The sequence below is a fragment of the Candidatus Planktophila versatilis genome (assembly GCF_002288345.1).
GTDB classification, from domain to species: domain Bacteria; phylum Actinomycetota; class Actinomycetes; order Nanopelagicales; family Nanopelagicaceae; genus Planktophila; species Planktophila versatilis_A.
Map to the genome: position 1 here is coordinate 114,682 of NZ_CP016781.1, position 57,671 is coordinate 172,352.

The window sequence follows — 57,671 nt, forward strand, 5'->3', positions numbered from 1 at the left end:
ATGAAGTTCTTTCATTTCTTGAAGGCGGAGTCTCTGATCTTTCAATCTCTCGCTCCACTTTCGACTGGGGAATTCCAGTTCCCTGGGACACAGATCAAGTTGTCTATGTTTGGTTTGATGCACTCCTTAACTACGCAACAGCGGTAGGGCTTACCGACGCACCTGATTCAGAAGGTGGCAAGAAATTTGCTGCTACCTGGCCGGCAGATGTGCACCTAGTTGGAAAAGATATTTTGCGCTTCCATGCTGTGATTTGGCCGGCAATGCTGATGGCTGCCGGAATTGATATACCTAAGAAGGTCTTTGCTCACGGTTGGTTACTTGTTGGTGGCGAGAAGATGAGTAAGTCAAAACTCACCGGTATTGCTCCTTCAGACATTACTGACCATTTTGGTGTCGATGCATTTCGCTACTACTTCCTACGCGCTATTCCATTTGGCAGCGATGGGTCATTTTCTTGGGAAGATATGAGCGCCCGTTACACATCTGAACTTGCAAATGACTTTGGAAACCTGGCATCAAGACTTGCTGCCATGATTGAAAAGTATTGTGGTGGCACCGTGCCAGCAGTTGCCCACGATGCCGGGCTTGAGCAAGCTCTAAAAGAAACGGTCGAGAAGGCTGATGCAGCGATGGTGGCACTTGATTTCCAGGGTGGAATTAACGCCATCATGGATTACTGCAAGCGAGTCAATGGTTTTGTTACCGAGAAAGAGCCGTGGATTCTTGCGAAAGATCCCGCTAATCAGGGCGAACTCGAAGCAATTCTTTATAACACCGCTGAATCTTTACGCGCACTTGCCATCTTGTTACACCCAGTAATGCCGGCAACCACACAAATTTTGTGGGAATCACTCGGTACCCAAGCAGCACTTGGTGAAATTGGTAAGCAAGAGATTTCACAGGTTGCAACATGGGGACAACTTCCACAAGGTGCAATAGTGACTAAGACCCCGGTTCTCTTTCCACGGTTAGAAGTTAAAGAGTAATTTTTTATGGCAGATCGCCACAACCGAGATATTGAGCGCAAGCAAGCTCCACTTCCAGAGCCACTTCCAGTTCCCACCGTTGATGCACATGCACACCTTGAGATTGTTACTAATGACGCAGCTGACTCTGAAGCTGTGCGGACGATTTTAGATGAGGCTAAATCAGTAAATGTTGATCGTGTTGTTCAGGTGGGATATTCAGCAGAACAATCTCAGTGGTGTGTTGATTTGGCCAATCACTATCCGGGAAGAGTTTTGGCAGCTGTTGCGCTACATCCCAATGAAGCGCCCGTAGTTAAAGATTTAGAACACGACTGGGCCATCATTGAAAAACTTGCCCAAGAACCACGCGTGCGCGCTATCGGTGAGACGGGGTTAGATTATTTCCGAACTCCACCAGAGCTACAGAAGCGGCAACAAGAATCCTTTAAATGGCATATCGAACTAGCGAAGAAGACCAAGAAGGCGCTGGTTATCCACGATCGTGACTCTCATGAAGATGTCTTATCGGTATTACTCGAAGTGGGCGCTCCGGAAAAGACTGTCTTTCATTGCTTTTCAGGTGATGTGGCAATGGCAAAGATCTGTATTGAGCGCGGTTATATCCTCTCCTTTGCCGGCACCATGACATTTAAGAATGCACCGGAGCTACGAGAAGCGGTGAAGTTAGTTCCACACGATCAACTCCTTGTGGAAACAGATTCTCCTTTCTTAGCGCCAACTCCACACCGAGGTGCACTAAATACCCCAGCACAAATTGCAAATATTGTCCGGGCGATGGCGGCAGAGCGTAATGATGATGTGGCCGAGCTTGCTGCAGCGCTCTCGGTTAATGCAGAGCGCATATTTGGAAGCTTTGTATGAGCCTGCTTGGTGCTTCCGAGATTCGTGAGTTAGCAGCCGCTCTTGATATCAAACCTTCAAAGTCGCTGGGGCAGAACTTTGTTCATGATGGCAATGTGTGTCGAAAGATTGTGCGAACTGCTGGGCTTACATCAAGTGATATCGCGCTAGAAATTGGACCAGGTCTTGGCTCACTCACACTGGCGATGTTGGAAGAAGCGCAATCAGTGTTTGCGGTGGAAATTGATGCTCGGCTAGCAGGTCAACTTCCGGCAACCGCTGCCAAACATTCCGAGCGTGCAGAACTGCTGACTGTTATTAATCAAGATGCGCTCACGCTAAAGAGCCTGCCAGTTGCACCCACAGTTTTGATTGCGAACTTGCCATATAACGTTTCGGTGCCAGTCTTCTTGCACCTGCTCGAGATATTTCCTTCACTACGAAGTGGTGTGGTGATGGTGCAAGCAGAAGTTGCCGATCGACTTGCCGCAAAACCAAATTCAAAGGAGTATGGAATTCCTAGCGTGAAGGCGGCCTGGTGGGCTGATGTCACTGGCGCTGGTTCGGTATCGCGTTCCATCTTTTGGCCACAACCTAATGTTGATTCAAAGTTAGTTGCCTTTGTTCGTCGCCCAACACCAGGAGATGAAGAACTTCGCAAGAAGGTATTTACCATCATCGATTTGGCATTTGCGCAACGACGAAAAATGTTGCGCTCAGCTCTTTCCTCACGCTTTGGCGGCTCTGCAGCTGCCGAATCTCACCTAACCGCTGCCGGAATAGATCCAACACTTCGCGGTGAGGCACTTGATATCAACGCCTTCTGCGCAATTGCGAAACAAGGGTAGAGTTTTAACGTGGGCAATAATTCAGTAACCGTTCGGGTACCGGCCAAAGTGAATCTGCAACTATCTGTTGGTCCTCGCGAATCTGATGGTTTCCACAATCTTGTCTCTGTCTTTCAAGCGATATCCATCTTTGATGATGTCACTGTCTCAAAAAGTCATGCGGGTAGTGGTGTCACGATCTCTGTCACAGGCGAGCACACCCATGGGGTTCCAGAGGACCATTCAAATTTGGCCGTGAAAGCGGCGTTGTTGGTGGGAAGTAAGTTTGATTTTGCTGTTGATGTGCATATAGAAGTTAAGAAATCCATTCCTGTTGCCGGGGGAATGGCAGGTGGCAGCGCTGATGCGGCAGCAACTCTGATTGCGATGGATTCACTCTTTCAATTAGAGATGTCTCGGGAGGAGCTACACGCAATGGGCTGCGAACTTGGAAGTGATGTGCCATTTATGATCTCTGGTGGAACTGCAATTGGGCAAGGTCGCGGAGATCAACTTACCGCCGCACTTTCTCGCGGTACCTATCACTGGGTATTAGCACTTTCTAGCGTTGGTTTATCAACTCCGGCTGTCTATACCGAATGCGATCGCATGCGTTCGGAGTTAGATATTGCAGCGCCACAAGTATCAGATGTGCTGATGCAATCATTGTTGGCAGCAGATGCCGAAGGTGTGGGCAAAGCGCTCACAAATGATTTACAGAATGCGGCTTGCTCATTGCGTCCAGCGCTCAGTCTGGTGCTTGAAGTAGGTCGCGATTACGGCGCACTGGGAGCAATAGTTTCTGGTTCAGGGCCCACCGTTGCATTCTTAGTAGCTGATGAAGATGCCGGGTTAGATTTAGCTGTGGCGCTGACGGCAAGTGGTGTTGTTGGAAGTGTGACTCGAGCACATGGTCCGGTACATGGTGCCAAAATAATTTAGTAGTTTTGTTATTCAACCGCGCTATCTAATTTAGAGACCAATGAACTAAGTAAATCAGCGAGCTGCTCACGATCTTTCCCAGTGAGTTCCTTGAGTAATTTACGTTCGTTACTGAGTAACTCTTCCATCGCCGCATCTACTGCGCGGATTCCAGATTTTGTCAGCGTCACCAGCGATCCTCGACCATCGCTGGGATCTGGTTGGCGGGTAATGAGTTCTAAATCTTCTAGGTGATTCAAACGATTTGTCATGGTGCCACTCGTCACCATTGTTTCTTGCATGAGCTGTCCTGGTGAAAGTTGGTAAGGAGCTCCAGCGCGACGAAGTGCCGCCAATACATCGAAGCCCCAATTCTCAAGTTCGCCAAATGCATCTCTGCGGGCGATATCCAGGTGTCGCGAAATTCGGGTGATGCGGCTTAATACCGAAAGGGGAGTGAGGTCCAAGTCGGGGCGTTCGTGCTTCCACGCCGCAATGAGGCGGTCGACTTCATCGCGTTGCTCCATAAGAAGTGAGTTTAGTGGTCGCGAGCACTACCGAATATAAGGGAGAATATAGGTTCCGCCATTGTGTAGTGGCTAGCACATGGGCCTTTGAAGCCCAGGGTCCAGGATCGATACCTGGTGGCGGAGCAAGTAGACTTACTGCATGAACCTAGAAACCGTAGTGATTCTCGCTGCGGGAGAAGGAACGCGTATGAAGTCTGCTACGCCTAAAGTTCTTCATTCAATTTCTGGTCGCACACTCGTTGGTCACGTATTGCACGCAGTCAGTGGCCTGTCGGCTAAGCAAGTTCGTGTCGTTGTTGGTGCGGGCCGGGAAAAAGTAGAAGCACACATCGCAGAGATTGCTCCACATGCAGTTACTGTCTTTCAAGAAAAACGTGGCGGCACCGGCCATGCAACACAATTAGCACTCGTTGGCTTAAAGCCAACTGGCACGATTTTGATTCTCGCTGGGGATACCCCGTTGCTGACAAGCACTTCTCTTACGCACTTACTTGAGCATCATCATGCAGGTGGATTTACCGCCTCTGTTATGACTGCGCTACATCCAGATCCAACAGGTTATGGCCGAATCATTCGAGGCGATGATGACTCTTTGGCTCGCATCGTGGAAGAACGTGATGCCGATGAGAGCGAAAAAGAAATTATTGAAGTTAACTCTGGCGTGTATGCATTTGATGCGGCAAAGCTAGCGGGCGCAATCGGAAAACTTAAAACAGAGAATTCCCAAGGCGAGCTCTATCTGACCGACGTCATTGAAATTCTGCGCCATGAAGGCGGCACCATTGCACCAGTCCTGATTGATGACTTTTTTGAGATTCTCGGTGTTAACGACCGCGTGCAGCTTGCTGAATCTGCTGCGCTTTTGCGCGATCGCATCAACGAAGATCTCATGCGTGAAGGCGTCACTATCGTTGATCCCTTAAACACGTGGGTGGATTCCACAGCCAAGATTGAAAGAGATGTCATCCTCATGCCTGGTACTGCAATTACTGGCACAACAACGGTGGCAAGTGGGGCCGTGGTTGGCCCACGTTCAACTCTTCACAATTGCACAGTGGGTGCAAGTGCTCACGTACTTGAATCACATTGCACGGAAGCGATTATCGGTGCATCAGTCAATGTCGGGCCATTTACATTCTTGCGCGCTGGAACCAAATTACTTACCGGCTCTAAAGCTGGCGCTTTTGTCGAAATGAAGAATGTAACTCTGGGCGAGGGCTCTAAAGTTCCGCACCTTTCTTATGTCGGAGATGCCGTGATTGGCGAGGGCAGCAATATCGGTGCGGCCACGATTTTTGTGAACTATGACGGCGTGGAAAAGCATTACACCGTGGTGGGCGACCACGTTCGGATCGGAAGCGATTCGATGTTAGTTGCGCCCGTGACAATCGGAGATGGCGCATATACCGCCGCCGGCTCTGTCATTACCGAAGATGTTCCTCCCGGCGCGATTGGCGTTGGCAGAGCAAAGCAGAGAAATGTAATAGGTTGGGTACTGCGTAAGCGCCCCGGTACAAAATCTGCTGAGGCGGCATCGCGCCACAGTAGCGACGAGCAGAAAGGCTAACTTCCTTGAGCGAAATCCGATTGTCCTCAGAGAAAAAACTTCGTCTCTTTTCAGGCCGCGGATTCCCAGAATTATCAGAGCAAGTTGCGCAAGAGTTAGGCATTCCACTCACACCGACTTCAGCTTATGACTTTGCTAATGGTGAAATTTTTGTTCGCTTTGAAGAATCAGTTCGCGGCTGTGATGCATTTGTAATTCAGTCACACTCGACCCCAATCAATAAACAAATCATGGAACAACTCATCATGATTGATGCCCTCAAGCGCGCCTCAGCAAAGCGCATCACCGTAGTCGCACCTTTTTATGCATATGCTCGTCAGGATAAGAAGAGCAGAGGTCGCGAACCGATAACCGCGCGCCTCATGGCCGATCTATTTAAGACAGCTGGCGCCGACCGCCTTATGGTTGTCGATCTTCATACTTCACAAATTCAAGGTTTCTTTGACGGACCAGTAGATCACCTCTTTGCACTACCAATGCTGGCAAATTATGTCGGCAGCAAAGTTGACCGCTCGATGCTCACCATCGTTTCACCAGACTCAGGCCGTGTTCGCGTTGCAGAACGTTGGTCAGAACTTCTTGGCGGCTGCCCCATCGCGTTTATTCATAAGACACGCGATCCGCTTGTTCCTAATGAGGCAGTTGTCGGAAAAGTTGTTGGAGATGTCACAGGGCGCACCTGCGTTGTTATCGATGACATGATTGATACCGCCGGAACAATTACCAAGGCAGTAGACGCACTCTTTGAAGGCGGCGCAAAAGATGTCATCGTGGCAGCAACACATGCAGTCTTTTCCGGCCCGGCAGTTGATCGTCTGAAGGAATCACGAGCAGTCGAGATAGTCGTGACAGACTCACTTCCGCTCTCTGAGGACCAGAAATTCGACAAGCTCACAATTCTCTCCATCGCCCCCCTCTTGGCTCGCGCAATCCGCGAGGTCTTCGAAGATGGCTCAGTAACCAGCCTTTTTGACGGACATAGCTAACTCACGCTAATCTTCACCTTGTTCCGGCGAGGGTGAAATTTATCCGTGATCGACGGCGTAGGCATCAACTCCTGCTGGAACTTCGCAACATAAAGAAGTATCTATTAGAGGAGCTTTAACATGGCAGAAGTATCAATCAAGGGAACTACACGTACTGAATTCGGCAAGGGTGCATCACGTCGCGCACGCGTTTCAGGTCTAGTCCCAGCTGTTATCTACGGCCATGGCGAGAAGCCAGTTCACATCACTCTTCCAGCACGCGAACTCGGTGTTGCACTCAAAGAGTCAAATGTACTTCTTAATATTGATATTGATGGAAAGACAGAGCTCACCCTGCCAAAGTCGATTGTTCGCCATCCACTCAAGCAGATCCTTGAGCACATCGATCTCGTACTAGTGCGCCGCGGTGAGAAGGTTACTGTTGCCGTTCCTGTTCACACTGAAGGTAAGCATGATCCAGATGGCATCCTTGAGCACCAGCACAACTCAATTGAAATTGAAGCGGAAGCAACATCGATTCCTAAGTTCCTTGTTCTTGATATTGAAGGAATGACAGCCGGAACTTCAAAGTACGCATCCGATGTAGTACTGCCTGCGGGAACCACGCTAGTGAGCCCAGCGAACACAATTATTGTTCACTTGTCAGAGCGCTCAACAATCGTTGAAGAAGTTGCAGTTGTGGCACCTGCCGCCGATGATGCTGCTGCTGCGGCACCTGCCGCAGATGCAGAGAAGAAGGACTAATAACCTCTACGATTTCATGTTATGACGTGGTTGGTAGTGGGGCTCGGTAACCCGGGCGATGAATACGCTGCCACCCGTCACAATGTGGGTCAGATGGTTATTGACCATCTTCTTAAACGTCACAATCTAAAACTCTCATCACATAAATCTCGTTGCGAGATAGCTGCCTTTAAGTTAGGCGTTGGTATTGATTCCCACTCAATCATTTTGGCTAAGTCCAAAAGCTATATGAATGAAACTGGCGGCCCGGTTAAAGCGCTCGCCTCTTTCTACTCAGTAGAACCAGAGAAAATCATTGTTCTCCATGATGAGTTAGATATTGGCTATGCTGCAATTCGAGCAAAGCTTGCCGGCGGCGATAACGGCCACAACGGATTGAAATCTCTCACATCTTCTTTTGGCACGGCAGAGTATTTCCGTATTCGACTTGGAATTGGTCGCCCCATGGGTGAACAAGATCCAGCAGATTTTGTGCTCAAGCAATTTAGTAAAGAAGAGAAGAAATCACTCGAGGAATTTATTGATCGAGGCTCGGACTGTGTTGAGTTCTTGATTGAAAAAGGACTTGATTTAACTCAAAGTAAATTCAACAGCTAATCAGCCGGTATTGCGAAGTCCCGCTGCAACACCGTTGATTGTGAGTAGTAGTGCACGGATCAAAGCTGGGTCGGCCTGCTCGCCTTGTTCGCGCACACGGTTAAGAAGTGTGACCTGCAGAAGTTGAAGTGGAGCAAGATAGGTATCGCGGACCTGCAGTGTGCGAGCCAAGACCGGTTGGTCTCCCAGCAATGACGTCTTGCCGGTCAGGGTGAGAATCTCGGCAACGGTGAGTTCAAACTCTGCAGTGATTAAATCTAGGAAGTGATGTAGCTCAGATGGAACAAGGGTTTGTACGTAATGCTTTGCCGTAACAAGATCAGTCTTAGCAAGAGTCATCTCAACATTGCTAATAAATGTTGCGAAGAAGTGCCACTCTAAAAGCATCTGTTTAAGCACATCGGACTTCCCAGCTTCACGAGCAGCTTTTAACCCCGAGCCCACACCAAACCAGCCAGGAACAATCTGACGAGATTGGGTCCAACCAAATACCCATGGAATAGCACGCAGTGAATCAAGACCACCGGCTGCATCAGGTCGACGCGACGGACGAGATCCAAGGAAGAGATTTCCAAGTTGTTCAACCGGAGTTGAGGCATAGAAGTAGGCCGGAAGATCTGGGTGATCAACGAGTGCACGGTAGCGAGTGAAGGAGTTGTCACTTACTAAGTTCATGCAGTCATTCCATTTTTGCAAATCTTCAGCGCTCTGTCGCGGCCCGCGATTAAGAATTGTTGCCTCTAGTGATGCGGCCAAAGTGAGTTCGACATTCTCGCGCGCAAGAGCTGGCAGTGAGTACTTATCTGAAATAACTTCACCTTGTTCGGTCATCTTGATTTGGCCATCAACTGAACCCCAAGGAAGGGCAATTAGTGCGTCATATGTCGGCCCGCCACCGCGACCGACCGAACCACCACGACCATGGAATAGACGAAGCTTCACGCCGTGCTTGACTGCAACGTCGCGCAGCATGCGCTGTGCACGGTGAATCTCCCACTGCGATGTTGCGATTCCGGCATCTTTATTTGAATCTGAGTATCCGAGCATTACTTCCTGCACATCACCTCGAAGTGCGACCAGGGTGCGATAGGTAGGGTTAGCTAACAACTTCTCCAGAATTTCACCTGCTGCGCGCAGCTCTGCCACTGTTTCAAGAAGTGGTGCGAATCCAATCTTGGCAATCTTCTTATCAATATCAACAAGCCCAGCTTGCTTACCGAGAACAGTTGCGGCGATGAGATCATCAGCACCCTTTGTCATCGAGACGATGTAGGTTTCAATGACTTCGGAGCCAAAGCGCTCAATCAGATCTGCAATCGCCACAAAGGTATTGAGTGTCTTCGCACCCGCTGCATCGAGCTTTGTGGCATCAAGGGGAACGGAAGATGCTAGCTGGGCAATGAGAATTGGGAACTTTTCTTCATGTGAAAGTTCTGCATATTTCCCACTGATCATCTGCTGCAGTGCCTTGTGATGAGCATCAGAATGCTCGCGAATATCAAGGGTTGCATGGGTCAGACCAAAGGCAGCTACTGTGCGAATGGTGCGTTCAAGTAAGCCAGTTGCAAGAAGTTCACCGCGATGAGCAAAGAGTGAGTCGCGCATCAGCGTGAGATCTGCCAGAAGTTCTGCAGTGTTCTTGTAATCGCGACCTGGTACATGTGGACCACGCACGGCATGACGCTGGCGAGTAAAGGCAAGGCGATGAACAATTGCGGTGGCCTTGAGTCGGTATGGCTCTTGCACGTTTAGGCGCAAAAATCGCTCTTCAAATTCTGGAATATTCTTTAAATCTTTTTCAACAGATGCGCTTAGTTCAGGTGTAGCACCTGCAATGCGGGTAGAAACTGAGAGCATCTGGCGCAGCTTGTTCATTGCCGCAATCGTGGTTCTAATTGCATGGCCGACCTGAAGCACCACAGCGTCTTCGGTAATTGCAGGTGTGATATTTGGGTTTCCATCACGGTCACCGCCAATCCAGGTTCCAAATGTTAAAGGTCTGGATGTCACAGGTAATTCAATTCCAATTCGCTTTAATTCGCGGGCGAAGTCGTTGAGAACTTCAGGAACCGTGGAGGTGGCAAGGTCATCGAGGTAATACAAGGCGTTCATCGCTTCATCGAGTGGCTCTGGGCGATCTAGTCGCAACTCATCTGTCTGCCAAAGTAGATCAACAGTTTCAGCTAAACGCTCATCTTGCGTAACACTTGCGGGGGTATCAAGAAGTGAAGCGATTTCACCCAATTTACTTAAGACAGAACGGCGAGCAGCTTCAGTGGGGTGTGCGGTAAAAACTGGTCGCACATCTAATTCACTAATCCACTTAACGAGATCTTCGTGAGAAATTTCGTGACCTGCAACAGGATTTGCAATTGCATCTTCAATCTTGTCGATTGCGCGTGTAATCCAAGAACCGCCTTCGGCGCGAACTTCGGCTAGAACTCGCGAGCGGTGAACTTGCTCTGCCACATTTGCCAAGTTGAAGTAAGTGCTAAATGCACGTACTAACTGAACGGAATCTTCGACGGAGAGTTTTTCCAGAATTTCAACGCCGCCACCTTCGCGAACACTCTTTCGAACGCTTTCAACAAGTTCAAGCAGCTCGGGGCCTTCCTGGCGAACTAAGGACTGACCTAAGAGATCTCCCAAATGGCGGACATCGGCGCGAAGAGTGGCATCATCTGATGCAACCAAGCTCTTGGCTGTGTCCGTTGATTTGGTGGTCATTGGAGAATTCTCACATACATCTAGTCATCGCTAGACTGTAATTACTAGCCCCCCTTCTTTTTGAAGAGGGGCCTTGCGGCGTTTTGCCGGCAAGTCAATATCTACCGAGGAGGCTTTGATGCGCGGGTTAATACAACTTCTGCAGCGCGATGATGAAGTGACCTCGGCTCTTGCAGATAGCGAAAAAATTATTGCTCCTACTCCAACCTACCCATTTCTCTTGGCAATCAGAGCAGCAAGCAAGCCGCTACTGGTCATCACCAGTTCAAGTAAGGCTGCGGAAGATCTAGCTGATGAATTGAAATCTTTACACCCAGAAGTATTTGAGTTTCCCGCTTGGGAGACCTTGCCGCACGAACGGCTGAGCCCTCGTAGTGACACTGTCGCCAAACGACTAGCAACGCTCTATGCGCTAAAGACTCCGACAGGTAATCCCATTGTGGTCGCACCTATTCGAGCAGTCATTCACAGATTCATTGCAGACCTTGCTCACACTCCGATGTGGACTCTTGAAATCGGGCAAGAGATAGCACTGACTGAGTTAGCAACGCACCTGACTGCACTGTCATTTACCCGTACCGATCTTGTGGAAAAACGAGGCGAGTTTGCGGTGCGAGGCGGGATCGTCGATATCTTTTTGCCACTTGCCGCACATCCTGTGCGAATCGATTTCTTCGGTGATGAAATTGAAGAGTTGTCATATTTCGATGTTTCAGATCAGAGAACCACATCGCCAGTAATGGGCAAACTTTCAATCTTGCCGTGTCGTGAACTCTTACTTACTGATGCGATTCGGGAACGTGCAGAAGCTTTGAAAGAGCAATACCCATCAGCGATTGAAATTCTCGACAAAATTACTGAAGGAATGATTGTTGATGGAATGGAATCGCTGATTCCACTACTTACTGATGACTTTGAAACAATTTTGGATCGATTACCTGCAAGCACGGAAGTCTTTTTCTTAGATCAAGAACGAATAAAGACTCGAACAGCTGATCTGATTGAAACAAATGCTGAATTCTTAGCTGCCTCGTGGTCAAGTGCAGCCATAGGTGGCAACGCGCCATTACCTGTTGAGAAAGTAACTTTCTTAGATTGGTCGGGACTTGAGCAAGAAATGAGCCGGCTAGCTATCCCCGTTCGCTCCTTGAATTCTTTTGGAAGCGATCTTGATTCCAGCGCCGTGTTCTTAGATTTCTCTCCGATTGATCCGATGCGCGGCAATGTGGAATCTCTCTGTGAATTGCTTCGTACCGCTTTAGAAGCACATGAGAGCGTGATTTTCTCAACTCCCGGCCACGGTATGGCAGAGCGGTATGCCGGAATCTTTCGCGATGCTGACCTACCGGTGCAGATGACTGCCGAGCTTTCAGCGCAACCAACGAAAGGCGCAATTCATATAACTCAATCTGTCATGGGTTATGGATTCGCAAGTGGCCATGCCGGAGTTTTATTCGTGACAGAGCGTGACTTATCGGGAAGTAAAACCAATACCAAAGATGGCGCGCGTATGCCTTCTAAACGCAAGCAAGCAATTGATCCATTAGAACTACGAACCGGTGATTTTGTTGTGCACGAACAACACGGTATTGGTAGATATATCGAGCTAGTACAACGCACCGTGGCAGATGTGACGCGCGAATATTTGGTTATTGAGTATGCCTCAGCAAAGCGTGGTCAACCAGGAGACCGGATTTTTGTTCCCACAGATACGTTGGAGCAGATCAGTAAGTATGTGGGTGGGGAAACTCCCACAGTGCATCGCATCGGAAGTGGTGAATGGCTTAAAGCTAAGGGGCGTGCCCGTAAGGCTGTTCGCCAGATTGCAGGGGAGTTAATTCGCTTATATGCAGCGCGCACCAGCGCTCCTGGCTATGCCTTCTCACCTGACACGCCATGGCAGCGAGAGTTAGAAGATGCTTTTTCTTACATTGAAACCCCAGATCAACTTTCGACGATAGAAGATGTTAAACGGGATATGGAACGCCCATATCCGATGGATCGAATTATTTGTGGTGATGTTGGTTATGGAAAGACTGAGATTGCAATCCGAGCAGCCTTTAAGGCTGTTCAAGATGGCAAGCAAGTTGCAGTGTTGGTTCCCACAACGCTCCTTGTGCAACAACACACAAAAACCTTTGCTGAACGTTATGCCGGTTTTCCAATAAAAGTCGCTGGGCTCTCGCGCTTTAACACAGCAAAAGAGAGCAAGGAGATTTTGGCTGATTTAGCGCAAGGGTCGGTAGATGTTGTAGTGGGCACACACCGCATCCTTTCTAACGATGTGCAGTTTAAAGATCTTGGCCTTGTGATTGTCGATGAAGAACAACGTTTTGGAGTTGAGCAGAAAGAGTCCTTGAAGAAGATGCGCACCACTGTTGATGTGCTGGCCATGTCTGCCACCCCTATACCGCGCACGCTAGAGATGGCTGTAACCGGAATCCGTGAGATGTCCACCATCACTACTCCACCTGAAGAGCGCCATCCCATCCTTACTTATGTGGGACCAGCCGAAGATGCGCAGATAAAGGCCGCGATTCACCGCGAGCTCTTGCGCGATGGACAAATCTTTTACATCCATAACAGAGTTGAATCTATAGACAGAGCAGCATCAAAGTTACAAGAGTTAGTACCAGAGGCCCGAATAAGAATTGCCCATGGCCAGATGAGTGAAGGCCAACTTGAAGATGTCATTCTCGCCTTCTGGAATCGTGATTTTGATATCTTGGTCTGCACCACCATTGTTGAGAGCGGACTAGATATTGCCAATGCAAATACTTTGATTGTTGAACGCTCTGAAAACTTTGGACTCTCCCAGTTGCATCAACTACGTGGTCGAGTGGGTCGCGGGCGAGAGCGCGCATATGCCTACTTCCTCTATCCACCAGATCAGCCACTTTCAGAAATTGCACTAGACCGATTGAAAACAATTGCAACGAACACGGATTTAGGTTCTGGAATGCGAGTGGCACTGAAAGACCTAGAGATTCGTGGTGCTGGCAATCTGCTCGGTGGAGAGCAGTCAGGACATATTGCAGATGTCGGTTTTGATTTATACATGCGCATGGTGGGTGAAGCGGTCAACGAATATAAGACTGGTTTTATTGAAACCGAAGAGAAGAACCACGAATGCAAGGTTGAACTTCCCGTTAATGCTCACCTATCTGAAAGCTATGTTCCAGGTGAAAGGCTAAGACTTGATCTCTACCGGCGATTAGCTGATGTGCGAAACGATGTCGAAGTTCAATCGATTCAAGAAGAACTAGTTGATCGATTCGGGGAGCCACCTCACGAGGCGCTTTCCTTACTTCGAGTTGCGCAACTACGAGCATTTGCAAAATCTCTCGGCGTGCGAGAGGTTGTGGCAGCCGGTAAGTACTTGCGCATTTCGCCACTGAATCTGCCGGAATCAAAACAACTCAGACTGAACCGACTTTTTCCGGGCTCGCTCTATAAATCGGCATCCAATACCGTGATGATCGCCATTCCGCGCGCTGCCGCATGGACACCGACGGCGCAAGGCTCGGCAGTCATAGGGGATACTTCTCTCCTGGAGTGGGCTGCAAAATCCCTCGATGATGTAACGAAAGAGAGCACCTCGTGAAGAAGTTCCTTACTGTGATTGCTGTTCTGTCAGCACTTGCTCTGACCGGATGCGCAAAGGCAGATACCGCTGCATCAATTGGCGATATCACCATCACGCAGGCACAGGCGCAATCAAAGATTAATGAACTCTTAGCAGAGCGCGCAAAGATTGATACAGCAGGTACCCAATTTGAAACTGGGAACGCGCTTAAGCGAAGCCAACTTCGCTTCACAATTATTACAACAGTGTTTGATGAAATTGCGAAAGAACTAAAAATCACTGTGTCGACCACAGAACTTGAGAACTCCCGCCAAGGCATTTATAGCCAAATTGGTGGAGAGGCAGAACTTTCCAAGAGTTTAGTTGCCGCACAGATTGCACCATCGAATTTCGACCGCTATCTACGCGCCACCATCATCTCAAATAAATTATCTGGTGCTCTTGCAATGGGTGGAGTTGGCGAAGCAGAGGTTCAGGCAAGGATCAGTGAGCTACTTCAGAAAAAAGCTGAGCAACTTAACGTCACAGTTAACCCTCGTTATGGCGTATGGGATGACGCCTCAGGTGATCTCATTGCTGGAGATTCTGCCGGATCAGCAGTAGTTCCATCAAATAAGTAACGCTCATGTCACAGTCAGAACTTCAACGCCTAGTTGAGGTGATGGACCGCCTTCGTTCACCAGGTGGCTGTGCATGGGATGCGGAACAAACTCATGAATCACTTATCAAATATCTGATGGAAGAGTCTTATGAATTCATCGATGCCATTGAGACCGATGATCGCACCGGGATGCGGGAAGAACTCGGCGATGTATTACTCCAGGTCTATTTCCACTCTCGCATCGCCCAAGATCATCCAACAGATCCTTTCTCAATCGAGGATGTAGCAAGAGCTATCGCAGATAAGTTAATCAGTCGTCACCCGCATGTCTTTGAGAACCTTAAAGTCAGCGGCACGCAAGAGATTATTGAAAACTGGGAAGCAATTAAAGCCAGAGAGAAGGGGCGCACCTCTGCCATTGATGGCATTGCGATGTCGCAGCCCGCACTGCCACTAGTTTCTAAGATTTTCTATCGCGCTGAAAAATACGGAGTTGAATTAGAGCTTGCCGGCTACACCACTGAAGAAGAGGCCAATGAAAGCGCCGTTGGCGCGGCACTTGCTTCAGTCATTGGCTGGGCACATGCCAATGGCATCGATCCCGAGAGCGCCTTACGTGCGCAGGCTCGAAAGATGATTGCCGAAATTCTTGCGAAGGAGCAATCAGGCTCGCGATAGGATTACCTCCTGCCCTCAACGTCGAGCGCTCAATCGACAGATTTTCTATAACAGGAGAGACCACATGGCAATTATCGAAGCAATCGGCGCTCGCGAAATTCTAGATTCTCGCGGAAATCCAACAGTTGAGGTTGAGATTCAACTTGAAGATGGAACACAAGCGCGAGCTGCAGTACCAAGTGGTGCATCTACCGGAGCATTTGAAGCAGCCGAACTACGTGATGGAGATAAGAAGCGCTACCTGGGTAAAGGCGTCCTGAAGGCAATTGATTTTGTTAACAATGAAATCGCACCAGAAATCGAAGGCTATGACTCACAAGATCAGCGCCTGATTGATTCAGAGATGATCGCACTCGATGGCACTCCCAATAAGTCACGCTTAGGCGCGAATGCAATTCTTGGAGTTTCACTTGCTGTTGCAAAAGCTTCAGCTGAATCTTCACATCTTTCACTCTTTCGTTACGTGGGTGGACCAAATGCCCATGTGCTGCCAGTACCAATGATGAATATCCTCAATGGCGGAGCGCATGCTGATACCAACGTTGATATTCAAGAATTTATGATTGCCCCCATTGGCGCAGAGACATTCCGCGAATCACTTCGCTGGGGCGCTGAGATTTATCACGCACTAAAAGCAGTACTTAAAAAGCGTGGACTTGCCACTTCTGTCGGCGATGAAGGTGGATTCGCACCCAACCTTGATAGCAATCGGGCAGCCCTTGATCTCATCCTGGAAGCAATTACCGCAGCAGGCTTTAAGCCAGGTAAAGAGATAGCGCTCGCTATGGATGTAGCTGCAACTGAGTTCCACGAGAACGGTAAGTACAAGTTCGAAGGCTCACTTCGCACATCAGATGAAATGATTGCTTACTACGCAGAGCTTGTGAGCGCCTACCCAATCGTTTCTATTGAAGATCCTCTGGATGAAGAAGATTGGGCAGGTTGGAAGTCAATGACAACATCGCTTGGCTCAAAGATTCAGATTGTGGGAGATGACCTATTTGTTACCAACCCTGTGCGTCTAGCAAAGGGAATTGATACAGATACCGCTAACGCCCTGCTAGTTAAGGTAAATCAGATTGGAACTCTTACTGAAACTCTGGATGCGGTAGATCTGGCACATCGCGCTAACTATCGCAGCATGATGTCTCACCGCTCAGGTGAAACTGAAGACACCACAATTGCTGATTTAGCGGTTGCCACAAACTGTGGCCAGATCAAGACTGGTGCACCATCTCGCACAGAGCGCGTTGCTAAATACAACCAACTTCTTCGCATCGAAGAGGAACTATCTGATGGCGCGGTCTATGCAGGACGCCAAGCATTCCCACGCTTTAAAGGCTAATCACAAAAGATGGCGCTCAAATCTAGTTCTGGAAAGCGAAAGAAAAGTTACCGCTCGCGAAATCTTAATTTCAATCGCCGCCAGGGATCTGGACGCCTACTGGCTGTCACAGCAATCTTTTTTATGTTAGCCCTTTTCCTTGCCCCTCCAATAAAGAATTACTTTGTGCAGCGCGCACAGATAAATGCTCTTGAATCACAGCTGAAGAGTGATAACTCAGCACTTGATGCAGCCCGCAAAGAATTACTGCTCTGGCAAGATCCTGAATATATTAAATCTCAAGCCCGCGAACGATTGCACTTTGTCCTGCCAGGTGAGCGGCAATACATTGTTACCGGAACAGATGGCGAGAACTCTGACCAGCCTGCCCAGACCGATGTTGTGAGCAACCTGCCGGAAGGACAACCTTGGTATACCCGCATGATTGCCTCAATTACCGAAGCAGGTAAAGGGTGAGCGCTGACAATCGCAGACCAACGGATGCAGATCTGGCTGTTATTGAAAATCAATTGGGGCGCACACCTCGTGATGTCCACGCAATTGCCTATCGCTGCCCCTGCGGAAAGCCTGCTGTTGTCGAAACACCACCACGGCTTAGTAACGGTGAACCATTTCCCACTTTCTACTATGCAACCTGCCCACGTCTTACCGCAGCGATTTCAACTCTGGAAACAACTGGCATGATGGGTGAAATGCAGGCCCGACTTGAAACTGACGCTGTATTAGCAGGTGAATATGCAGCGGCGCACGATGATTACATTGCAGCTCGTTCTGCGCTGCAGATAGATGTTCCAGAGGTAGAAAATGTTTCAGCAGGTGGTATGCCCAATCGCGTCAAATGCCTGCACTCACTTATTGCTCATTCACTTTCTGCAGGACCGGGTGTAAACCCATTGGGCGATGAAGCACTTGCAGCGCTGCCCGAGTGGTGGAAGCACTTGTCATGCGAGTAGCCGCTATTGATTGCGGTACCAATTCAATTCGCTTGCTGATAGCCGATATTGATGGTGCCAACTTTCGCGAAATCCATCGCGAGATGGAGATAGTTCGCCTAGGCCAAGGTGTTGATAAGACCGGCCAATTTCATCCCGATGCAATCATTCGCACACTAGCTGCCGTAGATAAATTCGCAATTGAAATAGCGAAGCGTGGCGTTGAAAAGATTCGCTTCTGTGCCACAAGTGCAACGCGCGATGCAACAAATAGAGACTTGTTTATTGATGGCGTTAAAGAACGACTTGGTATCGGACCTGAAGTAATTCCAGGAGAAGTTGAAGCAGCGCTTTCCTTCCAGGGAGCCACGCGAGATTTCCCAGCCACAGACGGACCCTTTCTTGTGATCGATATCGGCGGTGGTTCTACCGAGTTTGTCTTTGGCACCACCGATGTGGAATTTGCAAAGAGTATGAATATTGGTTGCGTCCGAATGACAGAGCGCCACTTCACTGGCGGAGATGCCGACCCTGGCCAAATTGCTGCAGCAATCGAAGATATCGATGAGGCAATTGCCCAAGCTGCCAAAATTGTTCCTATAACTCAATCAACGACTTTGATCGCAGTAGCTGGCACAGCAACCACTGTTGCAGCTGCTGCTCTAGAACTTAGCACCTATGACAGATATGCAATCCACCTCTCCCGAATCTCTGCCGAGAAGGTCCATGCAACTTCAAAGATGTTTCTTTCCAGCAAGCGAGAAGATCGCGAGGCACTTGGATATATGCACCCGGGTCGCGTTGATGTAATCGGTGCTGGTTCACTTGTTCTCTCACGCATCATGCTCGCAACCGGCGCTACCGAATTTGTTGCATCTGAATCAGATATTCTCGATGGAATGGCTTGGTCACTTGTATAAGTCGATTGAATTACTTGATAAGGCAATTATTAAATGCCATCGATGCCCTCGGTTAGTTGAGTGGCGCGAAGAAGTTGCAGTGGTAAAGCGTAAGTCATATGAAAACGAGACATACTGGGGAAAGCCAGTGACTGGATTTGGTTCAACTAAGCCCAAGATGCTCATCGTTGGGCTTGCACCGGGTGCCCACGGTGCTAACCGCACCGGGCGAATCTTTACCGGTGATTCTTCCGGTGATTGGCTCTACGGATCATTACACCGAATCGGTATTGCAAAGATTGCAACATCTACTTCGCGCGATGACGGACAAGTACTTAAAGAGACTCGAATCTCGATGGCTGTGCGTTGTGCTCCACCAGGAAATAAACCCACCACTGAAGAGCGCGACACATGTGCACCCTATTTTGAAAATGAACTCCAGCTAATTGCGCCCACAGTGAGATCTTTTGTCGCACTTGGAAACTTTGGCTGGCAGGTATTAATCAAGTCGCTAAAAGAGCAAGGGCATAAATTCCCTTCAACAAAGTTTGGACACGCAACCACAATTAAGTACTCACATGATGGAATTAACTATTTAATCATTGGTAGTTACCACCCAAGTCAACAGAACACTTTCACAGGCAAACTCACCAAGCCAATGCTCGATTCAGTGTTGAAGAAAGCAGCTAAGTTCGCGGGTATTAAGTAACTTTTCGCATAGTAGACTTCGCATCTCTATTGGCCCCCATAGTCCAATGGCAGAGACAGAGGACTTAAAATCCTTCCAGTATCGGTTCGAGTCCGATTGGGGGCACAAAATGCTCGAACCCTCTTGAAAAATCTCAACCAGGAAAGTAATATTTCCCAATTCAACGGAGAACTTAGGAGATTAAAAAATGCTAGCGACTTATTCATGTGCCAAGTGCGAAATGTCAGTCAATGCAAGCTGTGCAAAGTGCAACCTACCTTTGGTCAATGACTCTCTAGCGCTCCCAGATGGCAGCAATGTTCAGATTTCTCGTTGCCCACAGTGCGAAGGAAAGATTAAGTCTCCAATGTGCTGTGGTTCAGATATGAGCTGCTCGATCTAACGCAAGAAACATTGTGTGGGTGTCTAAATGAGTAGTAAAGATCTCTGTCTTTCCATTCTTGAAAAGTGCAATGTGCCAGTTAACTCCAGCGAGCCATGGAGCCTGCAGGTAAAGAATGAAAAACTATGGGATCGCGTTGCATCCCAGCATCAGCTTGGCCTGGGTGAGGCTTACATGGATGGCTGGTGGGAGTGCGAAGATATTGATGAGATGCTCACCAGACTATTAACTGTTGATGCAACATCCTTTCTGAAGCCTTCAATTCCTTTAGTTGCGAGTGCGTTGAAATCTAGGATTTTAAATATGCAGACTAAATCTAAAGCTGCAAAGAATGCTAAACATCATTACAACATCGGCAATGACCTATATACGCGAATGCTTGATAGTGAAATGGCCTATAGCTGCGGATATTGGCAAAATGCAAAAACGTTAGATGAGGCGCAGATAGCTAAGTTTGATTTAATCTGTCGCAAACTAAAACTTGAAAAAGGTATGACCCTGCTTGATATCGGAAGCGGTTGGGGAGGGCTCCTGCGCCATGCGGTAAGAAACTATGGCGTTATCGCAACCGGAATTTCTCCGGCAGATCAACAGATTATCCTGGCTCGAGAGAAGTCAGCCGGACTCAATATTAATTTTGTGCAAATGGATTACCGAGATCTCACCGGCCGATTTGACCGTATTGTTTCGGTAGGAATGATGGAGCATGTAGGGCCCAAAAACTTTAAAGAGTTCTTTACCAAGTGCGATGAACTGCTGGTTGATGACGGAATTATGTTGCACCATCTCATATCAAGCACAGTTCCCCAGAGCAACACAGACCCATTCTTTAATCGATATATCTTCCCTGGGGGAGTTATTCCATCTCCTGGGCAGATTAGTAACGCGGCCGAGGGACTCTTTGTCCTGGAGGACACTCACAATTTTGGACTTGATTACGAGACAACGCTGCTGCATTGGTATAAAAATATTAATTCCAAGTGGGATGAGATTCCTCAATACGATCTGCGCTTTAGACGAATGTGGAACTACTACCTGCTAGCTTCAGCGGCCGGTTTTAAAGCTCGACATCTGCATCTGAACCAATACGTGTTCCGTAAAGGTGGCGTGCTCGCCCCCTATCTTCCGGTTCGCTGAGCGTATTTAGCCCCTAAAACTGGAAATTTTCCTGGTTTGCCGTACGTTATATGCCGTACGGGAGCTCGTTCTCGCACATATATAAGGAGAAATTAATGCGCAGTTCTAACCCAGTCCTTAGCGGCCGCGGTTTCGCTCGTATCAAGGGTGATGCAGTCGGCACTCGCGACCTCAACACAATCGAGGCTCGCCCATCATCTGCACCAATGTCTATTGACGATGTCGTCATTAAGACCGCAGGACTCTTTGCTGTACTGGTTACAGTCGGAGCCTTTGCTTGGCGTGCAAATAGTCCAACACTTGCCCTCATCGGATTCATCGGCGGTTTTATTCTCGCGATGGTCAATTCATTTTCGAAGAAAGTTCGCCCACCACTAGTTATCGCTTATGCCGCAGCCCAAGGTTTGGCACTCGGAACTATCAGCCGCATCTATAACGATTCATACAATGGAATCGTTGGCCAAGCAGTAATTGCAACAGCGTGTGCCTTCGGTGGAGTTCTCCTTGCCTATCGCAGTGGCAAGATTCGGGTAACACCAAAGTTCAGTCGCATCATGATGGGCTCACTCATTGGGTATGTCATCTTTGGCGTAGCAACAATCTTTATTGGCTTCCCAGGTGGAGCCCTCGGTCTACTTATCTCTGTAGGTGGAGTAGCGCTCGCATCAATGTTTATCGTGATGGATCTAGATCAGATTGAAAAGGCAGTTGCAGCTGGCGTTCCACAAGAGGAATCATGGCGCTGTGCATTTGGCCTCATGGTTACCTTGGTCTGGCTCTATCTTGAAGTACTGCGACTGATTTCAATTCTGCGCAGTAATGATTAATTAATCTTCAGTAATCAAAAATTACTGAGATTGCCCGAGATGCGAAGACCGCGTCTCGGGCAATTTTATTGATGCCACAACGGCTGCTGCCATCATCACAGCGGTAAGTGCGAAAGCTGGTTGATACCCATAAGAATCTGCGATTGCACCAAGGAGCACAGGTGCAACCATCGCCCCGGCATCCGCAGACATTTGAAATAAGCCAATGACCTGACCGCCCTTACCCTCAATCACATCGCCCACGACGGCGGCAGGAGTAGTGGAAAGGAATGCTCCACCTATACCGACGATGGCGCTAGCAAGAAAGAACATCCAGGAGTTCATGGTGAAGACAAGGGTGAGTGCAAAGAGTGCAGTGAGGGAAGTGCCCACAATGAGAGAAAATCGGCGCCCATTGATATCTGACATTCTCCCAGCTTGAAGAAGGAAGGCGCCTTGAATCAATGTGGTCAGCGTGAAACCGAAGCCCATCACTGCGGGAGATATTTTAAGATCTTCGACAATAAATAGTGGCAAGATTGAACGACTCATTCCGAAGAATGTCCAAGCTGCACAGAAGGAAACAAAGAGTGCGATTCGATATGGCTTCAGCGCTAACGCAGATTTGAGAGTGACCACATCATTTTGTTGGTCGCCGCTCGGCTTGGCTGCAAGTGCTGAGTGACGCAATAAAATTGCACCGGATGAGCTGGCACCGAGAAGGAATACTCCATAGATCAACAGGGGAGCACGTAGTGAAAATGCGGAGAGTGCTCCACCTACTGCAGGTCCAGCAATCATTCCCAGCAGAAAGGTCCCGTTATAGAGTGACTGCACGCGTGCGCGGTGGTCGTCACCGACTGCTCGAACAAGAATTGAACCAGCTGCAACCGAGAACATAGAAGAACCGATTCCGCCCACTGCGCGAAAAATCAGTAGTTGCTCGTAATTCTGAGCAAGGCCTGCCGCAAATGAAGTCAGAGCTACGAAACCGATACCAACTGAATAAACCCATCTTTCACCGAATTTATCAACTAATTTTCCGGAGATGAGCCCCGATGCAAAACGTGCAAAAGCAAATGTCGAGACGATTGCACCAACTTGAGCGTGATTGACTCCGAAGGATCTAGCAAAGAGTGGAATCGTGGGTGCGATGATTCCGAAGCCAACTGCCACAAAGAATGAGGCAAAGACAATGACGCCAACCTCACGCGGAAACTCCGCAAAGGGATTGGTAAATTTAAATCGCACCTGCGCAGTCTAATGGGCTGCATTTGGCAAGATGTTACTGAGGGAGATTGCCCATTCAAAAATTTGGTAGGTTGGCCTGGTGAAATCAGTAATTGCGCAAGACCTCGTTAAAACCTATGACAAAGGAAAAGTTCGAGCACTTGATGGCTTGAGCCTGGATGTTGAAGAAGGCACAGTTCTCAGCGTGCTTGGACCCAATGGCGCAGGAAAAACTACTGTTGTAAGAATTCTGACAACTTTATTGCGCGCAGATTCTGGAAATGCATCAGTTGCTGGCATTGATGTAATGAAAAATCCTGAGAGGGTACGCGAGGTTATTGGTTTATCAGGTCAATACGCCGCAGTTGATGAGATTCTTACCGGATATGACAATTTAGTGATGTTCGGTGAGTTGTATCACCTAGGTAAGAAGAACGCTGTTCTTCGAGCAAATGAGCTACTTGAGCGATTTTCACTGACAGAGGCAGCCAGGCGCCCAATTAAGACTTATTCAGGCGGAATGCGCCGTCGGTTAGATTTAGCAGCATCTCTGATTGTTAAACCAAAAGTTCTCTTCCTCGATGAACCCACTACTGGCCTTGATCCACGTGGTCGCCAGGAGATGTGGGGAGTTATCCAAGAGTTGGTAAAAGGTGGGGTAACGCTGCTGCTGACCACGCAATATCTGGAAGAAGCAGATCAATTAGCAGATGACATCGTGGTAATTGATACTGGAAAAGTAATTGCTCGTGGAACATCAGATGCCTTGAAAAAACAGGTGGGCGGAGAACGGCTGGAAGTAGTTGTGGAACAAGCCCACGTTGCCAAGACTCTGGAAATAGTTGGTGCGGTAAGTGAAAACAAGGCGAGCCTCGATGAAGGTCTGCGCTTAATCTCAGCCCCAGTTTCTACTGGTTCTGCTGCACTCTTTGAAGTTTTGAAATCACTCGATGCCGCCGGGATCCATGCATTGGACGTTGGCCTGAAGCGACCATCACTTGACGATGTATTTCTTTCTTTGACTGGCCATGTGGCGCAGGAGAAGAAGGAAGAAGTGGCAGAAAAGAAGAGGGGCAGAAAATGAGTGCAATCAACGATGTAGCAATTATTACCCGCAGACAGTTACTACTTCTTAGTCGTGTGCCAGAGGTGCTGATTTTCTCAACAATTCAACCAGTGATGTTCGTACTGCTCTTCCGCTATGTATTTGGTGGCTCGATTGATACCGGCCAACCTGGCGGATATGTGCAGCTATTGATGCCCGGAATCTTTGTACAAACAGTTGCGTTTACCTTAGCTGGCACTGCCTCTGGCTTAGCCGAAGATATGAAGAAGGGGCTAATTGATCGATTTAGATCACTACCCATCTCACAATCAGCACTCGTCATTGGTCGCACGCTTGGTGATTCACTTTTAAATATCGTCGTGCTCGCCGTGATGGGTATTGCCGGTTATGTGGTCGGATGGCGCCCGTCTAGTGGCATTGGCAGCATTGCCCTCGGATTTATCTTCTTACTCTGCTTTGGTTACGCGCTCTCGTGGGTCGGAGTGCTGGTTGGGCTTTCGGCATCTGATGCGCGGGTGGTGCAAAACGTCAGCTTTATCGTGACCTTCCCACTGACCTTCTTATCGAATGCCTTTGCACCCACAACCGGAATGCCGCGCGCCCTGCAGTACTTTGCAGAATGGAATCCAGTCTCAACCATGGTGGCCGCCTGCCGCGAACTCTTTGGCCTAGAGAATCAATTTGGTGCAACTGCTGGTTCTTTTCCCAGTGAGAACCCACTGATAACTTCACTTATTTACATGATTATTATTATGGCAATATTTATTCCGCTCAGCCTTCGTAAATATCGCAATTACGCAGATTAACTATAAAACTCGGCGCTCTTAATCTCGACCTTGATATCACGCCCATTGGGTGCGGTGTATGAAACGGTAGCTCCAATTTCTGCACCTAATACGGCTGCCCCCAGTGGTGATTTCTCGGAATACACATCGAGCTCACCGGATGCGATTTCGCGCGAACCAAGTAAGAACTTCATCTCATCACCTGCGATAGATGCGGTGACAACCATGCCTGCTCCTACTTTTCCATCGGCGCTGGCTGGCGGCGTTCCGATATGGGCGCTTTCTAACATCTGCTTTATTTGGCGAATACGCGCTTCCATCTTGCCTTGCTCATCGCGCGCTGCGTGATAGCCGCCGTTCTCTTTCAGATCTCCTTCAGCGCGCGCTGCCTCAATCTTTGCCGTAATTTCTTTCCGTCCCGGACCTTCTAGGCTCGCAAGTTCGCCAGCTAAACGATCAGCTGCTTCTTGGGTAAGCCAGGTCTGTTGGGAAGTCATAGAGGACAATCTTAGGGCAGAGTGCGACAACGTGAAATGCCCACATTGACCGCATCTGCGCGGGTAGGAACGACATATGTGGGCTCAAGATAGGTTTCGCCAGCTGCGATAGTGATATCAATTTGTCCCACCACGTTCTTCTCATAATCGCGCGCAACGAGTGTGCATTGAACTTCCTTTTTGCCATCGGCTCTTTGCACCAAGAATCGAATCTCCGGGTTGCGCGGATCTTCATTTGAAAAAGAGATAAGTTCATAACGAAGCGCCGGGTTGGCTTGATGTAGGCCGGCCCAGAGTAACCACGCTCCGCCAACAATTGCGAAGCCAGCTGCATACTTCACCCACCCGCGCGCAGGAGTGATTCCATATCGATCGTTAAAATCGAATTGGTCGTTTTCTACCGGCATGGGAGAATCTTCTCATGGCAAAAGACGTTGAAGTAGGTGTCGCTGGTTCGCTGACAATGATTGCCCTTTTCTCGACCATTGCGTTTTTGCTTCGTAATTTCTATAAGCGTTACAACCGGATGCAAGAACGTGAGCAGCTACGCCAGGAGAATGAGGGCGAGAATTAAGAAGTCACCCATCCAGCGATTAGGCGCAGGCCTACTCGTTCTTTTTCTGGTGACTATCTTGATTGGACTTGGGCTCTGGCAGCTTGACCGGGCTAATCAGATGCGCAATCCGGCTGTTGTGCCCATTGATCGCACAATTTATCCACTCACAGAACTAGCAACTCCCACTGGAACAATCCCCGCAACAAGTGTTGGCAAACAAGTGCGCACCGCCGGCAACTACATCGCCAACTACAAAGCACCCAATCAAATTGATGGCAACGGCAAAGTTGGCGACTGGGAAGTTGCGCTACTGCAAAACGAGACAGATACTGCAATTCTTGTGGTGCGCGGACTATGGAAAGAGCGGTTGCAATCACCAGAAATCGCGATGTCGACCAGAGTTGAAATCACTGGCACCCTGATGCCGCGCCAATTCGATGATCGCGCCACAAACACCCCGTCTCAGATCTCTCGACTAGATAGCAGCATTCTGGTTGCTACTACTGACTACCAGCTCTATGACGGTTTCATTTTAGAAAAAAGTGAGCAGACTAGAAACGGTGAGATTACGCGAACCAGAATTCTGGAACCCAAACTTACATCGGGTGTGCCCGGCTACTACTGGCAACATATTTCTTATGTGGTGGTGTGGTGGTTTATGGCCGGCCTGGTGTTATATGCCCCCTTCTATCAGCGCCGTGAAGAAAAGTTATAAGGTTCTACCTATGACAGAGACGACATCGACCGGGGCACTGACCCGCTTTCGCCTGCTAGCTGTGCTCTGCGGAGTAAATCTGCTCTTGCTCGTCTTTGGCTACATGCCAGCTAAATACATCTTCGATGCCCTGGAAAACAATGGCTGGATCATCTTCATTCCGATCGCCCACGGCTACCTCTACATCGTTTACATCCTGACCGTCCTTCAAATTGGCGTTCAGAAGCGGATGAAATTCCTGACCATAATTGCCCTGATTGCCGCGGGAACACTGCCAGTTGCATCATTTATTGCAGAGCGCAGAATCACGAAGAAGTACGGGCCAGTCAGGTAAACGTTGTATTACATCTCAACCATTAATGGCGTGTCGCACCAATAGTCCATTTCTTTCGTTCTATCTTTTGCAAGTCAGAAGCACCACCCAATCTCTTCCCCATGACTACAACTACAGAGAATGGTTAGGCCTTGGCTACTTCAAAGAAGAGTGATTCTGCCCGTAAAACCTATGTCTTAGATACCTCAGTACTCCTGGCAGATCCCGGGGCAATGTCCCGATTTGAAGAACATGAAGTCATTATTCCAATCGCTGTGATTGGCGAACTTGAGACCAAACGCGACCATCCGGAACTCGGTTACTTTGCCCGCGCCGCACTTCGCGCACTTGATGATCTTCGCATTGAACATGGTCGCCTTGATTCAGCTCTGACAATTACACCTGAAGGTGGAACACTCTCGGTCGAACTTAATCACACAGATTTAAGCACCTTGCCCCACGGCTTCTTGCGCGATGGCACCAATGATTCGCGCATCCTGGCCATTGCCAAGAACCTAATGTCAGATGGCAAGAATGTGGTTCTTGTGACCAAAGATCTTCCATTGCGAGTGAAGGCATCATCGGTGGGAGTTGAAGCCCAAGAGTATTTAGCAGAGCTTGTCTCTAATAGCGGCTGGACTGGCATTGAAGAAGTATCTGTTGGCCACAGCACTATCGATGAGCTCTATTCATCTGATCGAGCAGACCACGAATGTGCTCATAAGTTTCCGGTTCACACCGGGATCGTGCTGCACTCGGAAAAAGGAAGCGCACTTGCCCGGGTGACTGAGAGCAAGCAACTGCAATTAGTGCGCGGTGACCGCCAAGCTTTTGGTCTTCATGGTCGCAGCGCCGAACAACGCATTGCACTAGATCTGCTCCTTGATGAATCAATTGGCATCGTCTCACTCGGGGGACGAGCCGGAACTGGTAAGTCAGCGCTGGCTCTCTGCGCCGGACTTGAAGCGGTGATGGAAAAGCGCCTTCATAAGAAAGTTGTCATCTTCCGCCCCCTCTATCCGGTCGGCGGACAAGAGCTTGGCTACCTACCGGGCAGTGAAGGCGAGAAGATGTCGCCTTGGGCCCAAGCAGTCTTCGATACTTTAGGCGCACTTGTGAGCCAAGCAGTCATTGATGAAATTATTGCTAGAGGTCTGATTGAAGTTCTGCCGCTGACCCACATCCGCGGGCGCTCGCTGCATGACTCCTTTGTCATTGTTGATGAAGCCCAATCACTAGAACGCGGAGTGCTACTGACCGTCCTATCCAGAATCGGCCAGGCATCACGGGTAGTTCTCACCCATGACGTTGCCCAACGCGATAACTTGCGCGTGGGCCGCCATGATGGCGTGGTCGCAGTGGTGGAAACGCTCAAAGGCCATCCACTCTTTGCCCATGTGACCCTGACTCGATCAGAGCGCTCACCGATTGCCGCCCTGGTCACTGAACTGCTGGAAGGTCCGCAAAGCTAAGCCGGGTGTTTTTACCTCTATTTAAATCTCACAGTAACAAATCGGACATATAGGACTTTGCCCTAGCTGACCTGGGCTTTTACCTATCCACAACCACCCCTTTCTCTGTGAATTTGCGACCCACGCAGGATTAAATTTGCGACCCACCCCCTGACTAGACACGATTAAGCCCTTCCCCCAGGTAACAACCTCATTTCTGAGGTCATGGCGCCATGGGCAAAGCAGGTCAGAGATGACCCGAGGATGAAAGGAGTACCGAAGATGAGATCAGAGCTGCGCCAATTCTTCGCCGCCCTTGCCTCCTTTACCGGCGGGCGAGTCACCAAGCCTGCGCTCTGGGCGACCGTTGCTTCGATGCTCTTACTCGCCGTGGCCCAGCCAAGTGCCTACGGTCTGGATTTTCCTATGACTAGCCGGCTAGCTCTACCTGATTCAGTAAATCTGACCAGTCAGAATCCGATGGCAAAGAATTTGAGGGTCAAGAGCGGACTACCGATGGCATCACTTTCTAGCCAGATGTCTGAGATGGCGATCGTTGCCACCTTAAGCCGCCAGGTCGAAATGGCCCGCACCATCGTTGGCGCCAAAAATGTAACTAAGGCGATCATGGCCGATGAATATGGTTGGGAGGGCGAGCAGTATCGGTGCCTGAATAACTTATGGACCAAAGAAAGCCATTGGAATTACAAAGCACATAACTACCGCTCTGGCGCCCATGGAATTCCACAAGCCCTACCTGCCTCCAAGATGGATCTGATCGCCGATGATTGGCGCACCAATCCGGTGACCCAGATTCGTTGGGGACTTCGCTATATCGAAGGCCGTTATGACACACCATGTGGTGCTTGGTCTAAGTTCAAGCGCAGTCGTTACTACTAGAACTTAAGGCTTAACCCCGATAGTTAACGGCCGCATCGTTTCGGCAAAGAAATCATTTCCCTTATCGTCAACAACGATAAACGCTGGGAAATCAACGACATCAATCTTCCAGACTGCTTCCATGCCAAGATCTGCAAAATCTAAGACTTCCACCTTCTTGATGCAATCTTGGGCCAGGCGTGCTGCCGGTCCGCCAATGGAACCGAGATAGAAACCCTTATGTTTATTACAGGCATCGGTAACTGCCTTAGATCGATTTCCCTTTGCCAACATGACAAGTGACCCACCAGCTGCTTGGAATTGATCCACATAAGAATCCATTCGGCCAGCAGTGGTGGGGCCAAATGAACCAGAGGCCATCCCAGTTGGTGTCTTTGCCGGTCCTGCGTAATAAACGGCGTGCTGCTTTAAGTATTCTGGCATCTCTTTACCGGCATCGAGCATCTCTTTGATTCGAGAGTGTGCCAAATCGCGCGCCACCACAATGGTGCCACTTAATGACAGACGAGTCTTTACTGGGTACTTAGAAAGCTCGGCCCGAATAGCATCCATAGATTGATTCAAATCAACTTTTACGACGTTATCAGCTAAATGTTCATCGGTAGTTTCCGGCAAGAAGTGAGCTGGCTCAGTCTCTAACTGCTCAATGAATATGCCATCTTTGGTGATCTTCGCCTTTGCTTGGCGATCTGCCGAACAGGAGACTGCAATAGCAATCGGCAGTGATGCTCCATGGCGAGGAAGGCGCACAACTCGCACATCGTGACAGAAGTACTTGCCGCCAAACTGGGCGCCAATACCTAACTTCTGCGTGAGCTTAAATACTTCTTCTTCCAGGGCCAGATCGCGAAAGCCATGGCCTGACACACCATCTCCGGAAGTAGGTAAGTTATCGAGGTAATGGGTGCTGGCGAGCTTTGAGGTCTTAACTGTGTATTCGGCACTGGTGCCACCAATAGCTATAGCTAAGTGATACGGGGGACAAGCTGCGGTGCCAATCGAGCGGAGCTTTTCATCTAACCAATTTAAAAATGAGGTTGGGTTTAAAACTGCCTTGGTCTCTTGATAGAGGAAAGATTTGTTGGCACTGCCGCCGCCTTTGGCGATAAATAAGAAGTTGTACTCATCCGGGTGCTCACTATCTGCATAAATCTCAATTTGGGCCGGCAGGTTATTGCCGGTGTTCTTCTCTTCCCATGTTGTTGTGGGAGCCATCTGTGAATACCGCAGATTTAACTTGGTAAATGCGTCATAGACACCTTGGGCAAGTGCGACTTCATCTTTTGAACTAGTTAATACGTATTGCCCCTTCTTGCCCATGATCAGAGCTGTTCCTGTGTCTTGGCACATCGGCAAGATTCCACCGGCTGCAATATTGGCATTTTTAAGTAAGTCCAACGCCACGAAGCGATCATTGGCTGAGGCTTCCGGATCGGACAGAATCTTGGAGAGTTGTTGTAGATGCTCACTGCGCAGGTAATGTGAAATATCGTGCATCGCAGTTTCGGTGAGCAAAGTGAGCGCCTCGGGTGTGACGGTAAGAAATTCCTTATCGCCTAAATTCTCAACGCTCACGCCCTCTTTCGTCAGCAAGCGATACTGAGTTGTATCTTCGCCAATTGGCAGTAGGTCTGAGTAGGAAAAATTGGGTGACATCTACTGTTCCTCAGATTTCGCAGAATTCTTTGCTGCGTCTAATTTCTTCTTCGCGCCATCAAGCCATTGCTGACAGATCTTTGCCAGCTCTTCTCCGCGCTCCCATAACTTCAGCGACTCTTCCAGGGTTGCGCTGCCATCTTCTAGTGATTCAACTATCTCGGCCAGCTCATCACGAGCGGCTTCATAGGAGGGCTGTGCATCTTTAGCGGCCATGAGCACAATCTACTCTCTTGTAGTTATTCGGGAGAACTAACGGTGGCTGCGGTCTCACCTTTTGCCACACGAATGCGCAAACGAGTGCCCACCTTCACCTTTGTGGCATCGCGCAGGATTGTGCCATCTGCTAACTGCACCACCGAATACCCGCGGTCCATCGTTGATTGTGGTGAGAGCGAACGCAGGTGGGCTTTAACACCCGCTAGCTCTTTCTTCTCAATTTCAATAATCGAGGCAAAGCTGCGAATAGATCTATCTCGCAGCGCCTTTATCTCATCGCGGCGGGAGGTAACCATCAGCTGCGGGTCTTTCATCACCGGGCGATTTCGTAGTTGAGCAATCAAATTGATCTCATAGCCAATGGTGGAGACCAGCGTTCGATACATGCGATCTCGTATCTTTTCGATATCGCTAATTTCTTGCGCAATATCTGGAACCACGCGCTTGGCCGCATCGGTGGGAGTCGATGCGCGATAGTCGGCGACATAGTCAAGAAGCGGTGCATCTTTCTCATGGCCGATAGCACTGACAATCGGTGTGGTGCACTGCGACGCTAGTCGAACGAGTGACTCATCACTAAAAGGCAGCAGATCTTCGAAGGAGCCACCACCACGAGTAATGATGATGACATCTACATCCGGGTCATCCTCAAGCTCTCTCAGCGCTGCTGACACTTCCACAACCGCGGCGGCGCCCTGCACTGCTACTTCCCGAATTTCAAATTCAACTGCTGGCCAGCGCCGGCGGGCATTTTCCACCACATCTTTTTCAGCATCGGTATTGCGACCACAGATCAAGCCAACTTTTCGCGGAAGTCTTGGTAGTGCAATCTTTCTATCAGCGCTAAATAATCCTTCGGCAGCTAACTTCTCTTTCAGTGCTTCCAGACGTGCAAGAAGTTCGCCCACACCCACTTGGCTAATCTCTTTGGCAGACATTGTCAGTGAGCCGTTTTTAGTAAACCACGAAGGTTTGGCATGGATCACAACGCGCGCATTTGCTGGCAGTGGTTGCACGCTGGCTAATACTGATTTGTGACACATCACAGAAAGGCTCATATCTGCACTGGTATCGCGCAGTCGCATAAATGCCATGCCACCGCTGCGTTCATTAAGTTCTGAAATCTCGCCCTCAATCCAGATTGGGCCAAGACGATCCACATACTCTTTTATCGCTTCTGAGACCACGCGCACTGGCGCCGGGGCTTCTCGTGAAGTTTCGAACATGGGGTGAGCCTATTAGACTGACCCTTATGAGTAGAAGAGTTCTCTTAGCCGCGCCTCGTGGTTATTGCGCCGGCGTTGATCGCGCAGTGATTGCCGTTGAAAAATCACTGGAACTCTATGGCGCTCCGGTCTATGTCCGTAAAGAAATTGTCCACAACAAGCATGTGGTCTCAACTCTGGAAAAGCGCGGCGTCATTTTTGTTAATGAAACCGATGAAGTGCCAGAGGGTGCGACAGTTGTCTTTTCTGCCCATGGCGTATCACCTGCCGTGCACGAACAAGCAGCTGCCCGAAACCTTAAAACTATCGATGCCACCTGCCCCTTGGTAACCAAGGTGCATAATGAAGTAAAGCGGTTCGCCGATGATGAAACTGAAATTCTTCTGATTGGCCATATTGGCCATGAAGAAGTTGAAGGAACTGCCGGTGAAGCACCAGGCAAAGTGCGCGTTGTCGATGGCCTAGATGAAGCTCGCACCATCATTCCCACACCAGGTAAGAAGTTGGTCTGGCTCACACAGACCACTCTCTCAGTTGATGAAACTATGCAATCTGTTGCCATTCTTAAAGAACGTTTCCCAGAAATTGCCAACCCACCATCAGATGACATTTGTTATGCCACCCAAAATCGCCAAGAAGCAATTAAGGCAATTGCCCCACAAGCAGATCTGGTTATTGTTGTGGGTTCGACAAACTCATCGAACTCCGTGCGCTTAGTTGAAGTGGCGCTGGAATATGGCGCAAAAGCTGCCTATCTCGTTGATTATGCAACTGAGGTAAAAGATGAATGGTTTGAAGGTGTGGAAGTAATTGGTGTGACAAGTGGAGCATCTGTTCCGGAAATTCTGGTCAATGACTTACTTAAGCATTTAGATGAGCATGGCTATAGCGATGTGGAAGAAGTGCGATCATCGGAGGAGACGCTCCTCTTTGCACTACCGAAAGAGCTACGCGCTGATTTAAAGGCTGCTAAGTAGCAACCCTAACCGCCCACTAGTTTTAATTGGTAACTACTTATCTATAACCTGGAACTCTTGCATATTCCTGCATTAAATAGGGAACAGCTTTAGTTTTATACCAAACGTCAATTTCGACGCCATATATTCTTTGGAATGAATCGCGCCAATCTGTATCAAGAGAGAAGGCACGCCAGAACTCCATCATTTTTTCGAAACCGCCATCTGCCATTAATGCCTCTGAGAGAAGCAATCCCGTTCCGTATGCAAATCGATTTTTGTAGTCACAACCTCCACTGAAATTACCTTCAAGGCTTTTTAGGTGGGTAAACCATTGGGAATCAGTGAATTTTCGAATCTCAACACTACCTCCCTGGTATGAATTCATATCCGCTCTCTTGGCATCGTCGTACACACGAAGTCCATATTTTTCAGTTATTTGAAAGTTTGCAAATAGATTTGCACTACCTTCACGCAACCAACATGGCATTTGATCCGTACGATTCTTAGTGAGCTGTTGCTGAACTATATGAACATTTTCGTGAGGAACCATTGCGTCAGCTTGTATTGGACGAGTCGAGCTTCGAAAAAATGAAAGGTGGCTCCGGCCTTCCTGTGATGGCACAGATCCAGCATTTAATTGGGCACCTTCTCTTTCTAGTCGCCCTTGATATTCGCGTGCTGTAGACCCATTTACATCTAAGTCATAAGTTTTCCACGCGTTAACCAACCACTCCAGTTCTTTTTCTGTGGCATAAAAAACATTGAATAATTCTGTTCCGTCATAAACACTTGTCCAATACTCCATAGCGAAATTCAATTCTGACTCTATTTTTTCCTTAAAACCTGCAACTGCATTAGGAGAGTAGTGATATCTAAAGAGGTTATTAACAGGCTTAGGTATCATCGCCTTCTTCATATTTGCAAGAGAAAGTGATTGAACCGATTGCTTAGTTGTCGTTTCAACTTTCACACCCTTATTCCAAACTAATTTCTTTCCAGTTTTGATGCAGGTATATTTCTTGCCGAGAACCACTTCTGTGTTACCTGCTTGAGTGCACTTAGCGCCTGCTTTAGCAGCAGCGTTTGCTGGCATAAGGGGAATTGATAGAAAAAGAGAAAGTATTGATAAGAATGCAATGAGCTTCTTAGCCATATGAAAAGCCTATGCGGGAATTAAGTTATTACAAGAGGGCATTTGCCCGTATTTGACCTTTATTCGTTCAGTAATTAACCCTGGGCAGCAGCTGCGCGCTTAGAGGGGCGGTTCTTTGCCTTCTCATTTAAGAACATAAACCAGGCATAGAGCGCGCTGAGAAGCAGATACGGTGCGACGCTGGCGAGTGAACCGATGAAATCGATGCCGACTCTAGAAATCGAAAGGCCGTCACTGAGAATAGTCAGCAAGAGAACTGTTGCCCCATAGGCAAGTGGTGGCGTGACAGCTGCAACATAACGAGTTCCGGTGCGGCCATAGTTGACGCCGCCATAGGTAACTAGGGCGATGATCAGACCAGAGATGATTCCAGGACCAGAGCGAATCCAGATTTCAAGTGATGTGAAGATAAAGATAAAAAGTGCTTGCAGAAATACCACACCTTGTTTTTTCAGTCCGGGGCCTTTCATCACTTACTCCTCTACTACTTCAACATCGATGAAATCATCGGGCGCATCTAAATCTAGGCTATCTAAGTCTGGGTTATTTAGCGCCCTTACATCTGCCGGAGATTCCGGATATTCAATTGCCAGTTTATCTCTATCGCCAGCTACACCTAGTTTATTGATTCGACGAGCGGGTGCAAGGACAGTCTTTTCCGCTGTGGGAATGAGATCTTCATATGCTTTAGATGTCTGATTAATTGCCTTGCCCACCGCAACAATCTTGGTATGTAAGAGTGTGACATTTTTTAGAAAAGTTGCTGCCACCTTTGTGATGTCATCAGCGTTTTCAGCCAACTTATTGCGGGTGAAGATATGGCCCACGGTGCGCAGCAGCGCCATCATTGATGTGGGTGTGGCGAGTGTGACGCCAACTTTAAATGCTTTCTCTAGGAGTAGCGGATCAAGGCGAAGTGATTCTGCCAGCAGCGTCTCAAAGGGGAGGAAGAGCACAACAAAGTCAGGGGAGTTCTGTGATTTGTGATAACCGCGCTTTGCAAGTGCATCGACATGCTTGAGTAAATCCTTGGTATGTAGCAAGAGGAGTTCATCGCGCTGCTCTTGCTCTTCGGTTCCAAATGCTTCCAGGAAGCGATCAAAGGGAAACTTAGAGTCGATAAAGAGCTTGGAGCCCCCAGGCATCGCCACCGTGATATCAGGAATGCCGGATGAATCTGAATCGGTGGTGGAACGCTGCGCCACATACTCATGGCCTTCGCGTAGCCCGGCTTGTTCTAGCAGAAGTTCCAGTTGGGCTTCGCCAAATTTTCCACGAGTCTGCGAACTCGCAAGTGCGCCGGCAATTTTCTTTGTCTCATCAAAGAAGGTAGTCGATGCTTTGCGCATCTCATCGATAGTTCCTACCAATTGCACTTCGGATGCAATTCTCTTCTCCGATGCTTCTTGTGCTTGCAAACGCATGCGTTCGACAGTTGTTTTCATCTCTTCCATCTGCGTTGCAATCTTTGTTTCGTTCTCACTTTTGGCTTCTGCTGCCTTCAGGCGATCATCAGATGCCTTAAGCAGCACCTTCACATCGTTGAGTTCTTGGCTAATCGTTGATGTATTGCCACCGTTTGTGCCAGATTTAATTCTAGAAATCCACAGACCAAGTGCGAGACCAAGAAAGAGGCCGAGAATGAGAGTTATTAAGGTCACCACTGTGCTGGACATGGGGCAATCGTGGCAGGAGGGACTGACAATCCCCCGTAGGCTGTCCTACTTATGAGCCTCTCAATTGGAATCGTCGGCCTGCCGAATGTCGGAAAGTCGACCCTCTTTAATGCTCTGACCAAGAACAATGTCTTAGCCGCCAACTATCCCTTTGCCACGATCGAGCCCAATGTCGGTGTTGTGGGCGTTCCAGATGAGCGGTTAGCGAAGCTGGCCACAATCTTTGGTTCTGAAAAGCTACTTCCAGCTGCCTTGTCCTTCGTTGATATCGCCGGCATTGTGAAGGGCGCATCTGAAGGTGCTGGCCTTGGAAATAAGTTTCTTGCCAATATCCGCGAGACTGATGCCATCTGCCAAGTTATCCGCGTCTTTACCGATGGCGATGTGGTTCACGTCGATGGTCGCATCGATCCTGCTAGTGACATGGAAACAATCAACATGGAACTTGCGCTCGCAGATTTACAGACAATCGAAAAGGCAATTCCGCGACTTGAGAAGGAAGCGCGTGTTGCGAAAGAGAAGGCCCCTGTTTTAGCGGCGGTCAAGGAAGCCAATGAGTGGTTGCAATCAGGCAAACCACTTTCCCAGTCAAAGATTGATCGCGAACTTTTGCATGAACTTCACCTGCTCACTGCAAAACCATTTCTTTATGTCTTTAACGTCGATGCCGCCGAACTTGCAGACCTTGAACTGCGGGCGAAGTTATCAGCACTCGTTGCACCAGCTGAAGCAATTTTTCTTGATGCTAAGACCGAGGCCGAACTTGCTGAACTCTCTGATGAGGACGCACTCGAACTGTTGCAAGCAATCGGACTTTCTGAACCAGGGCTAGCCACTCTTGCCCGAGTTGGTTTTGCTACCTTAGGACTACAAACTTATTTAACTGCTGGTCCAAAAGAGACGCGCGCTTGGACCATTCATAAAGGTGACACCGCACCGATGGCGGCCGGTGTCATCCACACAGATTTCCAAAAAGGTTTCATTAAAGCTGAAATCGTCTCTTTTACCGACTTGGTAGAAGCGGGCACAATGACGGAAGCGAAAGCTAAAGGCAAAGTGCGGATGGAAGGTAAGGAATACATCATGCAAGACGGAGACGTAGTGGAGTTCAGATTCAATGTCTAATAGCCCAGCACTTAATACCGCCAGAGCACGCCTTAATCAGGCCCACCTCAAGGATCTTCCAAAGAAGACCCGTGACAACCTTCGCAACGTTGCGATCATTGCTCACGTTGACCATGGAAAGACCACACTCGTTGATGCGATGTTGTGGCAATCCGGAGCTTTCGCTGCTTATAAGAAGCAAGAAGAAGGCCAAGACCGCATGATGGATTCAATGGATCTAGAACGCGAAAAAGGCATCACGATTCTTGCCAAGAACACTTCGGTAAGACGTGGTGACACCATCATCAACATCATTGACACACCAGGCCACGCAGATTTCGGTGGCGAAGTTGAACGTGGTCTAGAGATGGTCGATGGCGTTATCTTGCTCGTCGATGCCTCTGAAGGTCCGCTGCCACAAACACGTTTCGTATTGCGCAAAGCGCTCCAAAAGAATCTTCCCGTAATTCTCCTTATTAATAAGGTGGACCGCCCGGATTCACGTATTGCCGAAGTTGTCGATGAGGCATACGCGCTCTTTTTAGATCTTGATGCAAATGAAGAACAAATTGAGTTCCCCGTTGTCTATGCATCTGCTAAAGCAGGTCGTGCTTCCCTGACACGCCCCGCAGATGGTGGAATGCCAGTAGAAGAAAATCTTGATGTTCTATTCGACACCATCTTCGCCACAATTCCAGCACCTGTTTATCACGAAGGCGCACCACTTCAGGCACATGTGACAAACCTTGACTCTTCACCATTCCTTGGACGTTTGGCGCTCTGCCGCGTGCACGAAGGTGTGATCAAAAAAGGTCAAACTGTTTCCTGGATTAAGACCGATGGCAGTACTGAACGGGTAAAGATTTCTGAGTTGCTGATGACCGAAGCACTCGAGCGGGTTCCAGCACTGGAAGCTCATCCTGGAGACATCATTGCCGTTGCTGGTATTGAAACCATTACCTTGGGTGAAACACTGGCAGATCTAGAAAACCCACATCAATTACCACTTATTACCGTCGATGAACCATCAATTTCTATGACTATCGGTATCAACACATCACCACTAGCGGGTAAGAGCGGCAAGATGCTTACTGCGCGCCAAGTAAAAGATCGTCTTGATAAAGAGCTCGTCGGTAACGTTTCACTGCGTGTTCTTAATACCGAACGTCCTGATACGTGGGAAGTTCAAGGTCGCGGTGAACTACAGCTCGCTGTGCTTGTGGAAATCATGAAGCGCGAAAGTTTTGAACTCACCGTGGGTAAGCCACAGGTAGTTACCAAGATGATTGATGGAAAACTTCACGAACCAATGGAGCGCTTATCAATTGATGCACCGGAAGATTACTTGGGTGTTCTCACCCAGTTGATGGCGCTACGTAAGGGCCGCATGGAACAGATGGTCAATCACGGAACCGGTTGGATTCGACTTGACTATAAAGTTCCATCACGTGGTCTGATTGGTTTCCGTACTGAGTTCCTTACTGAAACTCGCGGCACAGGTTTGCTTCACCATGTCTTTGATTCATACGAGCCATGGTTTGGTGAACTTCGCACCCGTGGCACAGGTTCGCTCGTCTCAGATCGCATCGGCGCTGTGACCTCATATGCATTAGCTGGAATTCAAGAACGCGGATCAATCTTCGTTGAACCCGGTGATGAAGTCTATGAAGGCATGGTTATCGGTGAGAATTCACGTTCTGATGATATGGATGTCAACTGTGTGCGCGAAAAGAAACTTACCAATATGCGTGCATCAGGTACTGATGATTCAGAGAAGTTGATTCCACCGAAGAAGCTCAATATGGAAGGCGCCCTTGAGTACTGCCGCGAAGATGAATGCGTGGAGGTAACTCCAGCAGTTGTTCGTATTCGTAAAGTGGTTCTAGACGGGGCAGAGCGCGCTCGAGCCACATCTCGAGCAAAGAAGAATAACCAGAGCTAATTCATCAGCGTTAATTCACCAGAGTGAATCGACCTTGGGCTCACGTGACTTGTCACCGCCGTAGGGTTAAATAGCAACTATGAGTAAGCAGAACCCTTCATCACCGCTTCGCCTAGTGCGAAGTCACGATGAGGGGTTTCTGCCTTTCGCACAGGCTCATCAACTCAGCGCAGAACAGCAAGCTGCAGTTGCTCACCGCGGCTCCCCACTGATAAACACTGGCGCAACTGGCACTGGTAAGACCACAGTTGTGATTGAAGCAGCGCTTTCCCGAATTGCCGCAGGACAAAGCCCCGATTCAATTTTGATTATTGCTTACGGGCGCGAACGTGCCTCTGAAATTCGCGATGCGATTGTCACTCGCTCAGCTAAGACAGCACATGAACCACTAGCGCGCACATTTCACTCACTGGCATATTCAATTCTTAAGATGCGCACGGCGGAGAATGTGCGCGAAATTATTTTGTTATCAGGTGCCGAGCAAGAGACTTTTATCGCACAGTTACTAGCAGGTGATATCGAAGATGGCTATCAACAATGGCATGCCGACTTACAGCGCACAGAGCAATCACTAGGTGAGCCACTGCAGACGCAAGGATTTGTGCGCGAGCTACGCGATCTCATTATGCGCGCCAATGAACGTGGAATTACTCCGGATGAGTTAGAGCTTCGCGGCAAACAACTTGGTGAGAAGTATTGGCCAGGGGCTGCCCAATTCTGGAAGCGCTATCTAGGTGCTATGACACTGCAAGAAGTGCTGGCCGGTGATGCCAAGGTGCGCATTGATCCATCTGAAATCATTAACACTGCAATTAATTATCTCCGCAGTAACTCAGAACTTTTGACTGAGCTGCGCGCACGATTTAGCACCATCATTGTTGATGAATTCCAAGAAAGTGATCCCGCTCAGCGAAACTTGTTACAACTATTAGCTGGGCAAGACCTCGTGATCATCGCTGATGCAGCCAGTGCGGTGGGAAGATTTCGCGGCGCAGACCCGGAAGGTGTTGGCGCTGTAATTGATTCTTATGTGGCAAAGGGTGCGAAGAAAATTGAACTCACCACAAATTTTCGTGGCACACCTGGCACACAAGCTGTCCGACTCTTTTCTGAATCTGAGGAAGCGCAATACATTGCTTACCAATTTAAACGGGCTCATCTCATGGGCGGGGTCGCCTATTCGCAGATGGCAGTGATTGTGCGCTCACATGGACAGAGCGCCGCAGCTATTCGCAGAGCTTTTGCCCAAGTTGGTATTCCTACCGCCGGTGATGTGGAAGCGATCGCAAATAACGCTGCCATTGCGCCATTTCTCCTCATTGCACGAGTGGCAACGGGTGCGCAACCACTCAACCTTGATACGGCAGAGAAGTTACTCACCAGCGAATTCGGTGGGGCAACTTCGGTTTCACTGCGGCGCACACGTGCGGCGCTACTGGCTGCGCGCGATGAAGCGAGCGATAAACGCTCTGGCACCCAACTTATTCTGGATGCCATCACTACTGGCGATGTTGCCATCGAAGATTCTGCCGAACTATTACGTATTCACGAACTCTTAGTGGCAGCAAAGAAATCAATTGCCAAGAAGAGCGCCACGATTCACGATCTTTTATGGGCAATCTGGAATAACGCGGTAAATAGCGAGAATGAAAAGATTTCAGAATCATGGCGCACAGCAGCACTGAAAGGTGGCTCCCGAGGAGCTGCAGCTGATCGAGATCTCGATGCCATGATTCAACTCTTTGATTCTGCAGCTCGCCATATTGAACGTTTTCCAGGTGCTAAACCAGAGCTCTTTTTACAAGAGATTGAGAATGAAACCATTGTTTCAGACCTCATTACCTCGCGTGGAGTGCGCCCAGATGTGGTTGAGATTCTCACCGTGCATTCGGCAAAGGGACGTCAGTGGAGTCATGTTGCGGTAGCAGGTGTGCAAGAAGGCACCTGGCCGAATCTAAAACAACGAAGTTCTTTATTGGGCGCTGAACGATTGGTAGAGCGGGTGCGACATGGTGATGAGCTTGCTCAAACTACGCTGGATATGATTGCGGCAGATTCACTTGCCCAAGATGAAGCACGTTTATTTCATGTGGCAACAACACGTGCTTCAGAGTCACTTCTTGTCACAGCAGTTGCGCGCGAAGATCTCACACCATCAATTTTCTTTGAAGATTTTGCGCACTCATGTGGCGCATCTGATGCAACAATTGAAATTCCAAGACCACTGACGGCGCCGGCACTTGTTGCCACCTTGCGCCGGGAGGTAACTCTTACAGGGAACACCGATGCAGCTGCGCTACTTAAAACCTTGAGCACGCATGGAATACATCTAGCTGCGCCATCACAATGGCTGGGAGCAGTGCCCATCACTACCGATGCACCAGTCATCGATGCTGGTGCACCTGTGCCAGTTTCACCATCGGGGGCAGAGAACTTCACTGAGTGCGGACTGAAATGGTTTCTGGAAAAGAGCGGTGGCACTGATGGCGATTCCACAGCGCAGCTATTAGGTTCTGTCATTCACGAATTTGCTCGCCTTAAAGTTGATGAACCGGCAATTACTGATGAACAACTGCAGCACAAGCTTCTTGAGTCATGGCCGCTGATTGATGATAGTCAAGGCTGGATAAGCCATGCCGCCCTTGCACGCGCACAAAAGATGCTGGAGCGATTCTCGGTATTTCACAGTAAGTCATTGGCTGATAACAACCGAAGCGTTGCTGGAGTTGAGCGGAGTTTTGAAATCACTGTAGGGCGAGCAGTCATTCGAGGAAATGTAGATCGAATTGAAGTTGATAGCGAAGGCAAGCATTACATTATTGACTTTAAAACAGGCAAGAAAGAAATTTCCGGCGATGATGCCAAAACTAACCTGCAGCTAGCTTGTTACCAGCTCGGTGTTGTTCTAGATGGCTTTGCTGAGAAGTTAACGTCAACTGCCGTCTCTGGCGCCCAGCTTGTCTATCTGGCAAGTAAAAATAAGAGCTACAGCACCCGCGAACAAGATGCGTTGGTTGATGTTGAGGCCACACAAACTATCCTGGAAGAGATTGCCGTTGGTATGGGCGGTGCCACATTTACTGCACGTAAGAACGATATGTGTAAGGGTTGCAAGGTCAAACCTTCATGTCCGCTCTATCTTGAAGGCAAAGCGGTGCACCAATGATTGAGAAATACACACCTGATCAGGTAGCGGAGATGATTATCTCTATCGATCCCACATTCCATCTTCCATCTGATGAGCAGCGCCCCATCATTTCTATCTTTGATAATCCACTGGAGCCAGCTGTTGTTATCGCTGGCGCCGGCTCTGGCAAGACCGAGACTATGGCCGCGCGCGTTGTGTATTTAGTTGCCAATGGTTTCGCCCGCCCTGATCAAATTCTTGGCCTTACCTTCACCCGCAAGGCCGCTGGTGAACTCAATACCCGAATTCGCAAACGCCTACGCCAATTTCAGCAGGCAGCAGATAAGCAAGGCATAGAGCGCACATTTAGCAGCCTTGAGACTGCAGTTACTACCTATCACTCCTATGCCGGGCGGTTGCTCAGTGAACATGCAATTCGTTATGGCATCGATGCTGATGTGCAGCCACTGGGTGAAGCAGCGCTCTGGATGTCTGCCAACAAGTTGGTCCGCGAGTGGGATGACGGCATTTTTAATACAAATGATGCTGCCAGTACTGTGGTCAAAGACTTACTGGGCCTTACCTCAATGGTCTTAGAACATCGCGTGAGCGTTGATCAGATCCGAGGCGCGGATGAGAAAGTTCTTGAGCAACTTGCACAGATGACGGGTGCAACTAACGAAGAGACACGTAAGGTGGCAAAAGTACTCAACCAGCGCATTGCAATGCTGCCAATGATGCAAGCATTTTTGGAGGAACGAAGAAAATCAGGTGAACTCTCATTTGATGATCAGATAGCACTGGCTGCAGATATTGCAGTTAACTTTGCAGATGTCGGGGTATTAGAGCGCGCTAAATATCCAGTTGTACTTCTTGATGAGTATCAAGATACGTCGCAATCACAGGTGCGTTTGCTTTCAGCGCTCTTCGGTGGCGGCCATCCTGTTACCGCCGTAGGTGACCCCTGCCAATCTATCTACACCTGGCGGGGTGCTTCTTCTGGAACGATTAGCGCCTTTAATACAAACTTTCCAAAGGCCGACGGTGCTACCGGTAAGAAGGTCTATGAATTACTGACCACCTACCGAAACGATAAATCAATTCTCGCACTTGCAAATGAAATCTCGGCTGGCGTGCGAGAACTCGAAGGAATTAACGTGGCAGCACTAAAGCCACACGAACATGCAGGTGCTGGTGATCTCACCTGCGGAATCTTTGAAAACGTTGAGGCAGAGGCAACGGCAATTTCTGAATACTTCACACCGCTGTGGAATAACCCAAGTCGCTTACAACCGCACCAAAAAGTTCCACGCACCTTCGCGGTCTTGGTGCGAAAGCGGGCGCAGATAGCACTCATTCAAGAGGCGCTAGCAAAGGCCGGGATACCCTCGGAAGTCCTTGGTTTAGGCGGACTTGTGCATGTTCCGGAAGTCGCAGATTTGGTGGCGATGCTGAAAATTATTAACAACCCCAGCGCTGGTGCATCACTGATGCGTCACTTAACCGGAGCGCGCATTAACTTAGGTCCACGCGATATTGCCGCCCTTGGTCGCTTTGCACGCTCGCGCTCAGAAGCGCTCTCTTCTGATAGCCGCAGCATTGTGAAGAACATTGTTGCCGGCAATCCAGCATCGGCTGAAGCCGATGATCAGTTTATTGGAAGTGTGATTGACGCACTTGATGAAATTGAGAAGTGCGACAAATCCAAGTTCAGTAGCGCTGGCTACCAACGACTTGCAACTTTTGCCTCCGACCTACGACGCTTGCGTTCACGTGCATCTGCACCCATTACCGATCTCATCGTTGAAATCGAGCGCTATCTGAACTTAGAGACCGAAGTGATGTTACGAGATGGTGGCACACATGGCCGGCGCCACCTTGATCGCTTTATGGATGAGGCGGCAAAGTTTGCTCGTAGTGGTGGCTCACTTTCTGCCTTCTTGCAATGGCTTGATGTTGCAAGTGAAGAAGAAGGTGGACTCAAAGCCGGGGCGCCGGAGGCCGATGCCAGTGTGGTTCAGATTCTCACCGTCCACATGGCAAAAGGCGCCGAGTGGGATGTTGTTGCAGTTCCAGGGTTAGCGCAGGGCACATTCCCTGGAGCCAATGCAAGTGATCCTGATAACTGGATTACCAATGAACGCCATATTCCATTTTCACTGCGCGGAGATGCTGACATCTTGCCAACGTTCTCGTGGAGCGCTGCAACAACTAATGCGCAAGCTAAAAAGGCGATAGATGCCTTTGCCCAAGAGTGCGTTGATTTTAAGATGCGGGAAGAGATTCGCCTTGGCTATGTTGCCATCACGCGCGCCCGCACACACTTATTCTGTTCGACTTCGTTCTGGCGTGATGGCGCAAAACCTGTTCAACCATCAGTGCTTTATGAGAAGGTGCAACAGGTAGCAAGTCAGTGCGGCACAGTGCTCAGCGCCCCCACTGCCCCAGAGAGCACGGATCGAAACCCAGCGAAAGATATTGAGATCACAGCGCAGTGGCCACAAGATCCACTCGGAGACAAGCGGGCAGCTTTTGATCGCACCGTGGCACTTGTTGAATCAGCTGCGCCGTTAAACCTAGATGCACCTGCACCGGCAGAACTGGCGGAGCTAGTTGAGGATGCCCGGGCAATCATTGCCGAATTTGAAGAGTTTAAGTTAGGTGCACGCGATGTTGCATTGCCACCGCGTCTTTCTACTTCCACGCTCATTGCACTGCATGAAGATCCAGTAGAACTTGCTCGAAACATTCGCCGGCCAATGCCGCGAGCTATGGATGAATACTCACATCGCGGAACGGCATTTCACTTATGGATTGAGAACCATTTCAATGCAAAAACGCTCTTTGATGATGAAGACTTTGATTTGATCACACCTTTTGAGCAAGACCAGAAACTTGAAGATCTCAAAGCGAAGTGGCTGGCCTCTGAGTGGGCGAAGTTGCAACCGCATGCGGTAGAAGTTCCTTTTGAGACTGTTATTGCTGGCGTGCTTGTGCGCGGTCGCATCGATGCCGTCTATAAGACCAGTAACGGTTTTGAAGTAGTCGACTGGAAGACTGGCTCGAAGACTTTAGGTGAATCATCAGCTGTGCAGTTAGCTGTCTATCGACTTGCCTGGGCTAAGTTGCAGGCGATTGCAGTTGAGCAGGTCTCGGCCGCTTTTTATTATGTGCCGATAAATAAAACAGATCGGCGAGCAAATCTTCTAAGTGAAGATGCGCTCACCGACCTGTTATTACTTAAGTAATTTAGATATCGAAGCGATCAAGCTCCATAACCTTGCTCCAGGCAGCTACGAAGTCTTCGACAAACTTTGTCGCTGAATCAGCACTCGCGTAGACCTCTGAAAGTGCGCGAAGTTCTGAGTGAGAACCGAAGACTAAGTCTGCGCGAGAAGCGGTCCACTTAACTTTTCCGGTCTTGCGATCTTTTGCCTCAAAGAGCTCATTCTGACTTGAAGTTGGCGCCCACTCATACTTGGTGTCAAGGATGTTGACGAAGAAGTCGTTTGTGAGCGTCTCCTTCTTTGATGTGAGTACACCAGTCTTTGAGCCGTCGTAATTAGCACCCAGTACGCGAAGACCACCAACAAGCACAGTCATTTCTGGAGGGGTTAATTCAAGGAATGCAGCCTTATCAACAAGTGCGATTTCAGTAGGGTGTGAGTCAGATGCACTCTTGTAGTTACGGAAACCATCAGCTGTTGGCTCAAGGTATCCGAATGAGAAGACATCTGTCTGCGCCTGAGTGGCATCTGTGCGACCTGGTGTGAAACGCACCTTGGTCTTCACACCAGCTTTCTTTGCCGCCATTTCCACGGCGACGGTGCCACCTAAGACAATCAGATCTGCAAGAGAAACTTTCTTCGCTGATTTCTTATTGAAGTTAGCTTGAATCTTCTCCAGAACAGCAAGAACTTTCTTTAGTTCCTTCGGGTTATTTGCTTCCCAGCTGATCTGTGGCTCTAAGCGAATGCGAGCACCATTGGCACCACCACGCTTATCTGTTCCACGGAAAGATGATGCTGATGCCCAGGCTGTTGTTACCAACTGCGCAGAGGTGAGACCGCTGCTAAGAATTCGCTTCTTTAAGATTTCAATCTCAGCCTTTCCAATTACTCGCTTTGGGCGAGCTGGAAGTGGATCTTGCCAGATGAGTTCTTCGGATGGAACAAGGGAACCGAGGTAGCGAACTGCAGGTCCCATATCGCGGTGTGTGAGTTTGTACCAGGCGCGAGTAAATGCATCTGCCAGTGCATCGAGATCTTCGGCAAAGCGACGGGAAATCTTTTCATAGGCAGGGTCCATGCGAAGTGCTAGATCTGTCGTTTGCATGACAGGTGCATGTGTCTTGCCTGAAATATGTGCATCAGGCACAGCCTTTGCTGCAGATTCATCGGTTGGAATCCATTGAACTGCGCCACCAGGTGACTTGGTCTGCTTCCACTCATACTTAAAGAGAGTTTTAAAGTAGTTGTTATCCCACTTAGTTGGAGTTGATGTCCAAGCACCTTCTAGTCCGCTGGTGATTGTGTCTGAACCTTTTCCAGTTCCAAATGAGTTCTTCCAGCCAAGGCCCATCTCATCGATAGGCGCGCCTTCTGGCTCTGCCCCAACATACTTATCGGGATCTGCCGCACCGTGTGCCTTACCAAATGTGTGACCGCCAGCAATGAGGGCAACTGTTTCTTCATCATTCATCGCCATGCGCGCAAATGTTTCACGAATATCGATAGCTGATAAAAGTGGATCTGGATTTCCATCTGGACCTTGTGGGTTTACATAGATAAGACCCATCTGCACCGCAGCAAGTGGCTTCTCTAGTACGCGATTACCTGAGTAACGCTCGTTGGTAAGCCAGACTTTTTCTTTACCCCAGTAAGTCTCATCTGGCTCCCAGACATCTTCGCGTCCGCCACCAAAACCAAAAGTCTTGAGTCCCATTGATTCAATTGCGCAGTTACCAACAAGAATCATCAGATCTGCCCAGGACAACTTCTTGCCATACTTCTGCTTAATTGGCCAGAGTAGACGACGAGCCTTATCAAGATTTCCGTTATCGGGCCAGCTATTAATAGGAGCAAAGCGTTGCATGCCAGCACCAGCGCCACCGCGACCATCGTGTGTGCGATATGTGCCTGCGCTATGCCAAGCTAAACGAATAAAGAATGGACCGTAATGTCCATAATCTGCTGGCCACCACTCTTGTGATGTTGTCATCAGCGCTTCAATATCTTTCTTTACCGCTTTGATATTGAGCTTTGAGAATTCTTTGGCGTAATCAAAATCTTCACCCATAGGATCAGAGACCGGAGAGTTTGCGCGCAAGACCGAGAGATCTAATCTATTTGGCCACCAGTCAGTGTTGTATGTGCCAGCGGTATTGAGTTGGCTACCGGAGTATGGGCACTGCGCGGTAACGGTTGAGGTAGGAGATGCAGTTGTGGTCATGGTCGTTCCTCCAGTTAAGAAAAGCTACAAATAGACTGACTAGATACGAGCACAGGCTAGCCGAAGTGCGAAAAATTGTTAATTCGAAAGCTGGATACCGATTGGCAAATGGTCACTTAACCCGGTGCGTGAGATATCCATCACGGAGAATTCACCCGGATGTAAATCTTTGGAAAGCAGATAGTCGAACTTAATCGAGGCTCCCCAGCTGGGGTAGGTGTTGCCCGGGGCCAATGAATTCCAGGGGGAGAAGACGGTAGGCAGATTCATAGGCAAGTTCAGATCACCCATGACTATCGCGCGGGTGCCACTTTCTTCTGCAATTTGCAGCGCCCATTTTTTGATTCTACGCAGTTGTCGCAAATTCAATCCTGGGACAAAAGAGAGATGGGTATTCACAACTGTCCAACCATTTTCTAAGACAGCTGCGATAGCAAGACGTGGTTCATCTTTTACATAGATAAAACGTGGTCTTCCTTTTCCAGTTTCATCACCAGGAACAATCAGCGGAAGTCCAAGTAGGGAACGACCTAGATCTAATCTATGCCATGACTTCACGGCAATCTTTGAAACAATTCCAATTCCATAACACTCATGCATGAGTTCGGAATGAGAACTCTTATCTGTAATCAACGCAGGTTCGTGCTCGTGTAATTTTCGCCATGACTCACCGGGTGTACCAATCACACTGGGACCCATCGCCCAGTCGCGCGCACCAACGCTCTCTGCGATATCTCGAATCTGCGGACGAGACTGCGACCGTGGCAAGAAGTGATCGACTTCCTGAAAGCCCATCACATCTGAGTTCAGAGACTGCACCGCAGCTGCGAGTTCGGCGGCCGTATCGGGTGAATTCCTAGGTGGGATTGAGATTCCATGCAGGAGATTCCATGAGGTGATGCGCACCCCCACACACTAGTAACCTGCACCAGTGAGCGCGATAAACCAACACACCTCCCGCATTGATCGTGCAGGTGAACTTCGGGTGAACCAAGAATCACTTGATCAATTGTGGCAACGCGCACAAATCTTGCAGATTGCAGAAGGTCGCATTGCAGCAGTTGATTCAAAATTGAGCCTCATCAACGCCAAACAAGTGGCGGCGCATATTGCCGCACACACATTTACTGAAGGAAGTCGCTATTTCTTAGGTTTAGATCTGCACACCAAGGCGCCTTTCTTTGCATGGGATACCGAGTGGGTCGGCACAATCGATGATGAAGTCAAAGAAGTCGGATTCTCCACCGTTCGTGAGATTGGCTCACTACTGAGTGAGCAAGAGTTAGAAATTTCATTACATGCCATGGGGTTAAGTAATTGGCATCGTGCACATCCACGTTGTCCGAGATGTGGTGGCGCAACTCGAGTGGATCTTGGTGGAGCAGCGCGCACGTGCGATGCAGATGGCAGCCAACATCACCCACGCACCGATTCTGCAGTGATTGTGCTTGTCAAAGATCGTGATGATCGCATTTTGCTTGGACATCAACCAATCTGGCCAGAAGGTCGATTCTCTACCTTTGCTGGTTTTCTTGAACCCGGAGAAACATTTGAACAGTGCGTTGCGCGCGAAGTTTTAGAAGAGTCAGCAGTTGTTGTAACAGAGTTGAACTACTTAGGATCACAACCGTGGCCATTTCCGGCCAGCATCATGATTGCATTTGAAGCAGTGACAGATAATCCAGAGCGCGCACAAGGTGATGGGCAAGAAATCACAGAAGTGAAATGGTTTACCCGCGCGCAATTATTGGCTGCGGCTAAAGATGGTTCGCTCTTGCTCCCACCATCAATTTCAGTTGCCCGCAAGATGATTGAACGCTGGTTGGGTGAGAGCGCACCCGGCGGCCAGACATGGCGATAGAAGACTCAATACTTGCAGCCCTTGATCCTGATCAAAGGGCGGTAGCACTTGCTACACGTGGTCCCCTCTGCGTCATTGCAGGTGCTGGCACCGGAAAAACTCGCGCAATCACACATCGCATTGCCTATGCAGCAGCGATTGGCACGATGGATCCGCAGAAAGTATTGGCGCTGACATTTACGGCAAAAGCTGCTGGTGAAATGCGAGCCCGACTTCGCACACTTGGCGTGCCGGCCGTTGCCGCTCGCACGATTCACTCTGCTGCCCTTAAGCAGCTGCTCTACTTTTGGCCCTCAGTATTCGGTGGTCGCACACCAGATCTGATGACAACCAAGACTGGCTTTCTTACCGAAGCAATTAATCGCGCGGGGCTAAGTGGCTCGCTGCGTGCTACCAACCGCGAATTGATGCGAGATATTGCCGCTGAGATTGAATGGGCGAAGGTCTCTCAAGTCGGACCCACTGATTACATCAATGAAGTAAGTAAGCGAATGCAGAAGCCTCGTGTTACGCCAGAGCAGATGGTTCAGGTCTATACCGCCTATGAATCAATTAAAAAGCAAGAGCTCGCCATTGATTTCGAAGATGTACTTCTCTTATGTTCTGCGATGTTAGAAGAAGAGCGCGATGTGCGCGAGCGAGTGCAAGACCAATATCGGTATTTCACTATCGATGAGTACCAAGATATTTCTCCCATTCAACAGCGACTGATTAATGCTTGGCTTGGAACGCGCACCGATATCTGTGTCGTTGGTGATCCCGCCCAAACTATTTATTCATTTGCTGGTGCCACCCCGGTATTCCTTAATTCATTTACGCAACGTTATCCGGAAGCCGAAGTTATTCGTTTAACAACTGGATACCGCTCCACTCCTGAAATCACCTTTGCTGCCAATGCGCTCTTGCGTCACGGAACTATGGGTCAGGAACTTGTTGCCTTCAATAGCCATGGCTCGAAACCAATTGTCACCGGCTATGGCGATGAACCGGCCGAGATTCGCGGAGTCATGGCGCAAATCAATGCCCTGTTGGTAAATGGCACCCAGCCACAAGAGGTTGCGATCTTGGCTAGAACTAATGCACAACTTAAAGGTGCAGAGAAAGCAATGCTGGCGCAGAAGATTCCATATCAAGTGCGAAACACAGAAAGATTCTTTGAACGCCGCGAAGTGCGTGATTTCCTCAAGCAAGTGCGGCAAGCATCGGTTATTCCGGCTGAAGGCCAAGGGTGGATCGATGAACTTCGCTCCCTTGCTCAGCCTTATTTAACAGGTGAGGCGATTGATGGAATTGCAGCGCTACTGCATTTAGCGCGTGAACTAGATGACGATGATAATTTCACTCCGAAAACTTTGCGCACATATCTGCGCGAAGTAGAAGACCGAGTGCAACAGAACAATCCACCGACCATGCCAGTTGTCACACTGGCAACGCTGCATGCAGCTAAAGGTCTGGAATGGGAGCGGGTATTTTTAATTGGCGCATCAGATGGCCAATTGCCGTTGACTAATAGTTCAGGTGAGGCCGTTTTCGAAGAGGAACGTAGGCTCTTTTATGTGGGAATCACCCGCGCCAAGGCTGATCTGCATATCTCCTATCGGGGCAATCCAAGCCAATTCCTGCGTGAATCAGGCCTTATTTAATTGCCTTGCACGAATCAATGACCATCTTGTACCCTTAGAGTTCGAAAACAGGGAAGGGGATTGAAAATGGCAAATGTCATGACTTCAATCATCACAGCAGGCGCAAGCGCTGCTGCACCCTCTGCTGCCTTCACACATTCAACAGCTTCTGCAACCAAGCGTTCACATAAGCGAACAGTTTGGCCCACAGCTACAAAGTCAGCGTTTTACGCCAACTTTTATGCAGTGGATGAGGCTACTGGAGTACTAATCGGATAAAACCGAACAGTCCCACAAGGGCCTCAAATCCACTCGATGGATTTGGAGGTCCTTTTTTATTACCCAAATCAAAAGAATAAACAAAAAGAGCAAGACTAACTAGAGAGAGATAACAGGGGGTGAGGACGATGAGCGTTCTCTTCAGCGAACTACAGGTACCAGGCTGGGCAGAGACCGGCGAAAAGATTGGCCTAAGCGATGTGGCATTCACATACGACAACGCCAAGGCTTTCACCCTGCCATGCCATCAAGCTGACCCTGAACTCTTCTACTCAGAGACAGATCAGGGAATTGCAGAGGCGAAGGCGCTCTGTGGCACATGTCCGGTGCGCAACAAGTGTCTCGATGGTGCGCTCTCACGCCAAGAACCATGTGGTGTGTGGGGCGGACAGCTCATCGAAGATGGCGTGATCATTGAACGTAAGCGTCGTGCCGGGAGACCACCACGTCAGGTGATTGCAGCTGCTCGCATTGTTCAGAACGAGCAAGCGCTGGCTTAAGTCAGGTAATTGGCTTAACTTAAAAGGCACACCCACAGAGTGGGTGGCGAGGGATCGCCACCACCTGTGGGTAGGCAAGTAATTGATAGTCAATTGAAATAGCTATTCCGAGCAGCGCTGAGAAGTCTGCCGCCGTATCTCTCTGATTAGCGACCGTGGTGGCATCACAAAATTGCACAATCAATGAAGCCGCCATCGCCGCAATAAAGTGAGCAGCAATTTGTGGGTATTCCTTCGCCAAATCTGGCGTGAAATCAAGGAGATCTATCACGCCACGTTGTTCCCTGGATGAAAGCTCATAGCAACGCAGGCAGGGACTCACACCCGGAATTACCAGCGGACCAATCAGCGCACTGTCTGCACGTGGAGAAGGAATAATGAGAAATTTTTCGCCAGAGCTCATCCAGAGTGAAAGAGTTTCCGGATTAATCTCACCGCAATGAATACGTAAATCAGGAGTTGATACCTCATCTAGATAATTCTCATGGCGATCAAGTGGAAAAAGCGCAAGTTCTCTTCTCATCATCTCGCAATGGCTCTTAAATGCCGTTCCAGTATCTGATTGCCGGAACGTTGAAAGTGCCATATCGATATCACTGATGAGTGGAAATGCCCCACGCGATGCTGGTGTGAAGCGCACTTGCGAAAGTCCGCTTGCAAGTAGAAGCGAGTAGAGAAGTGTGGCAACTCGATTGTTTCCCGAAATTTCGCAGAGATAATTTTGCCGGGAACTTAACATTTCAACGCCACCATCGATGACACCGGCAATCCAATTTGTTTGATTTAACTCAGGTGCGCACCTGCGTTGTAGTTGTTGGACTCCAGCATCAAATGCGGGTCTACTATTTTTCTTCACTCGGTTATCTAATTTGGAGACAAAACGTTGCGAAACTCTGAGCACACCTTGCCCGTGGTTGATTAATTCTTCTTCTTCGAGTTGAGCTAAGAGCGTGCTCACCGTTGCATCTAGCACGTTAGGTGTTTGTAGGATTTCTTTCTCAGACTTTCCGAGTGCCAGCGCGAGGGCAATCACTTTCTCTTCGGGGGTGGAGATCCGAATGACTCGCTTAAGCGTTCCTAGGAAGTATTGGCCAGGTGTATTGCTCTGGCTTAGTGCAACACCGCGTTTGAGTTCTCTCATGTGGCAAAGGATGCGCACTTACCTTGGACTGAACTTGCCAGCGCCGGCGCCGCTGTGTGCAAGGCGAGTGTTTTCTTACCCTATGAGTGCAGGGGAGTACTGCGCGTAAAAAAATAACCCCCGCTCAGTGAGCGAGGGTTATTTCTACGTATAAGCGGTGACTTATTCTGGCTTCTTGCCGAGAATGCGATTTACCTTGGTGCCACACACTGGGCAAATACCCTGTGCCATGCGACGACCAGACTCGGAGATCTTTACTGTTCCTTCGAAATCACGCTTTGCTTTGCACTTAACGCAGTAAGCGTCACCCTTGTATGTCTCTACCTCTGCCATTTTTGCCTCCGTTCGACCCATGAGCTAGGCGCCATGCGTACTGGTCAAAACAGTACTCTGCGCCACGCTCAAAATCGGGGAAATCACGCGTAGATTCCCTTACATCTTTATTTCCAGGATTATCAAAGGAATTAGCTCAGTTTCGAGAGTTCTGTAGGGGCAAGAAGGGCGCGTTCGGCCGCCTCATAGCCATCCAGATAGGCAGTTGCTAGCTCAGAGTCCTCAAAACGGGATAAAACCTCGGTAAATCCTTCGCCGTGGTCGAAGAATTGAAGGTGGATGGCTTCATGGAAGAGCACATAATCCCGGGCGTATTCTGGAGCGAGCTTCAAACGGTCTGAGATTCTGATGGTGCGATCAACGCTGGTGCATGAGCCCCAACGCTCGCGCATCGGCCTCCATGTAACGCAAATGGGGCGGATAGTAATTTCTGGAGCCAACTCGGTGAGTAATTCATCGATGCGCCGAGCCAGATCTGCCTCACCAGGGGTCTGGGAGTCCTCTTGGCTACGAATCTTGGCAATCATCTCCGGCACGATCACTCGTTCGTCAGCTTTACTCAAGCGCGCTGGAATAGAGATGACAATTCTTCCACCCTGTCGATAGGCAGAGATACTTTTCTTTCGCCGAGCAGAGCGAATGACGATGATTTCGCCTTCGCCGAGCCCCGGCAGAGTCTCTTCTTCAAATTCACCCGGAAACCCTGAAGTTGTCATTGAGGAAATGTAATAGAGAAAGTCTTCAATTGAAGAAGAATCATGATTTATTGACAAGAAATTTTTCTTGTGTCTTCGCGATTTACATTTGATTCCAGCAAAAAACTCTCGTACTTTGCGCATACGAAGTCCTCGGATAACCGTTTGATATCTGCAAGGGGAAGGCAGATATTAAAATGTGCGCCCGGGGACTTCGCTTTTCTTTTAGGGCTATTTAGAGCAGGCCGCTGAGGTCATCTGGAATCTGGGCAGATTTCATGAATTTTTCAGGATCAAGTAACTCCTGGGCACTTGGCAAAATGCCACTCCAGATCTGATCGCGAGCTGCAATATCTTTTACTTCACGAATCTTCTGCCAGAAGGCGCTCGCTTCTCGCGCTAGTCGAGGTGAAACTTGTAATCCAAGAAGTGACGAGAAGAGTTGTTGTGATGGTGCATTCGTTGCACGTTGGCGCCGGTAGATCTCGCGAAGTTGGGCAAGTGCTGGCAAACGATCACCGGCTGCTTGTGTGGTGACTTCATCTGCCCAACCATCGACAAGGGCAAGTACTGTTTCTAGTTTAGAAAGTGCAGCGCGTTGTGCTGGTGTTTCCTCCGGTGTAAAGATCCCTTTATTAAGCGCAATCGAGAATGAATTCTCGCCAGATTCTGGATTCATCTGGGAAGGATCAAAGTTCTGCATTGCAGCTTCGGCTTGACGTTGAATTGCATCCATATCGATATGAATTCCGCGACCATAATCAACAATGGCGCTGCGAATGTAGGAAACAATCCAAGGATTATGTTCGAATAATCTTGCTACCGCAGCTTCCCGAAGTGCGTGAAAGATATAGACCTCACTCTTTGGGATCTCAAGATCGGTGCTCCACTTTTCGATATTTTCTGGGATTAATACTGGGTGCGCCGGGGTAAGTAAGGGCAGCCCCACATCGTGCACACCTGTGGCCGATGCCGAGATTGAGCCAATGGCTTGGCCCAACTGGGTGGCAATCATGGAACCAATAAATGTGCGCAAGAGACCAGTGATGGCGCCCATGGAGTTGGCCATCTCCTCTGAACTTCCCGATGCATCATCTAGTAGCCCTGAGATTGCAGTGGAGAGTCCAGTAGCAAGTGGCTCCATTGTCTGGTGCCAGCCATCGAGTGTGAGATCCACCCAATCGAGTCGGCTCACGGCGCGTGGGGAAGAAGAGGATTGCGTAGCTGGAAAATGCGTTGCTTCATTAAGCCAGAGATCAGAAATTTCAAAGGCGCTAGCAACCACACTGACATCTTTAGTGCCGATTGGTTCTGACCCTTGCACTTGCACAAATTTCTTTGCCGTATCTCGCACGACGTTCTTGGGAAGTGCATCTGTGCTACCACCAGCGAAGGCGGCAAATGGATTGATAAAACCTGCTGGATTTATTCCCATCTGTTCAAATTGTTTCTGAATTTGTTCCTGCATTTGGCGCATCATCGCTGAAAAATCTTCCGGCTTCTTACCTTCTTCATCTCCATCATCTGGAGTAAATCCAAAAGGTGACATGTGTAACCCTCTTTTCTCTTTCCGCGCCGCGCTGTCTTCTGGTTCGAGTCTATTCAGATGCATCGGTTTGAGCAGTATGAAAATCTAATACATCTACATCTGCTGCAACCATGAGGGTCAGCACTTTCTTCCCAGAAAGGGTAGGCTCTTTTCTATGGATCTCCTCGGCAATAGCTCTGCAATAGTCGCGGGCAGTAGCACTTTTGCCGCCTTAATTTGGTGGGTAGTACCGATAAGCGCTCTCATCGGCGGAATTGGCTACGTCCTGTGGATCTCAAAATTTAAAGGGAAATTCGAATCCGAAACAACGCGATCAGTGGGAAACTTCCAGCGTTTTCAAGACTCTTTTCGCACCGAAACTCAAGCACCGGTAACCCAGGTGCCTCAAGTCCAGGTGCCAGAGGAACAAGTCCCAGAACATCGAGATAACTAGCACGTAATTTATGCACATTCCTCGAATTCCACTTCTTCGAGTGCCGCGCGCGCTTGCTAGAACAGGTTATAGACGGACTTCTAGGATCACCAGAATTCTTATCTCTCTTTTTCTTATCGCGCCCCTCGTTCTTCCTGTTAATTTCGTGTTGATTAATCCTGGCGAAGGAAATCCACTCTTTCCAAAGATGCTCAAAGTTAATTCAGTAAAAACTTATCCCGTCGATGGTCAGATGTTTCTCCTATCTATCTGGGTCACTAACCCCCAAACGCTGGTGCTGGGATTTCAAGTTCTTCACTGTTGGATTAAGCCGACATGTGTAGTCACCCCACGTTCGGTTATCTACCCCAAAGTAACTGATGACAAGGCTGAATTAGCCGAAGGTGCGAAAGAGATGAAGCAATCGCAAAATTCAGCGATTGTGGCAACGAAGAAACTCTTTGCAAAAAAGTATCCAGAGCTAAACCTTGCTGAGCTTACCGATGCATCCCTGAAAGTTTCCTTGAAAAATACTGGTGGTCCAAGTGGAGGGCTGATTTTTTCACTTGGTCTAGTAGAACTACTAGAACCTGAGAATCTTTTGCAAGGAAGAAAGATTGCAGCCACCGGAACAATCTCAAAGTCAGGTGCGGTGGGGGCAATTGGTGGCGTTCAAGAGAAGATTGTGGCGGCGCGCGCAGCTGGCGTAGAGCTACTTTTCATCTCTCGGCAAAACTGCGATGAGATCTCGGGTGAGGTAGATGGATTGAAAGTAATTGCCGTCTCAACCCTAGAAGAGGCCTATCTGGCGCTTAAAGATGGGGGAAATTCCGATTTTCGAGGGGTCCAGGGGTGCACTAATCTATCGGCATGAATAGAAATCGTAGCCCGCTTGTCATTACTGCTGGAATATTGGTTGCACTAGCAGCTGCAACGCTTTACTTCAGCAACTTCTATATCGACTGGCTCTGGTTTAAATCTGTAGATTTCACATCCGTCTGGACAACAGTTCTTGTCACAAAGATTCAGCTCTTTCTTCTGATCGGGTTAATTACCTCCTTCGTAATCTCACTCAATATTTTTATTGCATATAGAACTCGTCCGCTCTATGTCCCAGCAAGTATTGAAGTCAATGGCCTCGAGCGTTTACGCGCACAGATTGAACCGATTCGACTCCTAGTCTTTGCTGGAATCTGTCTGGTCCTTATTTATTTTGCCGGATCTTCCGGAATGGCGTTCTGGCGCCAGTGGTTACTCTTTAGAAACTCAACTGAATTTGGCGTTAAGGATCCTCAGTTCAATCTTGATATCTCCTTCTTTGCTTTTAAACTCCCAATTTTCCAGGCCTTGATTGGTTGGGGAATTTCAACCCTTATTTTGGCAGCACTTGCGAGTGCATTCGTTCATTACATGTATGGCGGAATTCGTACAGCTGTGCAAACTGACC

Annotated in this window: 54 protein-coding genes and 2 tRNA genes (2 of these 56 only partly in view); 39 read left to right on the forward strand and 17 right to left on the reverse strand. The window is 49.0% G+C overall.

Translation table 11 applies throughout. From position 1 onward, the window contains the following. The 4 genes in view from metG to A1sIIB142_RS00575 are tightly spaced (at most 9 nt apart) and all read left to right on the forward strand, a layout consistent with a single transcriptional unit that may run on beyond the window. Positions 1 to 989 carry the 3' portion of a methionine--tRNA ligase gene (gene metG, locus A1sIIB142_RS00560; protein ID WP_095693246.1) on the forward strand. 574 nt of this gene lie to the left of the window's left edge, so the window shows 989 of its 1,563 coding nt (coding positions 575–1,563); the start codon falls outside the window, past its left edge; its stop codon occupies positions 987 to 989. A 6-nt stretch (positions 990 to 995) separates the two neighbouring features. Then, positions 996 to 1,853, forward strand: coding sequence for a TatD family hydrolase (locus tag A1sIIB142_RS00565; protein WP_095693247.1), 858 nt, complete (start codon positions 996 to 998; stop codon positions 1,851 to 1,853). Continuing rightward, positions 1,850 to 2,680, forward strand: coding sequence for a 16S rRNA (adenine(1518)-N(6)/adenine(1519)-N(6))-dimethyltransferase RsmA (gene rsmA / locus A1sIIB142_RS00570; RefSeq protein WP_095693248.1), 831 nt, complete (start codon positions 1,850 to 1,852; stop codon positions 2,678 to 2,680). Before A1sIIB142_RS00565 ends, rsmA begins: the two co-directional genes overlap by 4 nt. Before the next feature lie 9 nt (positions 2,681 to 2,689). Next, entirely contained in the window at positions 2,690 to 3,601 is a 912-nt protein-coding gene (locus A1sIIB142_RS00575; RefSeq protein WP_095693249.1) for a 4-(cytidine 5'-diphospho)-2-C-methyl-D-erythritol kinase, read from the forward strand. An 8-nt stretch (positions 3,602 to 3,609) separates the two neighbouring features. Here A1sIIB142_RS00575 and A1sIIB142_RS00580 read toward each other — a convergent pair whose 3' ends face one another. Beyond that, positions 3,610 to 4,107: a MarR family winged helix-turn-helix transcriptional regulator gene (locus A1sIIB142_RS00580; RefSeq protein WP_095693250.1), complete on the reverse strand. Its 498-nt coding sequence runs from the start codon at positions 4,105 to 4,107 to the stop codon at positions 3,610 to 3,612. Positions 4,108 to 4,161: 54 nt separating this feature from the next. Here A1sIIB142_RS00580 and A1sIIB142_RS00585 point away from each other — a divergent pair. The 5 genes from A1sIIB142_RS00585 to pth all read left to right on the forward strand — a co-directional run bounded on the left by A1sIIB142_RS00585 (position 4,162) and on the right by pth (position 8,004). Continuing rightward, positions 4,162 to 4,233 (forward strand) — tRNA-Gln (locus A1sIIB142_RS00585). Positions 4,234 to 4,249: 16 nt separating this feature from the next. Beyond that, positions 4,250 to 5,677 carry a bifunctional UDP-N-acetylglucosamine diphosphorylase/glucosamine-1-phosphate N-acetyltransferase GlmU gene (glmU, locus tag A1sIIB142_RS00590; RefSeq protein ID WP_095693251.1) on the forward strand — a complete coding sequence of 476 codons (1,428 nt, stop codon included), beginning with the start codon at positions 4,250 to 4,252 and terminating at the stop codon, positions 5,675 to 5,677. 5 nt (positions 5,678 to 5,682) lie between these two features. After that, positions 5,683 to 6,663: a ribose-phosphate diphosphokinase gene (locus A1sIIB142_RS00595; protein WP_095674316.1), complete on the forward strand. Its 981-nt coding sequence runs from the start codon at positions 5,683 to 5,685 to the stop codon at positions 6,661 to 6,663. Between the two features lie 120 nt (positions 6,664 to 6,783). Continuing rightward, complete coding sequence (locus A1sIIB142_RS00600) at positions 6,784 to 7,407, forward strand: 50S ribosomal protein L25/general stress protein Ctc (RefSeq protein WP_095693252.1); 624 nt, start codon at positions 6,784 to 6,786, stop codon at positions 7,405 to 7,407. 21 nt (positions 7,408 to 7,428) lie between these two features. Then, positions 7,429 to 8,004, forward strand: coding sequence for an aminoacyl-tRNA hydrolase (gene pth / locus A1sIIB142_RS00605; protein WP_095693253.1), 576 nt, complete (start codon positions 7,429 to 7,431; stop codon positions 8,002 to 8,004). Here pth and ppc read toward each other — a convergent pair whose 3' ends face one another. Further along, positions 8,005 to 10,731, reverse strand: a complete 2,727-nt coding sequence (ppc, locus tag A1sIIB142_RS00610) for a phosphoenolpyruvate carboxylase (RefSeq protein ID WP_095693254.1) — start codon at positions 10,729 to 10,731, stop codon at positions 8,005 to 8,007. A 118-nt stretch (positions 10,732 to 10,849) separates the two neighbouring features. On the opposite strand from ppc, the gene mfd reads away from it, so the two are divergent. The 12 genes from mfd to A1sIIB142_RS00670 all read left to right on the forward strand — a co-directional run bounded on the left by mfd (position 10,850) and on the right by A1sIIB142_RS00670 (position 21,827). Continuing rightward, positions 10,850 to 14,335, forward strand: coding sequence for a transcription-repair coupling factor (gene mfd, locus A1sIIB142_RS00615; protein ID WP_095693255.1), 3,486 nt, complete (start codon positions 10,850 to 10,852; stop codon positions 14,333 to 14,335). After that, complete coding sequence (locus A1sIIB142_RS00620) at positions 14,332 to 14,937, forward strand: SurA N-terminal domain-containing protein (protein ID WP_095693256.1); 606 nt, start codon at positions 14,332 to 14,334, stop codon at positions 14,935 to 14,937. Before mfd ends, A1sIIB142_RS00620 begins: the two co-directional genes overlap by 4 nt. A gap of 5 nt (positions 14,938 to 14,942) precedes the next feature. Further along, the gene (locus A1sIIB142_RS00625; RefSeq protein WP_095693257.1) at positions 14,943 to 15,596 is read left to right on the forward strand and encodes a nucleoside triphosphate pyrophosphohydrolase; all 654 of its coding nucleotides are present in this window, start codon (positions 14,943 to 14,945) and stop codon (positions 15,594 to 15,596) included. 64 nt (positions 15,597 to 15,660) lie between these two features. Continuing rightward, positions 15,661 to 16,941, forward strand: coding sequence for a phosphopyruvate hydratase (gene eno / locus A1sIIB142_RS00630; protein ID WP_095693258.1), 1,281 nt, complete (start codon positions 15,661 to 15,663; stop codon positions 16,939 to 16,941). A gap of 9 nt (positions 16,942 to 16,950) precedes the next feature. Further along, positions 16,951 to 17,397: an FtsB family cell division protein gene (locus tag A1sIIB142_RS00635; RefSeq protein ID WP_095674324.1), complete on the forward strand. Its 447-nt coding sequence runs from the start codon at positions 16,951 to 16,953 to the stop codon at positions 17,395 to 17,397. Continuing rightward, positions 17,394 to 17,894 carry a DUF501 domain-containing protein gene (locus tag A1sIIB142_RS00640; protein ID WP_095693259.1) on the forward strand — a complete coding sequence of 167 codons (501 nt, stop codon included), beginning with the start codon at positions 17,394 to 17,396 and terminating at the stop codon, positions 17,892 to 17,894. The genes A1sIIB142_RS00635 and A1sIIB142_RS00640 overlap by 4 nt, the downstream gene beginning before the upstream one ends. After that, positions 17,885 to 18,793 carry a Ppx/GppA phosphatase family protein gene (locus tag A1sIIB142_RS00645; RefSeq protein ID WP_095694111.1) on the forward strand — a complete coding sequence of 303 codons (909 nt, stop codon included), beginning with the start codon at positions 17,885 to 17,887 and terminating at the stop codon, positions 18,791 to 18,793. The genes A1sIIB142_RS00640 and A1sIIB142_RS00645 overlap by 10 nt, the downstream gene beginning before the upstream one ends. Then, positions 18,768 to 19,481, forward strand: a complete 714-nt coding sequence (locus A1sIIB142_RS00650) for a uracil-DNA glycosylase (RefSeq protein ID WP_095693260.1) — start codon at positions 18,768 to 18,770, stop codon at positions 19,479 to 19,481. Before A1sIIB142_RS00645 ends, A1sIIB142_RS00650 begins: the two co-directional genes overlap by 26 nt. A 32-nt stretch (positions 19,482 to 19,513) precedes the next feature. After that, positions 19,514 to 19,586 (forward strand) — tRNA-Leu (locus A1sIIB142_RS00655). Between the two features lie 82 nt (positions 19,587 to 19,668). Beyond that, on the forward strand, positions 19,669 to 19,863 hold the full coding sequence (locus tag A1sIIB142_RS06645) for a hypothetical protein (protein ID WP_095693261.1): 195 nt from the start codon (positions 19,669 to 19,671) through the stop codon (positions 19,861 to 19,863). A gap of 27 nt (positions 19,864 to 19,890) precedes the next feature. Continuing rightward, positions 19,891 to 21,000: a cyclopropane fatty acyl phospholipid synthase gene (gene cfa, locus A1sIIB142_RS00665; protein WP_095693262.1), complete on the forward strand. Its 1,110-nt coding sequence runs from the start codon at positions 19,891 to 19,893 to the stop codon at positions 20,998 to 21,000. Between the two features lie 95 nt (positions 21,001 to 21,095). After that, positions 21,096 to 21,827, forward strand: coding sequence for a Bax inhibitor-1/YccA family protein (locus tag A1sIIB142_RS00670; protein WP_095693263.1), 732 nt, complete (start codon positions 21,096 to 21,098; stop codon positions 21,825 to 21,827). Positions 21,828 to 21,848: 21 nt separating this feature from the next. On the opposite strand, the gene A1sIIB142_RS00675 is transcribed toward A1sIIB142_RS00670, so the two are convergent. Next, the gene (locus A1sIIB142_RS00675; RefSeq protein ID WP_095693264.1) at positions 21,849 to 23,057 is read right to left on the reverse strand and encodes an MFS transporter; all 1,209 of its coding nucleotides are present in this window, start codon (positions 23,055 to 23,057) and stop codon (positions 21,849 to 21,851) included. A gap of 79 nt (positions 23,058 to 23,136) precedes the next feature. Between A1sIIB142_RS00675 and A1sIIB142_RS00680 the strand changes: the two genes are divergently transcribed. Together A1sIIB142_RS00680 and A1sIIB142_RS00685 are read left to right on the forward strand one after the other, a co-directional pair. Continuing rightward, entirely contained in the window at positions 23,137 to 24,120 is a 984-nt protein-coding gene (locus A1sIIB142_RS00680; protein WP_095693265.1) for an ATP-binding cassette domain-containing protein, read from the forward strand. Next, the gene (locus A1sIIB142_RS00685; protein WP_095693266.1) at positions 24,117 to 24,908 is read left to right on the forward strand and encodes an ABC transporter permease; all 792 of its coding nucleotides are present in this window, start codon (positions 24,117 to 24,119) and stop codon (positions 24,906 to 24,908) included. The genes A1sIIB142_RS00680 and A1sIIB142_RS00685 overlap by 4 nt, the downstream gene beginning before the upstream one ends. Here the strand turns inward: A1sIIB142_RS00685 and greA are convergent. Both greA and A1sIIB142_RS00695 read right to left on the reverse strand, forming a co-directional pair. Next, complete coding sequence (gene greA, locus A1sIIB142_RS00690; RefSeq protein WP_095693267.1) at positions 24,905 to 25,384, reverse strand: transcription elongation factor GreA; 480 nt, start codon at positions 25,382 to 25,384, stop codon at positions 24,905 to 24,907. The genes A1sIIB142_RS00685 and greA overlap by 4 nt on opposite strands. Before the next feature lie 11 nt (positions 25,385 to 25,395). Continuing rightward, a complete protein-coding gene (locus A1sIIB142_RS00695; protein ID WP_095693268.1) occupies positions 25,396 to 25,791 on the reverse strand; it encodes a DUF4307 domain-containing protein in 396 nt (131 codons plus the stop codon). 14 nt (positions 25,792 to 25,805) lie between these two features. Between A1sIIB142_RS00695 and A1sIIB142_RS06560 the strand changes: the two genes are divergently transcribed. The 5 genes from A1sIIB142_RS06560 to A1sIIB142_RS00715 all read left to right on the forward strand — a co-directional run bounded on the left by A1sIIB142_RS06560 (position 25,806) and on the right by A1sIIB142_RS00715 (position 29,319). Then, the gene (locus A1sIIB142_RS06560; RefSeq protein ID WP_190277065.1) at positions 25,806 to 25,958 is read left to right on the forward strand and encodes a hypothetical protein; all 153 of its coding nucleotides are present in this window, start codon (positions 25,806 to 25,808) and stop codon (positions 25,956 to 25,958) included. Further along, positions 25,942 to 26,655: an SURF1 family cytochrome oxidase biogenesis protein gene (locus tag A1sIIB142_RS00700; RefSeq protein WP_095693269.1), complete on the forward strand. Its 714-nt coding sequence runs from the start codon at positions 25,942 to 25,944 to the stop codon at positions 26,653 to 26,655. Before A1sIIB142_RS06560 ends, A1sIIB142_RS00700 begins: the two co-directional genes overlap by 17 nt. 10 nt (positions 26,656 to 26,665) lie before the next feature. Further along, positions 26,666 to 26,989, forward strand: coding sequence for a DUF3817 domain-containing protein (locus A1sIIB142_RS00705; protein ID WP_095693270.1), 324 nt, complete (start codon positions 26,666 to 26,668; stop codon positions 26,987 to 26,989). 131 nt (positions 26,990 to 27,120) lie between these two features. Further along, a complete protein-coding gene (locus A1sIIB142_RS00710) occupies positions 27,121 to 28,440 on the forward strand; it encodes a PhoH family protein (protein ID WP_095693271.1) in 1,320 nt (439 codons plus the stop codon). 261 nt (positions 28,441 to 28,701) lie between these two features. After that, positions 28,702 to 29,319 (forward strand): aggregation-promoting factor C-terminal-like domain-containing protein, encoded by a 618-nt coding sequence (locus A1sIIB142_RS00715; protein WP_223298163.1) that lies wholly within the window; start codon positions 28,702 to 28,704, stop codon positions 29,317 to 29,319. 3 nt (positions 29,320 to 29,322) lie between these two features. Here the strand turns inward: A1sIIB142_RS00715 and A1sIIB142_RS00720 are convergent, their stop codons facing one another. Genes A1sIIB142_RS00720 through xseA form a run of 3 tightly spaced genes read right to left on the reverse strand, consistent with a single transcriptional unit; the run spans position 29,323 to position 32,420 of the window. Beyond that, complete coding sequence (locus A1sIIB142_RS00720; protein WP_095693272.1) at positions 29,323 to 30,975, reverse strand: fumarate hydratase; 1,653 nt, start codon at positions 30,973 to 30,975, stop codon at positions 29,323 to 29,325. Next, the gene (locus A1sIIB142_RS00725) at positions 30,976 to 31,191 is read right to left on the reverse strand and encodes an exodeoxyribonuclease VII small subunit (protein WP_095694112.1); all 216 of its coding nucleotides are present in this window, start codon (positions 31,189 to 31,191) and stop codon (positions 30,976 to 30,978) included. It abuts the gene before it with no gap. 23 nt (positions 31,192 to 31,214) lie between these two features. After that, positions 31,215 to 32,420, reverse strand: coding sequence for an exodeoxyribonuclease VII large subunit (gene xseA / locus A1sIIB142_RS00730; RefSeq protein WP_095693273.1), 1,206 nt, complete (start codon positions 32,418 to 32,420; stop codon positions 31,215 to 31,217). A 26-nt stretch (positions 32,421 to 32,446) separates the two neighbouring features. On the opposite strand from xseA, the gene A1sIIB142_RS00735 reads away from it, so the two are divergent. Beyond that, positions 32,447 to 33,397 carry a 4-hydroxy-3-methylbut-2-enyl diphosphate reductase gene (locus tag A1sIIB142_RS00735; protein WP_095674354.1) on the forward strand — a complete coding sequence of 317 codons (951 nt, stop codon included), beginning with the start codon at positions 32,447 to 32,449 and terminating at the stop codon, positions 33,395 to 33,397. A gap of 37 nt (positions 33,398 to 33,434) precedes the next feature. Here the strand turns inward: A1sIIB142_RS00735 and A1sIIB142_RS00740 are convergent, their stop codons facing one another. From A1sIIB142_RS00740 to A1sIIB142_RS00750, 3 genes are all read right to left on the reverse strand, one after another. Beyond that, the gene (locus A1sIIB142_RS00740; protein ID WP_095693274.1) at positions 33,435 to 34,532 is read right to left on the reverse strand and encodes a hypothetical protein; all 1,098 of its coding nucleotides are present in this window, start codon (positions 34,530 to 34,532) and stop codon (positions 33,435 to 33,437) included. A 74-nt stretch (positions 34,533 to 34,606) separates the two neighbouring features. Continuing rightward, positions 34,607 to 35,002 carry a hypothetical protein gene (locus tag A1sIIB142_RS00745; protein ID WP_095693275.1) on the reverse strand — a complete coding sequence of 132 codons (396 nt, stop codon included), beginning with the start codon at positions 35,000 to 35,002 and terminating at the stop codon, positions 34,607 to 34,609. Positions 35,003 to 35,005: 3 nt separating this feature from the next. Next, a complete protein-coding gene (locus tag A1sIIB142_RS00750; RefSeq protein WP_095693276.1) occupies positions 35,006 to 36,208 on the reverse strand; it encodes a DNA recombination protein RmuC in 1,203 nt (400 codons plus the stop codon). Positions 36,209 to 36,259: 51 nt separating this feature from the next. On the opposite strand from A1sIIB142_RS00750, the gene ychF reads away from it, so the two are divergent. From ychF to A1sIIB142_RS00770, 4 genes are all read left to right on the forward strand, one after another. Further along, a complete protein-coding gene (ychF, locus tag A1sIIB142_RS00755) occupies positions 36,260 to 37,333 on the forward strand; it encodes a redox-regulated ATPase YchF (protein WP_095693277.1) in 1,074 nt (357 codons plus the stop codon). Beyond that, entirely contained in the window at positions 37,326 to 39,254 is a 1,929-nt protein-coding gene (typA, locus tag A1sIIB142_RS00760) for a translational GTPase TypA (RefSeq protein ID WP_095693278.1), read from the forward strand. The genes ychF and typA overlap by 8 nt, the downstream gene beginning before the upstream one ends. Positions 39,255 to 39,333: 79 nt before the next feature. After that, complete coding sequence (locus A1sIIB142_RS00765) at positions 39,334 to 42,420, forward strand: ATP-dependent helicase (RefSeq protein ID WP_095693279.1); 3,087 nt, start codon at positions 39,334 to 39,336, stop codon at positions 42,418 to 42,420. Continuing rightward, positions 42,417 to 45,629 carry an ATP-dependent DNA helicase gene (locus tag A1sIIB142_RS00770; RefSeq protein WP_095693280.1) on the forward strand — a complete coding sequence of 1,071 codons (3,213 nt, stop codon included), beginning with the start codon at positions 42,417 to 42,419 and terminating at the stop codon, positions 45,627 to 45,629. Before A1sIIB142_RS00765 ends, A1sIIB142_RS00770 begins: the two co-directional genes overlap by 4 nt. Before the next feature lies 1 nt (position 45,630). Here the strand turns inward: A1sIIB142_RS00770 and katG are convergent, their stop codons facing one another. Together katG and A1sIIB142_RS00780 are read right to left on the reverse strand one after the other, a co-directional pair. Beyond that, positions 45,631 to 47,832, reverse strand: coding sequence for a catalase/peroxidase HPI (katG, locus tag A1sIIB142_RS00775; RefSeq protein ID WP_095693281.1), 2,202 nt, complete (start codon positions 47,830 to 47,832; stop codon positions 45,631 to 45,633). Positions 47,833 to 47,910: 78 nt separating this feature from the next. Continuing rightward, on the reverse strand, positions 47,911 to 48,738 hold the full coding sequence (locus A1sIIB142_RS00780; RefSeq protein WP_190283267.1) for an endonuclease/exonuclease/phosphatase family protein: 828 nt from the start codon (positions 48,736 to 48,738) through the stop codon (positions 47,911 to 47,913). 25 nt (positions 48,739 to 48,763) lie between these two features. Between A1sIIB142_RS00780 and nudC the strand changes: the two genes are divergently transcribed. From nudC to A1sIIB142_RS00800, 4 genes are all read left to right on the forward strand, one after another. Continuing rightward, positions 48,764 to 49,693, forward strand: coding sequence for an NAD(+) diphosphatase (gene nudC, locus A1sIIB142_RS00785; RefSeq protein ID WP_095693283.1), 930 nt, complete (start codon positions 48,764 to 48,766; stop codon positions 49,691 to 49,693). Next, a complete protein-coding gene (locus A1sIIB142_RS00790; RefSeq protein ID WP_095693284.1) occupies positions 49,684 to 51,336 on the forward strand; it encodes an ATP-dependent helicase in 1,653 nt (550 codons plus the stop codon). The genes nudC and A1sIIB142_RS00790 overlap by 10 nt, the downstream gene beginning before the upstream one ends. Positions 51,337 to 51,402: 66 nt before the next feature. After that, positions 51,403 to 51,594, forward strand: coding sequence for a hypothetical protein (locus A1sIIB142_RS00795; RefSeq protein WP_095693285.1), 192 nt, complete (start codon positions 51,403 to 51,405; stop codon positions 51,592 to 51,594). A 128-nt stretch (positions 51,595 to 51,722) separates the two neighbouring features. After that, positions 51,723 to 52,094 (forward strand): WhiB family transcriptional regulator, encoded by a 372-nt coding sequence (locus A1sIIB142_RS00800; protein WP_095693286.1) that lies wholly within the window; start codon positions 51,723 to 51,725, stop codon positions 52,092 to 52,094. Positions 52,095 to 52,113: 19 nt separating this feature from the next. Here the strand turns inward: A1sIIB142_RS00800 and A1sIIB142_RS00805 are convergent, their stop codons facing one another. The 4 genes from A1sIIB142_RS00805 to A1sIIB142_RS00820 all read right to left on the reverse strand — a co-directional run bounded on the left by A1sIIB142_RS00805 (position 52,114) and on the right by A1sIIB142_RS00820 (position 55,812). Beyond that, on the reverse strand, positions 52,114 to 53,235 hold the full coding sequence (locus A1sIIB142_RS00805) for a hypothetical protein (RefSeq protein WP_095693287.1): 1,122 nt from the start codon (positions 53,233 to 53,235) through the stop codon (positions 52,114 to 52,116). A 162-nt stretch (positions 53,236 to 53,397) separates the two neighbouring features. After that, entirely contained in the window at positions 53,398 to 53,568 is a 171-nt protein-coding gene (locus tag A1sIIB142_RS06565; RefSeq protein WP_095684343.1) for a DUF5679 domain-containing protein, read from the reverse strand. A 131-nt stretch (positions 53,569 to 53,699) separates the two neighbouring features. Beyond that, positions 53,700 to 54,284, reverse strand: a complete 585-nt coding sequence (locus tag A1sIIB142_RS00815) for a M48 metallopeptidase family protein (RefSeq protein ID WP_095694113.1) — start codon at positions 54,282 to 54,284, stop codon at positions 53,700 to 53,702. Positions 54,285 to 54,498: 214 nt separating this feature from the next. After that, complete coding sequence (locus A1sIIB142_RS00820) at positions 54,499 to 55,812, reverse strand: zinc-dependent metalloprotease (RefSeq protein ID WP_095693288.1); 1,314 nt, start codon at positions 55,810 to 55,812, stop codon at positions 54,499 to 54,501. Between the two features lie 578 nt (positions 55,813 to 56,390). On the opposite strand from A1sIIB142_RS00820, the gene A1sIIB142_RS00830 reads away from it, so the two are divergent. Beyond that, complete coding sequence (locus A1sIIB142_RS00830; protein WP_190283268.1) at positions 56,391 to 57,098, forward strand: S16 family serine protease; 708 nt, start codon at positions 56,391 to 56,393, stop codon at positions 57,096 to 57,098. Continuing rightward, positions 57,095 to 57,671, forward strand: partial view of a UPF0182 family membrane protein gene (locus tag A1sIIB142_RS00835; RefSeq protein ID WP_095693290.1) — the 5' end (the start) only. It continues 2,228 nt past the right edge of the window; only the first 577 of its 2,805 coding nucleotides appear in the window; the start codon lies at positions 57,095 to 57,097; the stop codon falls past the right edge of the window. The genes A1sIIB142_RS00830 and A1sIIB142_RS00835 overlap by 4 nt, the downstream gene beginning before the upstream one ends.

Coding starts and splice junctions, on each gene's coding strand:
- A1sIIB142_RS00815 (WP_095694113.1), bottom strand. CDS start 54,284: ATGACAACTTCAGGGTTTCCGGGTGAATTTGAAGAAGAGACTCTGCCG.
- typA (WP_095693278.1), top strand. CDS start 37,326: ATGTCTAATAGCCCAGCACTTAATACCGCCAGAGCACGCCTTAATCAG.
- A1sIIB142_RS00695 (WP_095693268.1), bottom strand. CDS start 25,791: ATGCCGGTAGAAAACGACCAATTCGATTTTAACGATCGATATGGAATC.
- A1sIIB142_RS00795 (WP_095693285.1), top strand. CDS start 51,403: ATGGCAAATGTCATGACTTCAATCATCACAGCAGGCGCAAGCGCTGCT.
- A1sIIB142_RS00565 (WP_095693247.1), top strand. CDS start 996: ATGGCAGATCGCCACAACCGAGATATTGAGCGCAAGCAAGCTCCACTT.
- pth (WP_095693253.1), top strand. CDS start 7,429: ATGACGTGGTTGGTAGTGGGGCTCGGTAACCCGGGCGATGAATACGCT.
- katG (WP_095693281.1), bottom strand. CDS start 47,832: ATGACCACAACTGCATCTCCTACCTCAACCGTTACCGCGCAGTGCCCA.
- A1sIIB142_RS00805 (WP_095693287.1), bottom strand. CDS start 53,235: ATGAGAGAACTCAAACGCGGTGTTGCACTAAGCCAGAGCAATACACCT.
- glmU (WP_095693251.1), top strand. CDS start 4,250: ATGAACCTAGAAACCGTAGTGATTCTCGCTGCGGGAGAAGGAACGCGT.
- A1sIIB142_RS00700 (WP_095693269.1), top strand. CDS start 25,942: ATGAGGGCGAGAATTAAGAAGTCACCCATCCAGCGATTAGGCGCAGGC.
- A1sIIB142_RS00725 (WP_095694112.1), bottom strand. CDS start 31,191: ATGGCCGCTAAAGATGCACAGCCCTCCTATGAAGCCGCTCGTGATGAG.
- A1sIIB142_RS00625 (WP_095693257.1), top strand. CDS start 14,943: ATGTCACAGTCAGAACTTCAACGCCTAGTTGAGGTGATGGACCGCCTT.
- rsmA (WP_095693248.1), top strand. CDS start 1,850: ATGAGCCTGCTTGGTGCTTCCGAGATTCGTGAGTTAGCAGCCGCTCTT.
- A1sIIB142_RS00670 (WP_095693263.1), top strand. CDS start 21,096: ATGCGCAGTTCTAACCCAGTCCTTAGCGGCCGCGGTTTCGCTCGTATC.
- A1sIIB142_RS00720 (WP_095693272.1), bottom strand. CDS start 30,975: ATGTCACCCAATTTTTCCTACTCAGACCTACTGCCAATTGGCGAAGAT.
- A1sIIB142_RS06645 (WP_095693261.1), top strand. CDS start 19,669: ATGCTAGCGACTTATTCATGTGCCAAGTGCGAAATGTCAGTCAATGCA.
- A1sIIB142_RS00650 (WP_095693260.1), top strand. CDS start 18,768: ATGGAATGGCTTGGTCACTTGTATAAGTCGATTGAATTACTTGATAAG.
- A1sIIB142_RS00820 (WP_095693288.1), bottom strand. CDS start 55,812: ATGTCACCTTTTGGATTTACTCCAGATGATGGAGATGAAGAAGGTAAG.
- ppc (WP_095693254.1), bottom strand. CDS start 10,731: ATGACCACCAAATCAACGGACACAGCCAAGAGCTTGGTTGCATCAGAT.
- A1sIIB142_RS06560 (WP_190277065.1), top strand. CDS start 25,806: ATGGCAAAAGACGTTGAAGTAGGTGTCGCTGGTTCGCTGACAATGATT.
- A1sIIB142_RS00745 (WP_095693275.1), bottom strand. CDS start 35,002: ATGAAAGGCCCCGGACTGAAAAAACAAGGTGTGGTATTTCTGCAAGCA.
- eno (WP_095693258.1), top strand. CDS start 15,661: ATGGCAATTATCGAAGCAATCGGCGCTCGCGAAATTCTAGATTCTCGC.
- A1sIIB142_RS00645 (WP_095694111.1), top strand. CDS start 17,885: ATGCGAGTAGCCGCTATTGATTGCGGTACCAATTCAATTCGCTTGCTG.
- A1sIIB142_RS00705 (WP_095693270.1), top strand. CDS start 26,666: ATGACAGAGACGACATCGACCGGGGCACTGACCCGCTTTCGCCTGCTA.
- cfa (WP_095693262.1), top strand. CDS start 19,891: ATGAGTAGTAAAGATCTCTGTCTTTCCATTCTTGAAAAGTGCAATGTG.
- A1sIIB142_RS00580 (WP_095693250.1), bottom strand. CDS start 4,107: ATGGAGCAACGCGATGAAGTCGACCGCCTCATTGCGGCGTGGAAGCAC.
- A1sIIB142_RS00715 (WP_223298163.1), top strand. CDS start 28,702: ATGAGATCAGAGCTGCGCCAATTCTTCGCCGCCCTTGCCTCCTTTACC.
- mfd (WP_095693255.1), top strand. CDS start 10,850: ATGCGCGGGTTAATACAACTTCTGCAGCGCGATGATGAAGTGACCTCG.
- xseA (WP_095693273.1), bottom strand. CDS start 32,420: ATGTTCGAAACTTCACGAGAAGCCCCGGCGCCAGTGCGCGTGGTCTCA.
- greA (WP_095693267.1), bottom strand. CDS start 25,384: ATGACTTCCCAACAGACCTGGCTTACCCAAGAAGCAGCTGATCGTTTA.
- A1sIIB142_RS00685 (WP_095693266.1), top strand. CDS start 24,117: ATGAGTGCAATCAACGATGTAGCAATTATTACCCGCAGACAGTTACTA.
- A1sIIB142_RS00765 (WP_095693279.1), top strand. CDS start 39,334: ATGAGTAAGCAGAACCCTTCATCACCGCTTCGCCTAGTGCGAAGTCAC.
- A1sIIB142_RS00735 (WP_095674354.1), top strand. CDS start 32,447: ATGAGTAGAAGAGTTCTCTTAGCCGCGCCTCGTGGTTATTGCGCCGGC.
- A1sIIB142_RS00740 (WP_095693274.1), bottom strand. CDS start 34,532: ATGGCTAAGAAGCTCATTGCATTCTTATCAATACTTTCTCTTTTTCTA.
- ychF (WP_095693277.1), top strand. CDS start 36,260: ATGAGCCTCTCAATTGGAATCGTCGGCCTGCCGAATGTCGGAAAGTCG.
- A1sIIB142_RS00635 (WP_095674324.1), top strand. CDS start 16,951: ATGGCGCTCAAATCTAGTTCTGGAAAGCGAAAGAAAAGTTACCGCTCG.
- A1sIIB142_RS00790 (WP_095693284.1), top strand. CDS start 49,684: ATGGCGATAGAAGACTCAATACTTGCAGCCCTTGATCCTGATCAAAGG.
- A1sIIB142_RS00800 (WP_095693286.1), top strand. CDS start 51,723: ATGAGCGTTCTCTTCAGCGAACTACAGGTACCAGGCTGGGCAGAGACC.
- A1sIIB142_RS06565 (WP_095684343.1), bottom strand. CDS start 53,568: ATGGCAGAGGTAGAGACATACAAGGGTGACGCTTACTGCGTTAAGTGC.
- A1sIIB142_RS00600 (WP_095693252.1), top strand. CDS start 6,784: ATGGCAGAAGTATCAATCAAGGGAACTACACGTACTGAATTCGGCAAG.
- A1sIIB142_RS00750 (WP_095693276.1), bottom strand. CDS start 36,208: ATGTCCAGCACAGTGGTGACCTTAATAACTCTCATTCTCGGCCTCTTT.
- A1sIIB142_RS00770 (WP_095693280.1), top strand. CDS start 42,417: ATGATTGAGAAATACACACCTGATCAGGTAGCGGAGATGATTATCTCT.